The 55,628-nt window shown below is 70.8% G+C and carries 50 protein-coding genes; 27 read left to right on the forward strand and 23 right to left on the reverse strand.

The annotated features are described in order from the left end of the window. Positions 1-34: 34 nt before the first annotated feature. Positions 35-922, reverse strand: a complete 888-nt coding sequence (gene sucD / locus BIV03_RS04050; RefSeq protein ID WP_071294764.1) for a succinate--CoA ligase subunit alpha — start codon at positions 920-922, stop codon at positions 35-37. A gap of 11 nt (positions 923-933) precedes the next feature. After that, positions 934-2,103 carry an ADP-forming succinate--CoA ligase subunit beta gene (gene sucC, locus BIV03_RS04055; RefSeq protein ID WP_070417747.1) on the reverse strand — a complete coding sequence of 390 codons (1,170 nt, stop codon included), beginning with the start codon at positions 2,101-2,103 and terminating at the stop codon, positions 934-936. A 252-nt stretch (positions 2,104-2,355) separates the two neighbouring features. Between sucC and BIV03_RS04060 the strand changes: the two genes are divergently transcribed. From BIV03_RS04060 to BIV03_RS04075, 4 genes are all read left to right on the forward strand, one after another. Then, on the forward strand, positions 2,356-3,987 hold the full coding sequence (locus BIV03_RS04060; RefSeq protein ID WP_071294765.1) for a RecQ family ATP-dependent DNA helicase: 1,632 nt from the start codon (positions 2,356-2,358) through the stop codon (positions 3,985-3,987). A 197-nt stretch (positions 3,988-4,184) separates the two neighbouring features. Beyond that, positions 4,185-4,478 (forward strand): hypothetical protein, encoded by a 294-nt coding sequence (locus BIV03_RS04065; protein ID WP_070417745.1) that lies wholly within the window; start codon positions 4,185-4,187, stop codon positions 4,476-4,478. Positions 4,479-4,518: 40 nt separating this feature from the next. Then, a complete protein-coding gene (locus BIV03_RS04070; RefSeq protein ID WP_071294766.1) occupies positions 4,519-4,926 on the forward strand; it encodes a hypothetical protein in 408 nt (135 codons plus the stop codon). A gap of 56 nt (positions 4,927-4,982) precedes the next feature. Next, the gene (locus BIV03_RS04075) at positions 4,983-5,774 is read left to right on the forward strand and encodes an oxygenase MpaB family protein (RefSeq protein ID WP_083403190.1); all 792 of its coding nucleotides are present in this window, start codon (positions 4,983-4,985) and stop codon (positions 5,772-5,774) included. Here the strand turns inward: BIV03_RS04075 and BIV03_RS04080 are convergent. After that, entirely contained in the window at positions 5,747-6,304 is a 558-nt protein-coding gene (locus BIV03_RS04080) for an FHA domain-containing protein (RefSeq protein WP_175473636.1), read from the reverse strand. The genes BIV03_RS04075 and BIV03_RS04080 overlap by 28 nt on opposite strands. A gap of 70 nt (positions 6,305-6,374) precedes the next feature. Here BIV03_RS04080 and BIV03_RS04085 point away from each other — a divergent pair, with 70 nt between their 5' ends. The 7 genes from BIV03_RS04085 (at position 6,375) to BIV03_RS04115 (ending at position 11,496) form a co-directional block, all read left to right on the forward strand. Continuing rightward, entirely contained in the window at positions 6,375-6,668 is a 294-nt protein-coding gene (locus BIV03_RS04085; protein WP_070417742.1) for a WXG100 family type VII secretion target, read from the forward strand. A 106-nt stretch (positions 6,669-6,774) separates the two neighbouring features. Beyond that, positions 6,775-7,068 (forward strand): hypothetical protein, encoded by a 294-nt coding sequence (locus BIV03_RS04090; RefSeq protein ID WP_071294767.1) that lies wholly within the window; start codon positions 6,775-6,777, stop codon positions 7,066-7,068. Continuing rightward, positions 7,068-8,351, forward strand: coding sequence for a WXG100 family type VII secretion target (locus BIV03_RS04095; protein ID WP_071294768.1), 1,284 nt, complete (start codon positions 7,068-7,070; stop codon positions 8,349-8,351). Before BIV03_RS04090 ends, BIV03_RS04095 begins: the two co-directional genes overlap by 1 nt. Before the next feature lie 17 nt (positions 8,352-8,368). Then, the gene (locus BIV03_RS04100; RefSeq protein ID WP_139199217.1) at positions 8,369-8,980 is read left to right on the forward strand and encodes a hypothetical protein; all 612 of its coding nucleotides are present in this window, start codon (positions 8,369-8,371) and stop codon (positions 8,978-8,980) included. Then, positions 8,977-9,450 (forward strand): hypothetical protein, encoded by a 474-nt coding sequence (locus tag BIV03_RS04105; RefSeq protein ID WP_071294770.1) that lies wholly within the window; start codon positions 8,977-8,979, stop codon positions 9,448-9,450. Before BIV03_RS04100 ends, BIV03_RS04105 begins: the two co-directional genes overlap by 4 nt. Continuing rightward, positions 9,443-10,924 carry a hypothetical protein gene (locus BIV03_RS04110; protein WP_139199218.1) on the forward strand — a complete coding sequence of 494 codons (1,482 nt, stop codon included), beginning with the start codon at positions 9,443-9,445 and terminating at the stop codon, positions 10,922-10,924. The genes BIV03_RS04105 and BIV03_RS04110 overlap by 8 nt, the downstream gene beginning before the upstream one ends. After that, a complete protein-coding gene (locus BIV03_RS04115) occupies positions 10,921-11,496 on the forward strand; it encodes a hypothetical protein (protein WP_071294772.1) in 576 nt (191 codons plus the stop codon). The genes BIV03_RS04110 and BIV03_RS04115 overlap by 4 nt, the downstream gene beginning before the upstream one ends. A 67-nt stretch (positions 11,497-11,563) precedes the next feature. Here the strand turns inward: BIV03_RS04115 and BIV03_RS20025 are convergent, their stop codons facing one another. After that, the gene (locus BIV03_RS20025; protein WP_139199219.1) at positions 11,564-11,803 is read right to left on the reverse strand and encodes a hypothetical protein; all 240 of its coding nucleotides are present in this window, start codon (positions 11,801-11,803) and stop codon (positions 11,564-11,566) included. Between the two features lie 193 nt (positions 11,804-11,996). On the opposite strand from BIV03_RS20025, the gene BIV03_RS04120 reads away from it, so the two are divergent. From BIV03_RS04120 to BIV03_RS04155, 8 genes are all read left to right on the forward strand, one after another. Then, positions 11,997-12,965 (forward strand): hypothetical protein, encoded by a 969-nt coding sequence (locus BIV03_RS04120; RefSeq protein ID WP_139199220.1) that lies wholly within the window; start codon positions 11,997-11,999, stop codon positions 12,963-12,965. Continuing rightward, positions 12,962-13,552 (forward strand): hypothetical protein, encoded by a 591-nt coding sequence (locus tag BIV03_RS04125; RefSeq protein WP_071294774.1) that lies wholly within the window; start codon positions 12,962-12,964, stop codon positions 13,550-13,552. Before BIV03_RS04120 ends, BIV03_RS04125 begins: the two co-directional genes overlap by 4 nt. Continuing rightward, positions 13,549-14,103 carry a hypothetical protein gene (locus tag BIV03_RS04130; protein ID WP_071294775.1) on the forward strand — a complete coding sequence of 185 codons (555 nt, stop codon included), beginning with the start codon at positions 13,549-13,551 and terminating at the stop codon, positions 14,101-14,103. The genes BIV03_RS04125 and BIV03_RS04130 overlap by 4 nt, the downstream gene beginning before the upstream one ends. A 208-nt stretch (positions 14,104-14,311) precedes the next feature. After that, positions 14,312-18,682 (forward strand): FtsK/SpoIIIE domain-containing protein, encoded by a 4,371-nt coding sequence (locus BIV03_RS04135; RefSeq protein ID WP_071294776.1) that lies wholly within the window; start codon positions 14,312-14,314, stop codon positions 18,680-18,682. 50 nt (positions 18,683-18,732) lie between these two features. Continuing rightward, a complete protein-coding gene (locus BIV03_RS04140; RefSeq protein ID WP_071294777.1) occupies positions 18,733-19,563 on the forward strand; it encodes a phosphoribosyltransferase family protein in 831 nt (276 codons plus the stop codon). Further along, positions 19,560-21,143 (forward strand): nicotinate phosphoribosyltransferase, encoded by a 1,584-nt coding sequence (locus tag BIV03_RS04145; RefSeq protein ID WP_083403192.1) that lies wholly within the window; start codon positions 19,560-19,562, stop codon positions 21,141-21,143. Before BIV03_RS04140 ends, BIV03_RS04145 begins: the two co-directional genes overlap by 4 nt. Beyond that, the gene (locus BIV03_RS04150) at positions 21,140-21,841 is read left to right on the forward strand and encodes an NUDIX domain-containing protein (protein ID WP_083403193.1); all 702 of its coding nucleotides are present in this window, start codon (positions 21,140-21,142) and stop codon (positions 21,839-21,841) included. Before BIV03_RS04145 ends, BIV03_RS04150 begins: the two co-directional genes overlap by 4 nt. Before the next feature lie 18 nt (positions 21,842-21,859). Continuing rightward, positions 21,860-22,498 (forward strand): pyridoxal 5'-phosphate synthase, encoded by a 639-nt coding sequence (locus BIV03_RS04155; protein WP_071294778.1) that lies wholly within the window; start codon positions 21,860-21,862, stop codon positions 22,496-22,498. A gap of 136 nt (positions 22,499-22,634) precedes the next feature. Here the strand turns inward: BIV03_RS04155 and BIV03_RS04160 are convergent, their stop codons facing one another. The 5 genes from BIV03_RS04160 to BIV03_RS04180 form a co-directional block, all read right to left on the reverse strand. Then, the gene (locus tag BIV03_RS04160; protein WP_071294779.1) at positions 22,635-24,992 is read right to left on the reverse strand and encodes a GNAT family N-acetyltransferase; all 2,358 of its coding nucleotides are present in this window, start codon (positions 24,990-24,992) and stop codon (positions 22,635-22,637) included. Next, a complete protein-coding gene (locus BIV03_RS04165; protein WP_071294780.1) occupies positions 24,989-26,395 on the reverse strand; it encodes a lysine N(6)-hydroxylase/L-ornithine N(5)-oxygenase family protein in 1,407 nt (468 codons plus the stop codon). The genes BIV03_RS04160 and BIV03_RS04165 overlap by 4 nt, the downstream gene beginning before the upstream one ends. Next, positions 26,392-27,843 carry a pyridoxal-dependent decarboxylase gene (locus BIV03_RS04170; protein ID WP_071294781.1) on the reverse strand — a complete coding sequence of 484 codons (1,452 nt, stop codon included), beginning with the start codon at positions 27,841-27,843 and terminating at the stop codon, positions 26,392-26,394. Before BIV03_RS04170 ends, BIV03_RS04165 begins: the two co-directional genes overlap by 4 nt. 94 nt (positions 27,844-27,937) lie before the next feature. Next, entirely contained in the window at positions 27,938-30,403 is a 2,466-nt protein-coding gene (locus BIV03_RS04175) for an ATP-dependent helicase (RefSeq protein ID WP_071294782.1), read from the reverse strand. 12 nt (positions 30,404-30,415) lie between these two features. Continuing rightward, positions 30,416-31,426 carry a glycerophosphodiester phosphodiesterase family protein gene (locus tag BIV03_RS04180; protein WP_071294783.1) on the reverse strand — a complete coding sequence of 337 codons (1,011 nt, stop codon included), beginning with the start codon at positions 31,424-31,426 and terminating at the stop codon, positions 30,416-30,418. A gap of 59 nt (positions 31,427-31,485) precedes the next feature. On the opposite strand from BIV03_RS04180, the gene BIV03_RS04185 reads away from it, so the two are divergent. Together BIV03_RS04185 and BIV03_RS04190 are read left to right on the forward strand one after the other, a co-directional pair. Further along, complete coding sequence (locus BIV03_RS04185; protein ID WP_071294784.1) at positions 31,486-31,998, forward strand: hypothetical protein; 513 nt, start codon at positions 31,486-31,488, stop codon at positions 31,996-31,998. Positions 31,999-32,207: 209 nt separating this feature from the next. After that, on the forward strand, positions 32,208-33,071 hold the full coding sequence (locus tag BIV03_RS04190) for a Bax inhibitor-1/YccA family protein (RefSeq protein ID WP_070417722.1): 864 nt from the start codon (positions 32,208-32,210) through the stop codon (positions 33,069-33,071). 310 nt (positions 33,072-33,381) lie between these two features. On the opposite strand, the gene guaA is transcribed toward BIV03_RS04190, so the two are convergent. Genes guaA through BIV03_RS04215 form a run of 5 tightly spaced genes read right to left on the reverse strand, consistent with a single transcriptional unit; the run spans position 33,382 to position 38,177 of the window. After that, the gene (gene guaA, locus BIV03_RS04195) at positions 33,382-34,962 is read right to left on the reverse strand and encodes a glutamine-hydrolyzing GMP synthase (protein ID WP_071294785.1); all 1,581 of its coding nucleotides are present in this window, start codon (positions 34,960-34,962) and stop codon (positions 33,382-33,384) included. Continuing rightward, entirely contained in the window at positions 34,959-35,405 is a 447-nt protein-coding gene (locus BIV03_RS04200; protein WP_070417720.1) for a DUF3817 domain-containing protein, read from the reverse strand. Before BIV03_RS04200 ends, guaA begins: the two co-directional genes overlap by 4 nt. Before the next feature lie 10 nt (positions 35,406-35,415). Continuing rightward, complete coding sequence (locus BIV03_RS04205; protein ID WP_071294786.1) at positions 35,416-36,195, reverse strand: SURF1 family cytochrome oxidase biogenesis protein; 780 nt, start codon at positions 36,193-36,195, stop codon at positions 35,416-35,418. Positions 36,196-36,200: 5 nt separating this feature from the next. After that, positions 36,201-37,643 carry a cation:proton antiporter gene (locus tag BIV03_RS04210; RefSeq protein ID WP_071294787.1) on the reverse strand — a complete coding sequence of 481 codons (1,443 nt, stop codon included), beginning with the start codon at positions 37,641-37,643 and terminating at the stop codon, positions 36,201-36,203. A 3-nt stretch (positions 37,644-37,646) separates the two neighbouring features. Further along, positions 37,647-38,177, reverse strand: coding sequence for a cation:proton antiporter regulatory subunit (locus tag BIV03_RS04215; RefSeq protein ID WP_022906983.1), 531 nt, complete (start codon positions 38,175-38,177; stop codon positions 37,647-37,649). Positions 38,178-38,275: 98 nt separating this feature from the next. Between BIV03_RS04215 and BIV03_RS04220 the strand changes: the two genes are divergently transcribed. Next, entirely contained in the window at positions 38,276-38,788 is a 513-nt protein-coding gene (locus BIV03_RS04220; RefSeq protein ID WP_071294788.1) for a hypothetical protein, read from the forward strand. Positions 38,789-38,842: 54 nt separating this feature from the next. Here BIV03_RS04220 and BIV03_RS04225 read toward each other — a convergent pair whose 3' ends face one another. From BIV03_RS04225 to BIV03_RS04250, 7 genes are all read right to left on the reverse strand, one after another. Further along, positions 38,843-40,732: a glycerol-3-phosphate dehydrogenase/oxidase gene (locus BIV03_RS04225; protein ID WP_071294789.1), complete on the reverse strand. Its 1,890-nt coding sequence runs from the start codon at positions 40,730-40,732 to the stop codon at positions 38,843-38,845. 60 nt (positions 40,733-40,792) lie between these two features. Next, complete coding sequence (locus BIV03_RS04230) at positions 40,793-41,914, reverse strand: GuaB3 family IMP dehydrogenase-related protein (protein ID WP_071294790.1); 1,122 nt, start codon at positions 41,912-41,914, stop codon at positions 40,793-40,795. Between the two features lie 66 nt (positions 41,915-41,980). Next, positions 41,981-42,166 carry a hypothetical protein gene (locus tag BIV03_RS19015; protein WP_139199221.1) on the reverse strand — a complete coding sequence of 62 codons (186 nt, stop codon included), beginning with the start codon at positions 42,164-42,166 and terminating at the stop codon, positions 41,981-41,983. 200 nt (positions 42,167-42,366) lie between these two features. Beyond that, complete coding sequence (locus tag BIV03_RS04235; protein WP_071294791.1) at positions 42,367-43,188, reverse strand: ABC transporter ATP-binding protein; 822 nt, start codon at positions 43,186-43,188, stop codon at positions 42,367-42,369. Then, positions 43,185-44,072, reverse strand: coding sequence for an ABC transporter ATP-binding protein (locus BIV03_RS04240; protein WP_070417714.1), 888 nt, complete (start codon positions 44,070-44,072; stop codon positions 43,185-43,187). The genes BIV03_RS04235 and BIV03_RS04240 overlap by 4 nt, the downstream gene beginning before the upstream one ends. After that, positions 44,065-45,051: a branched-chain amino acid ABC transporter permease gene (locus tag BIV03_RS04245; protein ID WP_071294792.1), complete on the reverse strand. Its 987-nt coding sequence runs from the start codon at positions 45,049-45,051 to the stop codon at positions 44,065-44,067. Before BIV03_RS04245 ends, BIV03_RS04240 begins: the two co-directional genes overlap by 8 nt. An 11-nt stretch (positions 45,052-45,062) precedes the next feature. Further along, positions 45,063-46,415 (reverse strand): branched-chain amino acid ABC transporter permease, encoded by a 1,353-nt coding sequence (locus BIV03_RS04250; RefSeq protein WP_071294793.1) that lies wholly within the window; start codon positions 46,413-46,415, stop codon positions 45,063-45,065. A gap of 355 nt (positions 46,416-46,770) precedes the next feature. On the opposite strand from BIV03_RS04250, the gene guaB reads away from it, so the two are divergent. From guaB to BIV03_RS04265, 3 genes are all read left to right on the forward strand, one after another. Continuing rightward, positions 46,771-48,273 carry an IMP dehydrogenase gene (gene guaB, locus BIV03_RS04255; RefSeq protein WP_070417711.1) on the forward strand — a complete coding sequence of 501 codons (1,503 nt, stop codon included), beginning with the start codon at positions 46,771-46,773 and terminating at the stop codon, positions 48,271-48,273. 78 nt (positions 48,274-48,351) lie between these two features. Next, complete coding sequence (locus tag BIV03_RS04260) at positions 48,352-48,735, forward strand: VOC family protein (protein ID WP_070417710.1); 384 nt, start codon at positions 48,352-48,354, stop codon at positions 48,733-48,735. 233 nt (positions 48,736-48,968) lie between these two features. After that, positions 48,969-50,303: an ABC transporter substrate-binding protein gene (locus BIV03_RS04265; protein WP_071294794.1), complete on the forward strand. Its 1,335-nt coding sequence runs from the start codon at positions 48,969-48,971 to the stop codon at positions 50,301-50,303. A gap of 226 nt (positions 50,304-50,529) precedes the next feature. On the opposite strand, the gene rarD is transcribed toward BIV03_RS04265, so the two are convergent. Beyond that, positions 50,530-51,492 (reverse strand): EamA family transporter RarD, encoded by a 963-nt coding sequence (rarD, locus tag BIV03_RS04270; protein ID WP_070417709.1) that lies wholly within the window; start codon positions 51,490-51,492, stop codon positions 50,530-50,532. A gap of 132 nt (positions 51,493-51,624) precedes the next feature. Then, on the reverse strand, positions 51,625-51,921 hold the full coding sequence (groES, locus tag BIV03_RS04275; protein WP_017885484.1) for a co-chaperone GroES: 297 nt from the start codon (positions 51,919-51,921) through the stop codon (positions 51,625-51,627). A 163-nt stretch (positions 51,922-52,084) separates the two neighbouring features. Here groES and BIV03_RS04280 point away from each other — a divergent pair, with 163 nt between their 5' ends. Both BIV03_RS04280 and BIV03_RS04285 read left to right on the forward strand, forming a co-directional pair. Further along, the gene (locus BIV03_RS04280) at positions 52,085-53,287 is read left to right on the forward strand and encodes a class I SAM-dependent methyltransferase (RefSeq protein WP_071294795.1); all 1,203 of its coding nucleotides are present in this window, start codon (positions 52,085-52,087) and stop codon (positions 53,285-53,287) included. Positions 53,288-53,355: 68 nt separating this feature from the next. Next, the coding region (locus tag BIV03_RS04285; RefSeq protein WP_139201852.1) for a hypothetical protein at positions 53,356-55,628 on the forward strand (2,273 nt) is incomplete at its 3' end.

Genomic DNA, 55,628 nt, shown 5'->3' on the forward strand with positions numbered 1-55,628 from the left:
GCGCCTCCCGTCCGTCCGTCCGGACCTGCGAGCGCTACTTGCTCGCGACCACCTCGCGCAGCAGCGCCGCGGTCTCCGACGGCGTCTTGCCGACCTTGACGCCAGCGGCCTCGAGCGCCTGCTTCTTCGCCTCGGCCGTCCCGGCGGAGCCGGACACGATCGCGCCGGCGTGGCCCATCGTCTTGCCCTCGGGCGCGGTGAAGCCCGCGACGTAGCCGACGACCGGCTTGGTGACGTGCGCCTTGATGTAGTCGGCCGCACGCTCCTCGGCGTCGCCGCCGATCTCGCCGATCATGACGATCGCCTCGGTCTCGGGGTCGGCCTCGAACGCGGCGAGCGCGTCGATGTGCGTGGTACCGATGACCGGGTCGCCGCCGATGCCGATGGCGGTCGAGAAGCCCAGGTCACGCAGCTCGTACATCATCTGGTAGGTCAGCGTGCCCGACTTCGAGACGAGCCCGATCGGGCCCTTGCCGGTGATCGTCGCCGGGGTGATGCCGACGAGCGACTCCCCGGGGGTGATGATGCCGGGGCAGTTCGGGCCGATGATGCGGGTCTTGCCACCGAGGGCCTTGGCGTGCGCCCAGAACTCCGCGGAGTCCTGCACGGGGATGCCCTCGGTGATGACGACCACGAGCGGGATCTCGGCGTCGATGGCCTCCGTCACGGCGTCCTTCGCGAACGCCGGCGGCACGAAGACGATGGAGACGTCGGCACCGGTGGTGTCGATGGCCTCGCGCACCGAGCCGAACACCGGCAGCTCGACGTCGCCGTGGGTCACGGTGGTGCCGGCCTTGCGGGCGTTGACGCCACCGACGACCTGCGTGCCGGCCTTGAGCATGAGCGCGGTGTGCTTGGTGCCCTCGCCGCCGGTGATGCCCTGGACGATGACCTTGGAGTCCTTGTTGAGGAAGATCGACATGGTCAGTCCCTTCAGGCCGCTGCGGCGGCGAGTTCGGCGGCCTGCTCGGCCGCGTCGTCCATGGTCGCGGCGACGGTGACGAGCGGGTGCGCTGCCTCCGCCAGGATCCGACGACCCTCTTCCACGTTGTTGCCGTCGAGGCGCACGACGAGCGGCTTGGTGGCCGCGTCGCCGAGGATGCCCAGCGCGGCGACGATGCCGTTCGCGACGGCGTCGCAGGCGGTGATGCCGCCGAAGACGTTCACGAAGACGCTCTTCACCTGGGGGTCGCCGAGGATGACGTCGAGGCCGTTGGCCATGACCTCGGCCGAGGCGCCGCCGCCGATGTCGAGGAAGTTGGCGGGCTTCACGCCGCCGTGGCGCTCACCGGCGTAGGCGACGACGTCGAGCGTCGACATGACGAGCCCCGCACCGTTGCCGATCACGCCGACCTGGCCGTCGAGCTTGACGTAGTTGAGACCGTGCGCCTTCGCCTTGGCCTCGAGCGGGTCCTCGCTCGCGGTGTCCTCGAGCGCCTTGTGGCCCTCGTGCCGGAAGTCGGCGTTCTCGTCGAGCGAGACCTTGCCGTCGAGCGCGAGGATCTGGCCGTCGCCCGTGCGGACGAGCGGGTTCACCTCGACGAGGGTCGCGTCCTCACCCTTGTAGACGTCGTAGAGCTTGACGAAGACGTCGGCGACCTGGTCCACGAGCTCCGCCGGGAACCCGGCCTGCTCGGCGATCGCACGACCGGCTGCGGCGTCGATGCCCGTCAGGGGGTCCACCTCGACGCGGGCGAGGGCCTCGGGCTTCTCGACGGCGAGCTGCTCGATCTCCATGCCGCCCTCGACGCTCGTGAGCGAGAGGTACGAGCGGTTCGCCCGGTCGAGCAGCACCGAGAAGTAGAACTCCTCGGCGATGTCCGCGCCCTGGGCGATCATGACCCGCTTGACCGTGTGGCCCTTGATGTCGAGGCCGAGGATCGCCTGGGCGTGCTCGTAGGCCTCGTCCGGGGTCTTGGCGACCTTGACGCCGCCGGCCTTGCCGCGACCGCCGACCTTCACCTGCGCCTTGACGACGACGACTCCGCCGATCTTCTCGGCCGCCGCCCTCGCCTCGTCCGGGGTGTCGGCGATGATCCCCTGCAACACGGGGACGCCGTAGGACTCGAAGAGGTCCCTGGCCTGGTACTCGAAAAGATCCACGCTGTTCTTCTTCCCGCACGTTCCGTGCGATCGGCATCGGTTACCCGGTCGCCACACTCACCATCGAGGGTCGCTCGATGTCGAGACAACGGCCGGCAGCCAGCCTAGCGCCGGCAGGTGGACGCGCGGTGCGCGCCCGTCACGTCGCGCGCGCACCCGTCGGTCGGGAGGCGCGGATCACCTCCGCCCCGCCCGATCCGCTGGGCGCACCCGTCGAACGGTCCCTCAGCGTCCGCCCGGCACTGTGGAACGGTGAACGACGCCCTCCGTACCCGCGCCGCCGACGTGTTCGGCTGGCACCTCCGCCCCGACCAGGAATCCGTCATCGACGCCGTGCTCGAAGGGCGTGACGCGCTCGCCGTGATGCCGACCGGATCGGGGAAGTCCGCGATCTACCAGGTCGCCGGCATCGAGCTGGACGGCGTCGTCGTCGTGGTCTCACCCCTCGTCGCGCTGCAGGAGGACCAGGTCGTCGGACTCGAGCACCACGAGGGCGCTCCCCGTGCCGTCGCGATGAACGCCTCGAGGAAGGCCCGCGCCGTCGCCGAGGCCTGGGACGCCGTCGCCGCCGGTGCGGTCGGCTACGTGTTCCTGGCGCCCGAACAGCTCGCGAAGGACGACGTGCTCGAGCGACTCCGCGACGCCGGCGTCGTGCTGCTCGCCGTCGACGAGGCCCACTGCATCTCGTCCTGGGGCCACGACTTCCGCCCGGACTACCTGGCGCTCGGCGAGGTCGCGGAGCGTCTCGGCCGTCCGCCCGTGCTCGCACTGACCGCGACCGGCTCCGCTCCGGTGCGGGACGACATCGTCGAACGACTCGGCATGCGCGACCCGTTCGTGCTCGCGTCGGGCTTCGACCGGCCCGGCATCCGGCTCGAGGTCGTCCGGCACGCCGAGGACGCCGAGAAGCGCGCGGCCGTGGTCGAGCAGGTGGCCGAGCTCGACGGCGCCACCGTGGTCTACGTCGCGACCCGTGCGGCGACCACGGAGTACGCGGACGCGCTCGCCGCCCGGGGTCGTCGGGCCCGGCCCTACCACGCCGGCATGCCGATCCGCGAGCGGGAGGCCGTGCACACCGGGTTCCTGGACGGCGACGTCGACGTCGTGGTGGCGACCAGCGCGTTCGGCATGGGCATCGACAAGCCGGACGTCCGGTACGTCGTGCACGCCGACGTGCCCGAGTCGATCGACGCCTACTACCAGGAGATCGGGCGAGCAGGACGGGACGCCGAACCCGCCGGCGCCACCCTGCACTACCGCGCCGAGGACTTCGGCCTGCGCACGTTCTTCGCGTCCGGGGCACCGCGCCCCGCTTCGGTCCGTGCCGTGTTCGACGCCGTCCCGGCCACCGGCTCGTCGCCCCGTTCGGCGGTCGAGGAGGCCTCGGGCCTCTCCGGCCGGACCGCGGGTCGCGCGCTCAACGCCCTGCTCGACGCCCGAGCCCTGCGCGAGGACGTGGACGGGATCGCCCGGGTGCCGGACGGTCCTCGGGACGCCGGCCGTGCGGCCCGTGCCGCCGCGGACCGCGCCGCCGAGCGGGAGCGGGTCGAGGAGTCCCGGATCGCGATGATGCGCCAGCTCGCCGAGACGACCGGCTGCCGGAGGCAGTTCCTGCTCGGCTACTTCGGGGACGAGCTGCCGGAACCGTGCGGGAACTGCGACACCTGTTCGTCGGGGACGGCCTACGAGGCCGCCGCACACGTCGCCGACGGCGCCAACGACACGGCCTGGCCGCCGGACGCCCGGGTCGAGCACGCCGAGTGGGGCACCGGTGTCGTGATGAGCACGGAGGAGGACCGCATCACGGTGTTCTTCGAGTCCGCCGGCTACCGCACGCTCGCGCTGGCCGACATCGAGCGGCACGACCTGCTCGAACGGCTCTGACCCGCCGGGACCGCCCGGGCGGGGAAGGCGCGGTCGCTCGACCACCCGTCGGCGACCGCGCTCCACTCCCCCGAGCACCCGCGATGCTGCCCTGGCGGCGTGACCGGCAGGTGTCCCCCGGGTGAACACGACACGAAACCGGACGCCCGTCGAGGCCTGACGGGTAGGCAGGAAGCCCGCAACGGAAAGGAACCACCATGAGCGATCCCGGCATCAGCCCCGTCGACGACTTCGAGGCCCAGCAGCGTCGCGACGACGACGTCGACCGCGAGCACGTCGGCCCGTACGAGGTGGACGAGTCCGAGGAGTCCCTCGAGACCGTCACGAACGACGCCGTCGCCGGCGAGACCGTCGAGCCGCAGCCCGGTGACGGTACCGACGACGGGCCGACCGGTGGCTCGCCGCGCGAGGGTTCCCCCGACCTGTGGGAGCACGACGACGACGAGGACCGTCCCGACCTCGGGAACGACCTCGGCACGAAGCCCCTCTGACCGACGGCCCCCACGGAGCACGGCCCAGTACGATCGGGCCGTGCTCCGTCGCGTCCAGGACAGTGTCCGCAGCCTGCCCGCCGTGGCTCGGCTGCTGGCCCTCGCATCGCTCCTGCTCGTCGCGGCCGCGGCGCACACGGGTGTCCGGTCCGGTGTGACCGACTGTGGTCCGGGTACGTACGGACCGCCGTGCGGCACGAACGTGCTCTGGGTGCCGCTGGTCGTCGCCGGGGTACTGCTCGCGGTGGTCGCCGGATCGCCGAGCCACCTCTGGCCGCTCCCGGCGATCTGGCTGGTCGCCGTCCTGGTCGCCGCCGCCACGGGGCAGGTCGGGAGCGCGGCGTTCCTCGTCGCCGCCCTGGTGGGCGGGACGCTCGCGCTCGCCGCCGCCATCGTGATCGACGTGCTCCCCCGCCTCCGCGCCGGACGGCGCGGACCACGACCGTGAGCGGTCGCCGGACGGGAGGAACGGGGCCGGGCCCGCACCGTCCCTCCAGTCCGTCCGTGGGCGGGGTCCCGGAACGCGACCTGCGTCGGTTCCTCGCCGACAGCACGCCCCTGGCCGCCGGAGGCCGGGCCATCCTGCTCCAGATCGCCGACCCCGTGGTCGCAGCGGGGGTCCGGCGGCACTCGGACTTCGCTCGACGGCCGCAGCAACGGCTCGCCCACACCCTCACGTTCGTGTACGCGGTGGTGGTCGGCACCGACGCCGACGCTGCCGTCGCGGCCGGTTTCGTGGACCGCGCCCACCGCCCGGTCGCCGGAGCCGACGACGTGGACCGGCAGCTCTGGGTGGCCGCGACCCTGTACGACTCCGCGATGCGCGCCCACGAGCTGTTCGGCACGCCAGCGGGACCCGCGCTCGCCGGACGCGTGCTCGACGCCTACGCCCCGATCGGCACCGCGCTGCGCGTGCCGGCGGACCGTTGGCCGGCGACCGTCGCCGACTTCGACCGCTACTGGACCGGCACACTCGCCGGGCTCCGCGTCACCGACGACGCCCGCGGCGTCGTGCGCGACCTGCTGCACCCCCGGTTCGCGCCGCTGTGGGTGCGGGCCGCGATGCCGCTCGTGCGGGTCGTCACCGTCGGGATGCTCCCGGACGCCCTCCGGTCGCAGTACGGCTTCGCGTGGGGGCCGCGCGAACAGCGGCGCTTCCGGCGGACCGTGCGCCGGGTGCGGGTCGCACGGGCGATCCTGCCCGGGTGGCTGCTGCGGCTACCGGGGCCGCTGCTCCTGCAGGCGATGCGGCGGTACGCGGCCGGTGGTCAGCCGGCGAGGACCCGGACGGCGTAGTCGCCGACCATCACCACGTCACCGGGTCGGGCCACGACCTGCGCGCCGCCCACGCTCGGCTCCTGCGCCCCGGACGCCCGGACCACCACCGTGCCGTTCGCGGAGCCGAGGTCCTCGACCACGAGCCCGCCGTCGCCCGTCGGCCGGATCGCCGCGTGCTCGCGCGACACCGAACGACCCGGGTCGTCGAGCAGCACCGCACGCCGTCCGGGTGCCGTCTGGACCTTGCGCCCCAGGACCACCGGCTGGTCGAGCGGCACCACGTTGCCCGGTGCGACCTCGAGCACGAGCCGCGGCACCACGCCGATCGTGGGGAGCGGCTGGTCGGTGTGCACCACGGCGTCCGGCTCGCGGTCGGACACCGGTGCGCTCGGCAGTACCCACGCCCGCGACAGGTGACCGGCCTGTCGATCGCGCTCGACCTCGGCGTGGGTGACGACCGGACGCTCCGGTGTCCCCTCGTCCTTGCGACGTCGTGCCACGGTGTACCCCTCGTTCTGGTTCTTGTCCCCACCTGGTGCGAGATGCAACGGAATCAAGTATCGTCGAACCGCCGGGGGGCTCCCGGTACATCAAATACCGCATCGGGAGGGTATGCACATGGCAAACGTCAACGTCACCTACGACGATCTCCGCAACCAGGCTTCGCAGCTGCGCAACGGCCAGAAGTCCATCGAGGACCAGCTGAGCCAGCTCAAGAGCCAGATCGACAACCTCGTGTCCTCGGGCTACGTCACCGACAAGTCGTCCAAGGCGTTCGACGCGACGTACTCGGAGTTCAACTCCGGCGCGACGCAGACGATCCAGGCGATCGACGGCATGGCCGGGTTCCTCGAGAGCGCGGCGAACACGCTCGAGTCGACGGACGAGCAGCTCGCTTCGAGCATCGGCTAGTCAGGACCAGCACGACGGTGGCCGGCGCCTGGGGGTGCCGGCCACCGCTCTCGCCGCAGGGGCGGCGTCGAACGACCAGCAACAGTAGGAATCCACCGGGGGAACCGTGGCCGGCACCATCAAGCTCGATCTCGACCTGATCGGGAATCTCGCATCCGACCTCTCGAGGCTGCACGGCGACTTCCAACACATCGCCTCTGCCGCATCCGACTACAAGACCGGCATCGGCTCGATGACGGTCGGCAGTGCGATCGACGACTTCGCCGGCAACTGGGACATCCGGCGCGGGCGCCTCCAGGAGTCGATCAAGGCCGTGGCCGAGATGGCCGAGAGCGCGCACGACGGCTTCACCCAGACCGAGGTCGAGCTCGCGAACAAGATCCTCGGGAAGGACAGCTGATGGCACGGCCCAGCGACTGGAGCGCCGTCGACATGCAGCTCGACCCGGTGCCCGGCGACCCGGCCGAGATCCGGCAGTCCGCCTCCGGTGCCCGTTCGATCGAGCAGGCCATCACCGAGCAGGTCAACCGCCTCAACAGCCTGAAGGACGGCGAGGGCTGGGAGAGCGAGTCGGGGACGAAGTTCCGCGACTCCGCCGGAGACCTCGCCGGCGCCATCGAGAAGGCCAAGGGCCGCTACACCGAGCTCGCCGCCGCGCTCGACCAGTGGGCGGACGGGCTCGAGGGGCTCCAGCGCGAGGCCGACGCAGCCCTGCTGCAGGCGCAGGATGCGCGAGACGCGCACCGCGCTGCGGCGAACCAGACCATCACGGCCGAGGCCGACAGTCCGGAACACCAAGACCAGGTCGACGCGCAGGACCGGGCACTGAGTGCGGCGCAGGGCGACATCGACGCGGCGAAGGCGATCATCCACCGGCTCGCCGGTCCCTTCGGCGAACAGGGCGAGTACGGGGAGCTGGCCGGTCGGGTCGCAGATCGCATCCGACAGGGCGCGGACGACGGGCTGAAGGACGGCTGGTTCGACCACGTGAAGCAGGCCATCCACGGGGCGCGCGGCGTGCTCAACGTCATCAAGGATGCGCTCGACGCCGTCGGCGCCGTCCTCCTGGTCGTCACCGTGGTCGCGGCCATCTTCTTCCCCGTGGCGCTCCCGGTGATCGCCGCCATCGGGCTCGCTGTGGCCGGCGCGAAGCTGCTGATCACGGCAACGCAGGCGGTGGCGGGTGACGCGAGCGCGGGGGACGTCGGCAAGGACGCCCTCGGCTTCGCACTGGCCGGGGTCGGGTTCGGTGCCGCCAAGTACGCCGGCTCCGCGATGGGGCTGCTGCGGGGCGCAGTGGGAGAGACACGTGCAGCATCGGCTGCCGCTGCGGCGCGAAACGCGAACGCCGGAGTGGGCGGCGAGCTGAGTGCGTTCCTCCGGGGTGGCGATGCCGGCATCCGGGAGGCAGAAGCGGTCGGACGGAAGCCCCTCACGGCGTTGCTCGACACGTACGTGACCGGCGGTCTGATGGAGACCGCTCAGGTCCTCAAGCTCGCGCCGGATTCCGCCCTCGCACGCGAGGCAGCGACGCGCGCAGCGCTGGCCAACGGTGTCGTCGCCGGCTCCGGACTTCCCGGTCTCCCGGATCTGCCGGAACCCGTGGTGAACGTCGTCTCCGCCGCCACGGACTGGAACGGGTACTGGAAGTCGAAGAGCGAGATCCACGTCGGTTCCCTGTGACACAGTACCGAGTCCTCTTGCCCGACGGGTGGTACCGGTACCCGGTCGACGGCGATCCGAAGCGCGCTTCGCGAGCGTTCGCCGATCGTCACCTGGTCCTCCGGGGTGGGGACGACCCGACGGCTGTGGAGGCACGGCGCCGCGCGCGCGACGACATCCGCTCCGCCTTCGGCACGATGGCGAACGCGGGGACGACGGACCTGTACTTCTTCGACGGCCAGTTCGGCGGAGTGCCGATGAACATGTTGTTCACGGTCGGTGTGGTCTACCTCGGACCGACGATCGCCGATCTCGAACTCCCTGCGGTCGCTCCGGTGCTCGGTGCATCGACGACGCTCACGGAGTTGCCCGTGGGGGAAGCACTCCGGGCGCGGTCCGAAGGAGAGATCGACGGAGGAGGATCGCTGCCGGCGTCGCTCCCCGGTGACATCGCCGCGGCGTTCCTCGCTGCATCGGGATCAGGCGGGCCAGCGAGGACGACTCGCGTGGACTACCTCCTGCCAGTGCCGCAGGAGCACGGCTCCTTCGCGCTGATCTCGTTCCAGTGCGCGGGCGATCCGTTCGTGGACGAGCGCGTTGCACACTTCGACATCCTGATGACCGGCTTCGCCTGGGACGGCGGGCGATGAAGTTCACATGGCCACCGACCGACACGCTCCGTCCACTCGACCTCGAAGCGCATCGTCGTGATCCCTCGAGTGCGCCGACGATCATCAGACTCCTCAACGAAACGGATGCAGCAGCAGCCTGGACGGTCCTCGAGGACTCGCGCGAGGTCGGCTGGGTCGCCGTCCGCACGGCCCCGCTCGACGGCCGTCCCGCCGGGGTCGCCCGGGCTGGCCTCCGTGCGCCTGATCCGATCGGGTCGATCGAGGAATCGATGCTCCCCACGAGCAGCGGCGACGCGCTGCGACTGGTCCAACGCCTCGCGCTGGAACGGCCGGACGGCGCAGCCTTCGTCGTGGTCCAAGCATCGTGGTCCTGGGTCGTGGGTGACGAGCTCGTCGTCCTCTCATCGAGCAGCGCCGAACCCGCGCTCGCCGAGCTGTTGATCGCACGCATCGACGCCCTCGCTGCGAAGATCGTCATCGATGCTTGAAACCCTTGCCCGCCCTGCCGCGTCGAGCGACCGGGCGGCCGCTGCGACCAGTGCCATGCGGCTCGTCATCGACGAGCGAGATCGGCTCGTCGTCCTCGACCAGGGCGGTGAACGAACGACGACGGACACCGTCGCCCGCGCCTGGTTCCTGAACGGCGACGTCCTCCCGAGGCACCTCGCGCCCACAGCCAGCAACGGCGCCGTGCTGATCGAGGACGTGAGCGGCAGCCTCTACCTCGTTCCGATCGACGATTGGTGGATGGCTCCCGTCTCCATCGTGCCGAAGGAACTCGCACTCCGCTCGAGCGGTCTCTCCGCGTTGCTCGATCGTTTCGGCACCGATGATCCACCGCCCGGCCACTTCGCCTCGGCCCACGTCCTGACACCCACGGATGAGCGGCGACGCCGCAGGATTCAGAAGATCCTGGTCGTCGTCATCCTGCTCGGACTCGGCGCATTCCTGACGGATGCATTCGGCCCGATCGTGCTGGCGATGACCCGCACCCCCGACGCCCCGGCCTTCGGATGGATCTCGGCCGGTGCAGCCGCCGCCAACGCATTGGTGGTGCTGGTCGTCGCCGCAGGGCGCAGGCGTCGGCCCAGGAGCGCCGACGCGCCGGCACTCCGGCCCGTGGCCGGCCCCTCCTGGTTCCGCAACGCGGCGTCGATCAGCGCGGACGACCAGGGTCTCGTCCTCGTCGACGGGCAGGGCATCGCGCAACGGTTGGCAACACCGGATCGGCATCTCGGGCCGGATGCCGTGGTGCGCGCGGCGTTCGTCCACGACGAGGACCCTCGAGTGCTGCTCATCGACGGAACGGACACCGTCCGCGCGCAGTTGCCGCTGCGTCTGTGGGCGCCGTCGCCGGACGAGGCACTCGTCCTCCGAGAGTTCCTGCAGCGTCTCGGTGTCCTTACCGTCGCATCCGACGATCTGCGCAACCAGCCCGCGCTCGCGCTTGACGAGATGCGCAGCAGCCGCGTCGGCCCGTCGTCGCTGATGCTGCCGAACGTCCTGGGCGCCGTACCCGCGTACCCGTTCCTCGCATCGTCGGCCTTCACGACGGTCGTGCTCGCCGGGGCTCGTTCGGCGGGCCCCGGGGACACCGCGACGATCGTCACGGCGCTGTTCGCCGCCATCGCGGTCGCAACGGTCGCCGCGGTCTTCGTCGTCGAATCGAGTTCGCGCCTCCCCGTCGCTCGCATCCGTCCGGAACAGCACGGACGTCCGGACCAGCCAGCGCTCACCCGACGCCACCTCGTCGCTGTGGGCATCCCGTTCATCGGAGCAGCTGTCGCCGTCTGGTACTTCGAGCAGGGCAACATCTTCTCTGCGACCAGCCTCCTGCTCCTGGTGCTCGCCGTCCCACTGGTCTCGTGGCTGACGTTCCGTCGCCGTCGCGCAGAGCGGGGAAAGGCACCGGTCGGGCTCGGACGGTGGATCGTGATCGGAGCCCCGAGAGGAGACGAATGACTCGCCTGCTGTGGAACTACAACCGCGCGTGGACGCTGCTCGACGACGAGGGTCAGATCGACGACGTCACCGACGCAGCGGTGGAGCACGCTCTCGCGCAGGCGAAGCAGCGGCCGAAGCGTCGAGAACGCACGGTGCTCCGAACGGTCGTGCGCGACATCGCCGCCTTCCAGACCGCGGCGAAGGCGGAGACCTGCTTCGTGCTCTCGACCACGGCGCCGACGGTCCGAGCGATCGCGTACACGGTCGTGCACACCGTCGCCGGTGTCGACCGCGCGGACACCTTCATCGACGACGCTCGTGCACCGCGGGCGTCCGGCATCGGCGACGCCAGTGTCGGGACACTGGATCTGCCCCTCGGCAGAGCAACGCTCGTGGAGATGCGGGAACGCAGCACCGGCGGCCGGGGGCGGCCGGTGATGCAGGTCGTTCGTGCGATCATCCCCATCGTCGACGGCCTGAACGAGCTCACGGTGGTCGTGTCCTTCTTCGTCCCGGACGAGAACGACAGCGCCCTCGCTCGGCCCATGCTCGATGAGCTCCTCCGCGACCTGCGCATCGACTGGGGGTGAGCGTCATCGACGGGGCGGAGACGGTCGCCCACGCGGCCGTGCTGAGCGACCGACGCGCCGCGCGGGGTCAGCTGGAGTCACTCGCTGTCGTGGACGACCGCTTGTACGGCGTGCGGTCGACGGGCCACCTCGCGCTCACCGGGCGGATCGTGGCCGCTTGGGCCCTCGACTGGTCGGACGTCCCGCGCTCGATCGTCGCGAGTCCCGGCAACGGAGCCGTCGCGATCCGCGACGAGCACGGACGCGAGTTCATCGTGCCGATCGACGACTGGTGGATCATGGCGTCGAGCCCGACGCTCTTGTCCACCGCACTCGATTCGAGCGGTCTCGCGTTGCTGATCCAGCGGTACGGAGCATCGGCAACGCTCAACGGAACCCCACGTCCCACGGTCATCCTTCCTCGGCCACCGGCGTTCTTCACCCGTGCCGAGCTCCTCGTGCGCGTGGCGGTCCTCGGGGGTGGTGCGCTCATCCCGCTCTCCGTCGCCTCCGCCCTCGTCGTGGCAGCGACGGCGCATCGCCTGCTCTGGGAGTTGTGGAGCCTCCCACAGATCGCGGCATCGATCGCTGTCGTCGTCGCTGCCTTCTCGGTGATCATCGGCAGGCGACGGATCACGAGGGAACCGACTGACGCGGTCCGACCACACGGACCAGCTTGGTTCACGAGTACGGCATCGCTGTCGGTCAACGGTGGTCAGCAGCTGGAGCTCACGGACGGCCAGGGCATGTGGCGCCGTCGGGAGACTCCCGGTTCGACGCTGTCCCCGATGGCGGTCAGCCGTGTGGTGTTCACCGAAGACGCTCGTCGCACTGCTCTGCTGGTCGACGGCTCCGGTACCGTTCGCGCAGAACTGGATGCAGCGACCTGGTACCCGGACGGACCCGACCAGCTGACGGCGTTCTTCAACGCATCCGGCATCCTGACGGCGCATCAACCGGACGTGCGGTCTTCTCCGGCGCAGCGCCTCGACACCCGATCCAGCCTGGACATCGCGAAGGGATCACTGTCGTCCTGCAACGAGCTCGGGGTCGCACGGGTGACGCCGGTCCTCGTCGCAACCATGTTGCCGGTCCTGGGTTCTGCGACGTCGTTCGCCGCGGGACTGCCCTGGGCCGGTGCACTGTGCCTCGCGCTCGCTGCGACGAACGTCGGCCTCACCTGCTGGCTGGGCTGGACGGAGACGTCTGTGCGCGTCGGCGACCCGACGAGAGTCGCGGTCGACAAGCCCAACCGGATGAGCGGACGGTCCGCAGCGCTGACGATCGTCGTGCTGGCTTCGCTGCTGACCCTGCTCTGGACCGTTCCGGCCCAGCGCTGGGACCTCGTCGTCGCAGCCGTCTTGCTCGCGATGGCCCTCCCCGGTCTCACTTGGGTGGCGTACCGGCGTCGAGCACTGATCAACGGGAGCGGCCCACTGGCGCTCCACCGGTGGTGGCTCAGCGGCGCATCACGAGGAGAGAAATCATGAAGAACCTGCACTTCCGGCCGATCGACGCCTGGACGTTCATCGAGCCCGGGGCGCCGGATGAAGTCGGGACGGCCGCTGCCACTCGCGCGGTGAGCTTCGCGGAGACGGCCGTGTCGTCGAGGGACCGTGCCCGCCTCGTGCGCGAGTTCAGCGACCTTGCTCGGTACCGCGACACGTTCGAGGCGCCGGACTTCGCCGTCCTCACCACGAACAGACCGTCAGTGCACGTCATCGCGCACACCGCGGTGCACTACCTCGTCGGAGACGGAGCGGCCGACTTCGTGATCGACGACTCCTGGGCGGAGCGCCGCGATGGATCGCTCACTGCTGACCCCGAGATCACGACGACACGCGCCGCGCTGGGTACCGCCACACGGATCCTGCTCAGACACACTTCGGAACCGAGCAGGTTCCTCCGGAGACGATCCGTCAAGACCTCGGTCCGATGGGTGCAGCCGTTCTCCGACGAATCGCTCTCCCGCACGGCCGTGCTCACATCGGTGATCGCGCACGAGAGCAACGTCGATCTCGCGCTGCCGCACGTGGACCGGCTCGCGCTCAGCCTCGAACTCCGGGAGACGTCATGAGCGGCGCCGCGGACCCGACGCCCGTCGGCCTCCCCGACCTCGAGGGCCTCGCTGGCGCGGACTGGTTGGTCGTCCCGCTGCCGGAGGATGTCCGGGGCAAGCCGAAGCGCTGGGCGAACTCGACCACCTACCGGCTCTTCCCCTGGTACGTGCGACCGTTCAAGACCGTGGAGGTCATCTTGACCGCTAGGTCGCTCGAGCAGCACTGCAGGATGAGCGCGCCCGACCTCCGGTTCGCGTTCTTCCGCCCGCAAATCACATCCCCGACGGACACGACGACCGTCTCCGTCACCGCGACCGGAGACAGACTGGACGGTACCGGCATCCCGCCCTTCGAGGGCCTCCGCGCCGGCGCCCAGACGGTGTGGGAGCAGACAGCGGAGACGTGGCCGTTCGTCGATGCGACGGGAGCCGTGGTCGCGCGCTGCTGGCGTTTCCGATCCGGCACCCTGACCATCACGGTCACCGGTCTCGGCGATCATGCTGCGGCCTTCACTGCCGCTGAGGCGTCCCTGGAGGCGTTCGTCCGACGCATCCACAACGCGAGGTGAGCGCTGGGGCTGGACGCGTCGCAGGTGAGCCGACCCGTTCCCCCGCACCGCGCCTCCAGTCCGACCGCCCATCCACAAGCCGGACGCAACCCGGCCTGCGCGGCGCAGGAACCTGCGAGAATCGACCCATGAGCGGCAGCACGACGCTGCGGGGGGCCTCGACGGGGTGCTCCGCGACGACCAGGACCCACGACGTGGCAGGTGCCACGTGCGCCTGACGTTCACCGCGACCCACCTGCCGACCGACGCCACCGCGGACTTCGTGGTCGAGTGCGACGAGGACACCGTCCTCGGCGAGGTCGTCGAGATCGTCGCCCGTCGCTTCGGCCTGAGCGCCGAGTCCATCGTCGAGGTCGCGGTCGACGCCGTCCCGACGACCCCGCACGCCCGGCTCGGTGACGGCGTCCTGCTCGAGGGGTCCCGCCTGACCTTCGGCGCCCCCGCGCCGGTCCTCCCGCTGCCGGCCGACCTGCCGAGCGTCCGCATCGTGGGCGGGCCCGGTGCCGGCACGGTCGTGGTGCTGGACGCGGGCATCGCGCACGTCGGTTCCGCTCCGGACGCCACGGTGCACCTGCCGGACCGCACCGCCCCGGAGTACGCGGCGATCCTGCGCCTCGACCTCAACCGGCGGTTCTCGATCATCCCGACGCGCGGCTCGCGCGTCCTCCTCGACGGCACGGAGCTCGACGAGGAGACGCCCGTCGAACCCGGCAGCGTCGTCACGATCGGCGACACGCTGCTGTCGGTCGCGGTCCCGGACGCCGACCGGGCGGCGATCACGCTGACACCAGGTGGCGGGACGCTCGACTACACCCGGCCGCCGCGCCTGCTGCCGGAGGAGACCCCGACGGTCTTCAAGCTGCCGGCGGCGCCGGGGCAGCAGTCGCGCCGCTCCATCCCGATCATCGCGGCGCTCGCGCCGCTCGGCATGGCGGCCGTGATGATCTCGATCTTCCACAACGTCGCGTACCTGGCCTTCGGCCTCATGTCGCCGATCATCATGTTCGGCAACGCCTGGTGGGACCGCCGCAACGGCAAGAAGACGCACCGGCAGCGGGTGGCCGAGTACGAGGAGACGAAGAAGGCGGTCGAGGCGGACGCCCTGGAGGCAGTGGTCCGGTACCAGCGCGAGTCACGCACCAGCGCGCCCGACCCGGCGACGGTGCTCGACATCGCCCTGCGCCGTCGCGCCCGGCTGTGGGAGCGTCGGCGGACCGACCCCGACTACCTCACGCTGCGCGTCGGCACGGCGGACGTGCCGTCGGGCGTCGTGCTCGAGGACCCGGCAGCGCTGGAGCACCGGCGGGCGGTCGACAAGCTGGCCGAGGACGTGCCGGTCGTGGTCGACCTCGGCGAGCAGGGGGTGGTCGGTGTCGCCGGACGCGACGAGCACACCAGGCACCTCACGTCGTGGCTCGTGGCGCAGCTCGCGGTGCTGCAGAGCCCGCGGGACACCCAGTTCGTGGTGCTCACCGACGCGCAGTCCGCCGACGAGTGGGCGTGGCTGCGATGGGTGCCGCAGGCGCGACCGGGCTTCGGGCAGGACGCCGTCATCGCGATCGGCAACGACGCCGAGACGCTGGGCGCGCGGGTCGCCGAGATCGGGCAGCTCATCGACGCACGGCAGCGGGCGATGCGCGAGTCGAACGTGCGGGGGATCCCCGGTCCCGACGTGGTCGTGGTGCTCGACGGCGCTCGACGGCTGCGCGCACTGCCGGGCCTGATCCGCATCCTCAAGGAGGGCCCAGCGGTCGGCGTCCGGGCGATCTGCATCGAGGAAGAGGCACGCCTGCTGCCCGAGGAGTGCTCGGTCGTCGTCACGGTGGGTCCGGAGCGCATCCGTGTCGCCGCCCAGCGTCAGGCGACGGTCACCGACGTCCGACCGGACCGCATCCCGGACGGCTGGTTCGAGACCGTCGCCCGGGCGGTGGCGCCGATGGTCGACGCCGACGACGAGAGCGATGCCGGTGGGCTGCCGTCGTCGTCGCGGCTGCTCGACGTGATGCTGCTGGAACCGCCGACGGCGCGGGCGATCACGGGCAAGTGGAACGTGCGTGCGCGCACCACCGAGGTGGTCGTGGGCGAGAGCCTGGACGGCCCGTTCGCGTTCGACCTCCGCAAGGACGGCCCGCACGGCCTGGTCGCCGGCACGACGGGGTCGGGGAAGTCCGAGCTGCTGCAGACGATCGTCGCGTCCCTGGCGGCGACGAACACCCCGGAGGGCATGAACTTCGTCCTCATCGACTACAAGGGCGGTGCGGCGTTCCGCGACTTCGCGCCGCTGCCGCACACGGTCGGCATGGTGACGGACCTCGACACGCACCTGGTGGAACGCGCCCTCGAGTCGCTCGGCGCCGAGCTCCGTCGCCGCGAGCACCTGCTGGCCGACGCCGCCGCGAAGGACATCGAGGACTACGTCGACCGCCTCGTCCGCGGTGAGCCGCTGCCGCCGATGCCGCGCCTGCTCATCGTGATCGACGAGTTCGCGAGTCTCGTGCGCGAACTCCCGGACTTCGTCACCGGCCTGGTCAACATCGCACAGCGGGGACGGTCGCTCGGCATCCACCTCATCCTCGCCACGCAGCGTCCGACGGGTGTCGTGTCGAACGACATCCGCGCCAACACGAACCTCCGGATCGCGCTCCGGGTCACGGACTCGAGCGAGAGCACCGATGTCATCGACGCCGGTGACGCGGCGCAGATCCAGAAGAGCACGCCCGGCCGCGGGTACATCCGGCTCGGGGCCGGCGCGCTGCTGCCGTTCCAGGCCGGTCGGGTGGGCGGCCGGCGTCCGGGGCTGTCGACCGGACGCAAGCAGGTCTGGGCCGGAGCCGTCTCGTGGTCGTCGCTCGGCACCACCCCGCCGGCACCACCGAAGTCGAAGGAGCTGCAGGCAGAGGAACGCACCGACCTGCAGGAGCTGGTCGGTGCGGTGGCCGAGGCGGCGACCGAGCTCGGTGGACCGGCCCCCTACCGTCCGTGGCTCGACGCCCTGCCGGAGACGCTGCTCTTCACCGACCTGAACGACCGGGCCTGGGAGCTCGACGACAGCAGCACGACCGATGCCCGGGTCGGCCCGCTGCCCTTCGCGCTGCAGGACTTCCCGGCCGAGCAGGCGCAGCGGGTCCGGAGCCTCGACCTCGACTCGGACGGGCACCTCTACGTGGTGGGTGCTCCACGGAGCGGTCGGTCGCAGGTGCTCCGCACGATCGCCGCCGCGGTCGCGCGGAACACCTCGGCAGCCGACGTCCACGTGTACGCGCTCGACTGCGGCAACGGAGCGCTGCTGCCGATCCAGGCCCTCCCGCACGCCGGCGCCGTCGTGCAGCGTGTGCAGACCGAACGCGCGCAGCGTCTCCTCACGAAGCTCACCCAGGAGCTCGCCCGCCGGCAGCAGGTCCTCGCCGACGGCGGGTTCGCGAGCATCGTCGAGCAGCGCGCGGCGGCGGTCGTGCCCGCCGACCGGCTCCCCCACATCGTGTTCATGCTCGACCGGTGGGAAGGGTTCGTCGGCTCGCTCGGCGAACTCGACCACGGCGCACCGACGGACCAGGTGATGACCCTCCTGCGCGAAGGGGCGAGCGTCGGCATCCACCTGGTCGTCACCGGGGACCGTCAGCTCCTGTCGAGCCGGATGGCGACCCTGGTCGAGGACAAGCTCGTCCTCCGGCTCTCCGACCGCGGTGACTACGGCCTCGCGTCGCTCAACCCCCGCAAGCTGCCCGAGCAGGTCCCGGACGGACGGGCGTTCGCGTCGGAGTCCGCCACCGAGACGCAGATCGCCCTGCTCGCCGCCGCCGGCACCGGTCAGTCGCAGGCCGCGGCGATCACCGCGCTCGCGACCTTCGCGACCGAGCGCGACCGCGCGGTCGAGCGTGCCCGTCGGCCGTTCCGCGTCGACCAGCTGTCCGGGCCGGTGCCGTTCGACCGGGCGTGGGAGATGCGCGACGACGACGCCGCCCTGTTCGGCCTCGTCGGCATCGGCGGGGACGACCTCACCGCCATCGGGCCGGACCTCGCGGCCGCGGGCTCGTTCGTCGTGGGCGGTCCCGCGAAGTCCGGTCGGAGCTCCGTCCTGCTGTCGATCGCACGGTCGGTGCTGCGCGAGGGGGGCGAGATCGTGCTCGTCACCCCGCGGCAGTCGCCCCTGCGCGCCCTCGCGTCCGAACCCGGCGTCCTCGGCGCGCACGAGGGCGTCGACGTCACCGAGGCCGACCTCGCGCCGCTGTTCGACGGGCAACCCGGCCGCCGGGTCCTCGTCATCGACGATGCCGAGCTCGTCAAGGACGCACCCGCGAAGAGCTGGCTGCAGGGCTTCGTGAAGAGCGCGGCGGACAACGGCCAGGCGATCGTCGCGGCGGGGTTGACGGCCGAGTTCGGCGTCGGGTTCACGGGCTGGCAGGTGGACATGAAACGACGTCGGTCTGGCGCCCTCCTCAGCCCGCAGGCGATCACCGAGGGCGACCTGCTCGGCATGCGCCTGCCGCGCAGCAGCATCGTCGAACGTGTGCAGGTCGGCTCCGCGCTGGTGCACCTCGGCGACGGCGAACTGGTGTCGGTGCAGGTTCCGGTCCCCTGATCGCACCCCGGTTCTTGTCACACTGACAAATACCGTGGTACGGTCGGGTCATGGCAGTCGAACTCAGCACCCGGACCACCCGGGGCACCCAGGCGACACCGACGTTCTCCACCATGCGGTTCCCCGCGGGTGAAGCACACGTCAAGGTCGCACACGACGCCGACGCGGGGGACCTCATCGAGATCGCGACCCTGCGCGGCACGAACGGCGACGACCTCCTCATGCTCGGCATGTGGGCGGACGCCGTCCGGCAGCGCGGATCCCGGTCCGTCGCCCTCGTCCCGTACCTGCCCGGCGCCCGGCAGGACCGCGGCCTCCCCTTCGGCGCGAAGGTCTACGCGGACGTCGTCAACGGCTTCGGGATCGACCAGGTCATCGCGTTCGACCCGCACTCGCCGGTGATCGTCGACCTGGTGGAGCGCCTGACCGTGGTCACGAGCGAGACCGTCGTCCGCGACCAGGTCGTCGCCGGCTCGGACTACAGCGGGATCATCGCCCCCGACAAGGGCGCGGTCGCGCGGGCCTCCGCCGTCGCCGACGCCTGCGGGCTGCCGGTGTTCCGCGCCGAGAAGCACCGCAACCCGGACACCGGCAAGCTCGACGGCTTCACGTGTGAGCCGCTGCCGGACACCGGTCGCCTGCTCGTCGTCGACGACATCTGCGACGGCGGCGGCACGTTCATGGGCCTCGCGACCGCGACGGGGCTGACGAAGGACCGCCTCGGCCTCTGGGTGTCGCACGGCGTCTTCTCCGGCCGGGCCCCGCAGCTCGCCGAGCACTTCGGGGAGATCGTCACGACGGACTCCTACCCCGCGCAGAACGCCATCGAGGGCCTGCGCACGATCGAACTCACCCCCTACCTGACGGAGCAGATCCGATGACGCAGACCGACACCACCACGACCGGCACCACCGGCATCGCGCCCCGCCTCACCGGCCCGAGCCCGATCGCCCCGCTCCTCGCCGTCGACGGCTACAAGCACTCGCACCGGCAGGTCTACCCGGCCGGCACCACCCGGATCCTCATCAACTGGACGAACCGTTCGAACGCGCACATGCCCGAGTCGACGCACGCCGTGGTGTTCGGCCTGCAGGCGTTCATCCAGCGCTCCCTCGTCGAGGCGTGGGCGCCGTTCTTCGCCGCGGACGAGGACGAGGTCGCCGGCCTGTTCGAGCAGGCACTGCAGGGGTACTTCGGCCCGAACCACATCGGCACCGACCACGTCCGGGCACTCCACCGCCTCGGGTACCTCCCGCTCGAGATCCGCGCGCTCCCCGAGGGAACCCTCGCCCCGATCGGCGTCGCGACCCTCACCGTCGAGAACACCGTCGACGAGTTCTTCTGGCTGCCGAACTACATCGAGACGGCCCTGTCGGCCTCGATCTGGCACCCGTCGACCGTCGCGACGAAGGCACTCGAGTACCGCGACCTCATGGAGGACTGGGCCGCCCGCACCGGCGCCGACCCGGCCAGCATCGACTTCGCCGCGCACGACTTCTCCTTCCGGGGGCAGTCGAGCATCGAGTCGGCCGCGGCCGGTGGCGCCGGGCACCTCCTCTCGTTCCTCGGCACCGACTCGATGCCGTCGCTCGACTTCATCGACCGCTACTACCCGGGTGACAACGGCTGGGTGGCCGCGAGCGTCCCGGCCACCGAGCACAGCGTGATGTGCGTGCGCGGCGCCGAGGGCGAGCTGGCGACCTTCGAGCAGATCCTCGACGTGTACCCGACGGGCATCGTGTCGGCCGTGAGCGACGGGTTCGACCTCTTCAAGGTGATCACCGAGACGCTCCCGCAGTTGAAGGACCGGATCACGGGTCGCGACGGCAAGCTCGTCATCCGCCCGGACTCGGGCGACCCGGTGGACATCGTCACCGGCACCGTGCACGGGGTCGACACCGCGGCGCTGACCGACCCGGCCCGCAGCCACGAGGAGAAGGGTGTCGTCGAGCTCCTCGACGAGATCTTCGGGCACACCGTGAACGACCAGGGCTTCAAGGTCCTCGACCAGCACATCGGCGTGATCTACGGCGACAGCATCACCCTCGACCGTGCCCGCCGCATCTACGAGCGACTCGCCGCCAAGGGCTACGCGAGCGACAACATCGTGCTCGGCATCGGCTCGTACACGTACCAGTACATGACCCGCGACAACCTCGGCAGCGCGGTCAAGGCCACCTGGGCGCTGGTGGACGGCGAGCCCGTCGACATCCAGAAGGACCCGAAGACGGGCAGCGGCAAGAAGAGCGCGAAGGGCCGGATCGCCCTGCACCGCGACGAAACCGGCGAGATCCGCCAGACCGACCAGGCCACCGCAGAGGACGAGGCGACGAGCCTGCTCCAGCCCGTGTGGGTCGACGGCCGGTTCCGGGTCCTGCAGTCGTTCGCGGACGTGCGGGAGACCCTCCGCCGCGAACGCACCGAGCGCGCCGACCGCGCGGCCCGTCGGGCGACGGCGTGACCGACGCCACCTCGGCGGCCCGCGACCAGCCGCTCATCGCGATCGACGTCGTCCCGATGTCGTTCACGACGAGCGACGGGTTGCGGGTCGCCACCGCGCGTCGGCAGTACGCGCCGTACGCGGGCCAGGAGGCGCTCCCCGGCGTGCTCCTGGAGGGTGCGGAACTCCTCGCCGACGGTGCACGACGCGCACTGCGGACCAAGACCGGGATCGACGCGGCGACGGTCCGGCACCTCGCGCAGATCGGCGCGTTCGACGGACCCGACCGCGACCCGCGGAGCGCCGCGATCAGCGTCGCCTTCCTGGCCGTCGTGGCACCGGCGGTGACGACCCCGACGCCGGCCGCGGCGGCCGCTGTGGTGGCCCCGCCCTCGGCCGCGGGACCCGCGGTCTGGCGCGTGCCCGGGGGAGACGACCCGCGCCTCCCGTTCGACCACGACGCGATCATCCGAGCCGCCCTCGACCACGTCCGCACCCGGATCTGGCGCGACCTGCCGCTCACGCGCGCGTTGCTCGGCGAGGTGTTCACCACCTCCGACGCCTCCGCGCTGCAGACCGCACTGACGGGCGTGCAGCCGGACCCGGGCAACACGAACCGGGCGCTGCGGACCAACCCGGCGCTCGTCCGGGCCGACGCGTCGGCCACGGCCGCGGTCCGTGGCGGTCGTCCCCCGGCAACCTGGACGTGGGTGGACTGATCGCGGTTGGGTGGGGGCATGCCCTCCGCCCCGCTGTCCGGTGACACCTCGTTCGCGTTCCCGGAGTACACCGACCCGCCAGCATCACCGTTCGACGTCGCCCGCACCTGGATCGACGAGGCGCGGGACGGCGACGTGTCCGAGCCGATGTCGATGACGCTCGCCACCGCGGGGTCCGACGGCCGGGTCTCGGCGCGGACCGTGGACGTGAAGCGGCTCGACGACCGCGGGCTCGTGTTCGGGACCTCGACGCTCAGCCCGACGGGCCGGCAGCTCGACGACAACCCGTTCGCCGCGCTCCAGGTGTACTGGCGGGAGACCATGCAGCAGCTGCGGTTCGAGGGCCGGGCCGTGCAGCTCTCCGACGCGGAGTCCGACGCGCTGTTCGCCGACCGGTCGCCGAAGTCCCGCGCCGCCACCGCGATCGCCGACCAGTCCTCGGTGCTCGAACCCCGGACGCTGCAGGACCTCATCGACGACGCGAACGCGCTGCTCGACGAGTCCGAGGACGACGTGCCCCGCCCGGAGGGCTGGGTGGCGTGGCGACTCGAGCCGGACCGCGTCGAGTTCTGGCACGGCAGCCGCGACCGGATGCACCGGCGGTTGCAGTACGTGCTCGCCGACGGTGCCTGGTCGGCGGCGCGGCTGCAGCCGTAGCGCGGCGCGGGCGGCGGGCTCCGCCCGACGTCGAACCACGGAACCGACATCGAACCAGCCGCGCACGCTGGTTCGATGTCGGATTCCTGGTTCGTCACACGCGCCGCGGCCGCGCGCCCCGCGCCGCGCGCCCGCGCTACCGCGCGATCGGGTTCGGCATCGCCCCCGCCCGGATGAGCGACGACGACTGGTCCGCCAGGTCCACCATCGACAGCGTGTTCCGCAGCTGCAGCCGGTTGAGGCACGAGTGCTCGAACGCCGGCACCCGCAGGTCCAGCGGCCGCCGGCGCTCCGGGTGGGCCGCGGCGTGCGCGTCGACGCACTCCCCCACCACCTGCCAGAACCGCGACTCCGGCAGGACCCCGTCGTCGTCGAGGATCGCCGCGACGAAGCGCAGCACCCCGTCGAACACGTCGGTGAACACGGCCAGCGCCGCTTCGTCGTCGTCCACCGGGTGCACGATGCGCTCGATGTCGGCGGGCACCGGGCGGTCGGCGTGCCGCCCGAGCACCGCGACCTCTTCGCCGATGTCCTTCATCACCGCGCGCACCACGACCCCGTCACGGACGACGAGCACGAGGTTCTCGCCGTGCGGCATGAACACCAGGTCGTGCACGGTCAGACAGTGCACCACGGGCAGCAGGTACGCGTCGAGCCAGCGCCGCACCCACTCGTCGGCAGGCAGCCCCGATGCCTCGATCAGCGCCGACACGACGGCGTCACCCGAGGCGTCCCGGTGCAGCAGCGCCGCCATCGTCAGCAGTCGCTCGCCGTCGGTCACCCGCGGCAGCGGGCTCTCCCGCCACAGCGCCGCGAGCATCTTCCGCTGCGGTGAGGACACGTCGACCCGGTGGTAGGCGTCCCCGGTGTACCCGATGGCCGCGTGCTCCCGGAGCACCGAGAACCCGGCGCCGGCCAGCGTCTCGTCCGCGGACACGAGTGCCGCGACCCAGTCGTTCACCGCCGGGGTGTTCCGCATGTACGCGGGCGACATCCCCCGCAGGAACCCCATGTTCTGCACGGCGAGCGCCGTCTTGACGTAGGAGCGCTCCGGGCGGGAGCGGTCGAACGCCGTCCGGATCGACTGCTGCGGCTGGTACTCGTCCGGTCCCTCGCCGAGGTCGACCAGGTCCTGCCGCCCGAGGTCCGGCGCGAACGTGACGGCGATCCGGTGCTGCCACTGCCACGGGTGCACGGGGATCCAGACGTAGTCGTCGGGGTCGAGTCCTCGGGACACCAGCACGGCCCGGAACCCGGCGGTGGTCTCCGGGTCGAGCTCGGCCGCCCAGTGGTCGCGCTCGGTGCGGTCCGCGGCGAGCGCGAGGTGCGTGCAGGCCCGGCGCGCGGCGAGCCAGCGGTAGCGGAACCGACCGCCGGCCTCGGGAGCGTAGGCGCGGTACTCGTCGAGCCCGAACCCGATCCGCCCGTTCGCCGCCACGAACGCCGGGTGCCCCTCGGTCATCGCCGACTCGACGTCCTGGAACGACGCGACGACGCGGTCGGCCCCCTCCGTGCGCCCCCGTGCGAGCTGCGCGGCTGATGGCCCACCGCGACGGCGCTTCGCGGCGGCGCTCGCGAGGGTGGAGGCGATCTCCTCGAGGTACGTGCCGAGCAGCGCGTCGGGGACCCCGAGCACGTCGCGCAGCTCGAGGACGAGGTCCTGCGCGCTGAGCGGGGCCGCCGCACCGGCACGGGTGCGGGTCAGCGACGTCTCGTCGATCGACCAGTGCTCGAGCACGTGCCGGCGCGCGCGGAACCGGTAGGTCGACTCCCCCGCGTCGAGCCGCCAGGCGTCGCCGTCCGGCTGCGGTTCCACGAGGCGCTCGTGCGTGAACTCGGCGATCGCCTTCGCCACGAGGTGCCGCTGGGCCGGTTCGAGGTGCTCCGGCCGGAGGTGCGCCGCGGGCCCGTCGCCCTCGGGCAGCCCGATCCGGTCGGTGTCGAGCACGGACAACAGGGCACGCTTGCCGTCGACGTCGACCTCGCGCAGCACGCGGAACCCGACCTCGGCGTTCTTCGCGTGCACGGCGGTGTTCCGGACGTCGGGCTCGACGACGACGCGGCGTGCTCCGAGGACGTCGCGGCAGTGCTCGACGACGGTGCGCATGACGGCGCTCGTCAGTCCGTGCACCCGTCCGTCGGCGGGCGGCGGCGCGACGAGCAGGTGCATGCCGACGTCGCCGGGTTCGGCGGCGAACACGTCGGTGAGCAGGACCCGTGCCGGGTCGTACGTCTCCGCGAGGAACACCGGGACGCCGTCACGACGGCCGAGCCACGCGGCCTGCGCGGGATCCGCCTGCACGTCCGCGAGGTACGTCCGCACCGCGTCGACGTCGACGTGCCCCATGCCCCACCACGACGACGCGGGGTGCGCGAGCCACGACTGCACGAGGGCGGCGTCACGATCCGGGTCCACGGGTTCGACGGCCAGGAGGCGCGGCTCGGCGCCGCCGACCTGGGTCACGTCCGGCAGGGTGGTCGCGACGACGGTCATGCGGAGACCTCCGCGCGCTCGGTCGCGTGCCGGGGCGGCGCGCCGTCCGCGGTGCTGCCACGTGCCGTGGAGCGGGCGGAGGCGGGCAGGCCGAACTCCTGGAAGGCGATCCGTGCCTCCAGGCCGTAGACGGGCCGACCCGTGACGGACCGGATGATCGACGCGTTCCGCCACGCCCCCATGCCGAGGTCGGGTGCGGTGAGGCCGTGCGTGTGCTCCTCGGCGTTCTGCACCCAGATGCGGCCGCCGAGTCGGTCGACGTGGTGGTCGCGTGCGACCGCCAGGCGCCCCCGGGAGTCGCGGGCGACGAGGTGCTCGACCGGTGCGAGGAACGCCGCGGACCGCGGTCGGTACCCGGTCGCCAGGACCAGCCGCTCGACCTCGTGCTCGTACGTCTCGCCGAGCTGCTCGTGCCGGAGGGTCAGCCGGTACGTCCCCCGGTCCGCCAGCCAGACGGCGTCGACCACGCTGGTCTCGGTGCGGAGCGTCGTCGGGACCGGTCCCGGCGCGCTGAGCCGGTACAGCTGGTCGTACAGCGCGTCGACGAGGTCCGCGCTGATGCCCTTGTACAGCCCGCGCTGCTCGCGACCGAGGTGGTCGCGGACGTCCTCGGGCAGGGCGTGGAAGTGGTCCGTGTACTCCGGGCTCGTCATCTCGAGCGTGAGCTTGGTGTCCTCCATCGGGAAGAACCGCGGCGAGCGGGTGATCCAGTCGAGGCGGTAGCCGTCCCGCCGGACGTCCTCGAGCAGCTCGCGGTAGACCTCGGCGGCGGACTGGCCGCTGCCGATCACCGCGATCGACCCGGCACGGCGCAGGGCGTCACGGTTCGGCAGGAACTCGGCGGAGTGGATCGCCGGCCCGTCGATGCCCCGCAGGGGTGCGGGGACGGACGGCTCCGTGCCGATGCCGACGACGACGTGGCGTGCGCGGTACGTCTCGGGGCCCTGATCGGTCTCAGCGTGCACCGTGAACAGGTCGGTCGTCACGTCGTGCTCGACGGCCGTGACCCGGCGGCCCCAGCGGAGGGTGTCGAGCCGGTCGGCGGCCCACCGGCAGTACGCGTCGTACTCGCTGCGGAGGGGGTGGAAGTCCTCGCGGATGTAGAACGGGTAGAGCCGACCGGTCTCCTTGAGCCACGCCAGGAACGAGAACGGCGAGGTCGGGTCCGCCATCGTCACGAGGTCCGCCATGAACGGCACCTGGATCGTGGCGTCGTCGAGCATCATGCCGTGGTGCCAGGCGAAGCCGTCGGCGGCGTCGAGGAACACCGCGTCGAGGTCGTCGAGCGGGTCGGTGAGGCAGGCGAGGCCGAGGTTGAACGGCCCGATGCCGATGCCGATCAGGTCGTGGACGGGGCGGTCGGCGGTCTGGCCTGCGGACCGGAGGTCGTCAGCGGTGGTCATCGCGTTGCTCCTTCCGGGGCGGAGGTGGTCGCGCGGACGCGCGCTGCCGTCGCCGCGACGTGGTCGAGCGAGGCGCGCATCTGCGTCGGGGTCGTCTCCGGGTTGAGCAGCGTCAGCTTGTTGCAGGGGCGCCCGTCGATCACGGTCTTCGCGATGAGCACCCGCCCCTCGGCGAGGAGGGCCGCCCGGATCGGAGCCACCAGTGCGTCGGCGTCCGCGTCGGTCACGCCGGCGGGCTGCCACCGGAACAGCACGGTGCTGAGCTGCGTCGGCGCGACGAGCACGAGGTCCGGGTGCTCGTCGACGATCGCGTGCGTCGCCGCCGCGAGGTCGATCACCGCGTCGAACGCCCGCCCGACGGCCTCGGCGCCGGACGCTCGGAGGGTCGCCCAGAGCTTCAACGCGTCGAACCGCCTGGTGGTCTGCAGGGACTTGTCGACCTGGTTCGGCTCGGCGGCGTCCTCGGGGTTGAGGTAGTCCGCGTACCAGGCCGTGCGGCGGAGGTCGGCGGGGTCGCGGACGACCAGGGCGCTCGACGACACCGGCTGGAAGAACGACTTGTGCAGGTCGGCGGTCACGCTCCGCGCACGCTCGATCCCGTCGAGCAGGTGCCGACGGGTCGGGGACACGAGCAGGCCGCAGCCGTACGCGGCGTCGACGTGGAGCCAGACGTCCTCGAGGTCGCACACGTCGGCGATCGGCTCGAGCGGGTCGATCACGCCGCGGTCGGTGGTGCCCGCCGTGGCGACGACGGCCATCGGGGTGCGGCCGGCCGTGCGGGCCGCGGCGATCGCCTCGGCGAGGGCCGCGGGACGCATCCGGCCGGCCTGGTCGGTGGGGACGTCGACGACCGCGTCGTCGGGGAGGCCGAGGAGCCGGGCGGACTTGCGGACGCTGAAGTGGGACTCGGCGGTGGCGAAGACGGTGAGCATCGGGGCCGTCGCGGCCGTCGCAGCCGTCGCTGCCTCTCGCGCCAGCAGCAGCGCCTGCAGGTTCGACTGGGACCCGCCCGAGGTGAACACCCCGTCACCGCCCGCGAACCCGATGCGCCCGGCGAGCCACGCCACCACGTGCCGCTCGATGTCGGTCCCGATCCGCGACTGGTCCCAGGTGTCCACCGAGGTGTTCACGGCGGCGAGCACCGACTCCGCCGCGACCGCGGGCAGCGCGACGGGGCAGTTGAGGTGGGCGAGGTACGCCGGGTCGTGGAACCAGACGGCCTCGCGGACGAACAGGTCGTCGAGCTCGGCGAGCGCCCGGTCCGTCCCGAGGGGTTCCGCGTCGAGGTCGACGGCGGCGACACGGGCCCGGAGTTCGTCCGCGGCGGTGTCGGTCGTCGGTCGGTCGACGTCGGAGATGCGGTCCGCGAGCCGGTCGACCGTCGTGGTGACGGTGGTCCGGTAGCGCTCGGCGTTGGCAGAGGTCAACAATTCGATGAGGGCTGTCACGTTAGGTAAGGCTAACCTCACCTCGCCTCGATTGTCACGCACGGCAGCACGCTCCCGACATGGCCGGGCGCGTCGGCGTCAGGGGCTCAGCGCCTCAGAGCTTCTCGATGGGCGCGATCTTGATGAGGAGCTTCTTGCGGCCCGCGGAGTCGAACGCGATCTCGGCGATGCGCTTGGCGCCGATGCCGGTCACGGCCGAGACCGTCCCCTCGCCGAAGTCGACGTGCTTGATGCGGTCGCCGGCCACGAGCTCCATGTCGCCGTTGTCGCGGACCTGCCCGGACACGCGGTTCGCCCACTCGGTCTTCGGACGGGTCTTCTGCGCTGCGGCCGCCCGGTCGTACGAGCCACCGCCCCAGCCGCCACCGCCGCGGTACCCGCCGCCGGCGCCGCCGCCCGAGCCGCCGACCCCGCCGCCCCGTCGGGCGTTGAGGGCCCGGGGTTCGGTCCCGCCGCGGCTGTTCGCCATGCCGGGAGACTGCTTCCACTCGATGAGCCCCTCGGGGATCTCCTGCAGGAAGCGGGACGGCATCGCCACGTTGACGTCACCGAACTGCGCGCGGGTCATCGCGAGCGACAGGAAGAGGGACTTCTTGGCGCGGGTGATCCCCACGTAGAAGAGCCGGCGTTCCTCGGACGGACCACCCGGCTCGTTCGCCGACATCCGGTGCGGCAGCAGGTCTTCCTCGACGCCGGTGAGGAACACCGCGTCGTACTCGAGCCCCTTCGCCGTGTGCAGGGTCATGAGCGACACGGTTCCCGACGAGTCGTCGAGCTCGTCCGCCGCGGCGACGAGGGAGACCTCGGTCAGGAAGTCGGACAGCGTGCCCTCGGGGTTGTTCTTCTGGAACTCCCGCGTCACCGCGACGAGCTCATCGATGTTGTCCGCACGGGCGGCGTCCTGCGCGTCGGGCGACTTCCGGAGGTTCTCGAGCAGCCCCGAGCCGTCGAGCAGCTGCGTGAGGGTGTCCACGACCGGCTGGGTACCGGCGCGGGACGAGACGTCGTCGAGCAGGGCGGCGAAGGCCGTGATCGCGTTGCGCACCTTCGGCCCGAACCCGAGTTCGTCGGCGTGCCGGAGGGCGTCCCGCATCGTCGTCTCGTGCTCGTCGGCGTAGCGCTGCAGGGTGGTCTCGGTGACCGCGCCGATGCCGCGCTTCGGGACGTTGAGGACCCGTCGGAGCGCCATCGGGTCGGCCGGGTTGGCGACGGTGATCAGGTACGCCATGGCGTCCTTGATCTCGGCGCGCTCGTAGAACTTCGTGCCGCCGAGGACCCGGTACGGGATCGCCGCACGGATGAAGATCTCCTCGAGCGCACGGGTCTGCGAGTTCGTCCGGTAGAAGACGGCCATGTCGCGGTAGGACATGCCGTCCTCGTGCAGGCGCTGGATCTCGTCGGCGACGAACTGGGCCTCGTCGTGCCCGGTGTAGCCCGTGAACCCGACGATCTTGTCGCCCGCACCGACGTCCGTGAACAGGTTCTTCGCCTGCCGGTCGAAGTTGTTCGCGATGACGGCGTTCGCGGCGTCGAGGATGTTCTGCGTCGACCGGTAGTTCTGCTCGAGCAGGACGACCTTCGAGTTCGGGAAGTCCCGCTCGAACTCGACGATGTTGCGGATGTCCGCCCCGCGGAAGGCGTAGATGGACTGGTCGGAGTCGCCGACGACGGTCAGCGACGCCGGGGCGATCGACCCGTCGGCCTCGCGCATGCGGGCCACGTGCTGCCCGGCGTCCTCGAGCTTGTCCACCTGCTCGACCGGGACCGGCCGTGTGAGCTCGCGGATGAGGGCGTACTGCGCGTGGTTGGTGTCCTGGTACTCGTCGACGAGGATGAACCGGAACCGGCGCTGGTAGAGCGCGGCGACCTCGGGGAAGGCACGGAAGAGGAACACCGTCTGGCCGATGAGGTCGTCGAAGTCGAACGCGTTCGCCCGGCGCAGCTCGTTCGTGTACCGCCGGAAGACCTCGGTGAACATGACCTCTTGCGGGTCGTTCGCGTTGATGTTCCGGGCGTAGGAGTCGATGTCCTGCAGCTCGTTCTTGAGCTTCGAGATCTTCGAGGCCGCAGCGCCGACGGTCAGCCCGAGCGAGTCCGCCTCGAGCTCCTTGATGATCCGCTTGAGCAGCGCCTTCGAGTCGGCGGAGTCGTAGATCGTGAACGACTGCGCGAACCCGAAGCGCTCGGCTTCGCGCCGGAGGATCCGCACGCACGCCGAGTGGAAGGTGGAGATCCACATCCCCTCGGACGCCTGCCCGACGAGCGCCCGCACGCGCTCGCGCATCTCGGCCGCGGCCTTGTTCGTGAAGGTGATCGCCAGGATCTGCGACGGCCAGGCTTCTCGGTTGGCGAGCAGCAGCGCGATGCGGCGGGTCAGCACGCTCGTCTTGCCGGAGCCCGCACCCGCCACGATGAGCAGGGACTCGCCGCGGTACTCGACGGCTTCCTTCTGCTGGGGGTTCAGACCCGCGGTGAAGGGGTCGTCGTAGGCGCGGTCACCGGCGCCGGAACCGTCAGCACGGCCGGGCGTCGAGTCGAAGGGGTCGAGCACGATCGTCATGTCCGGGACAGTCTAGGCCGGGCCTCCGACAGCCGAGCGGGCGAGCACGGCCAGGTCGGTGTGGTCGGCGAAGACCCCGTCGACGCCGGTGCGGACGACCGAGGTGAACCACCGCTCCCAGTCGCCGAACGCCGCGACCTCGCCGCCGCGACGCAACGGCGCCGGCAGGAAGCGGTTCTCCGGCCGCAGCGTCCACGTGTACACGGCGAGCCCGGCTTCGTGCGCGCGGTCGACGACGGCGCTCCGCACGGGTGCCGGATCCTCGAGCGCGACGCTGTCCACCCCGGCCATCAGCGTCCCCAGGTCGACGCTGATGCCGTGGAACTCCGTCGCGAAGGCCGTGAGCGCGTCGTCGGACCGCTCGGCCGCGTAGGTGGGAGCCAACGACCCGTGGGACGCGACCTCGTCCGCCGCGCTGCCCCGCGCCTCCTGGAGGTAGACGAGCCGCCCGCCGGTCCCGCGCTCCCGGAGGTCCCGCAGCACGCCCTTCTCGAAGCTCTCGACGGTGAGGCGCTCGTCCCCGCGCCACCCGGTCTCGGCGAGGACCCCGTCGAGGAGCTGCCCCATCGGGAAGCCCGCTCGGTCGAAGAAGTCGGCGTGCTTGACCTCCGCGACGAGTCCGACCGGCCGTGGAGCCGCGTCGAGGATCGCGAGCAGGTCCTCGAGGCGGAGGACCGGCTCCTCGCCGTCGTGCTCCGCCGACCCCGGTCGCAGGGCGGGGAGGCGCTCGCGGGTCCGCAGCGTCCGCAGCTCGGCCCACGTGAAGTCCTCGGTGAACCAGCCCGTCGTCTTCTGCCCGTCGACCGTCTTCGTCGTGCGCAGGTGCCGGAACTCGGGGTGGTCTGCGACGTCGGTCGTGCCGGAGACCTCGTTCTCGTGCCGCAGCACCAGCACGCCGTCCTTCGTGGGCACGAGGTCCGGCTCGATCGCGTCGGCACCGAGTTCGATCGCGAGCTCGTAGGCGCTCCGCGAGTGCTCGGGACGGTAGCCGGACGCGCCGCGGTGGGCGATCACCAGGGTCATGGCCCCGACACTACGGCCACATCCGGCGCGCGGCGTCCCGGGGCCGGTAGGTTCACGGCATGGGGCTCGCGCGGGGGTGGAAGCGGAGCAGCGTCGCCGCGGCGACGGTGCTGGTCGGCGTCGCCGCGTGGGTCGTGCCGGCCTCCGGATCGGCGCCCCTGCACCTCGCCGAGGACGGGGGCGAGGTCTGCATGGAGGGTCGCACGGACGCCACCGTCGGCATCGCGATGCTCGACCACCCGACGGGCGACCCGATCGTCGTCAGCGCGGTGTCCGCACCGGGGGACGGCGTGCGCATCGTCGACGCGTTCGTGGTCCGGTACCCGCACGGTGCGTCGGACCCGGTCCGGTACGGGACGGACGAGTGGCCGGTCCCCGCACACTGGGGCGAGCCGGCACCGGCGCTCGGCGCGTCGGTCGCCGCGGGCGATGCCGCCGACCTCGTCGTGCACGTCCGCCGTGATGCGCGCGACGGCGGCACGGTCGGTCCGGTGCGGGTCGCGTACACGCAGGGCGCGCGGCTGTGGTCGGAGACGACCGGTACCGAGGTCTCGCTGCGCGCGCACTGCTGATCCAGGAGGCACGGCGCAGGTCCGCCTCGACCCGCACCGTGAGCGGTCGGCGGGCTCGGGGCCGGTTCGGGGCGCGCACGCAGCGCACGACCGTAGGCTGCGCTCGTCGGGTCCCCACGGGGCCGCTTCCGCTCGCCGCGAATCCTCAGCCTTCCGCGACCGAGCCCACCTAGGCTGAGAGGACTCGAATCTCCAAGGAAGAGGACACCATGGCCTTCAAGCCCGGTTTCGACCAGTCCCCCGCCTTCAACAACCAGGGGCCCAACACCTGGGGTGGGCGCGGCGCTGGTCAGCAGCAGGCCGGCTGGGGACAGACCCCGCAGCAGGCACAGGGCGGGATGACCCCCGAGCAGCTGCAGTACATGTACGATCGCCCGGCGGCCAGCACGGTCGACACGGACCGCATGTCGTACGAGGACACCATCGTCAAGACGCTGCTCGCGTTCGGCGTGCTCGTCGTGGGTGCCGTGGCCGGCTGGAACGCACCGATGATCGTCTGGATCATCGGCGCCGTCGCCGGGTTCGTGCTGGCGCTCGTCAACATGTTCAAGAAGAAGCCGTCGCCCGGGCTCGTCCTGGCGTACTCCTTCGCCCAGGGACTGTTCGTCGGTGGCATCTCGCACTACTACCAGAACGCGTTCGGCGGCATCGTCGTGCAGGCCGTGTTCGGCACGCTCGGTGTCTTCGCCGTGACGCTCGCGCTGTTCGCCTCCGGCAAGGTCCGCGCGACGCCGAAGGCCACGCGCTTCTTCCTCGTCGCGATGGTCGGGTACCTGGTGTTCTCGCTCATCAACCTGGTCCTCATGTGGACCGGCGTGACGCAGACCGCGTTCGGTGCCCTCGGGTTCGAGATCTTCGGCATCCCGCTCGGCGTGATCATCGGCATCCTCGTCGTGGTCATGGCGGCGTACTCGCTGATCCTCGACTTCGACCAGATCCAGACCGGCGTCCGTCGTGGCGCTCCCCGGATCTACGCGTGGACGGCGGCGTTCGGGCTCATCGTCACGATCGTGTGGCTGTACCTCGAGATCCTGCGCATCCTCGCCATCGTGGCGAGCAGCCAGCGCAACTAGTACTCGGCACGACCCGAAGGGCCCCGGCGAACACGCCGGGGCCCTTCGTCGTTCCCGGGTCAGGGGCGGCCGACGACCCTCCCACGCCGAGATCGCATGACATGCCGCACGTGCATCGCCGAGGTCGCACAACGTGCCGCCCGTGCATCGCCGAGGTCGCACAACGTGCCGCACGACCTCGCCGCGAGCGGCAGATCGTGCGACTTCGCCGCACGCACGACCTCGCCGCACGCACGACCTCGCCGACCGGCCTCCGGACGCGGGACGGCCCGGCACGCAGGACGCGTGCCGGGCCGTCAGCGCGGGAGGACTACTCCCACTCGATCGTCCCCGGCGGCTTCGACGTGACGTCGAGCACGACCCGGTTCACGTCGGGCACCTCGTTCGTGATGCGGTTCGAGATCTTCGCGAGGGTGTCGTACGGCAGGCGCGTCCAGTCGGCGGTCATGGCGTCTTCCGACGAGACCGGACGGAGCACGATGGGGTGGCCGTACGTGCGACCGTCGCCCTGGACGCCCACGGAACGGACATCGGCGAGCAGGACGACCGGGCACTGCCAGATCTCCTCGTCGAGGCCGGCCGCGGTGAGCTCTTCGCGGGCGATCTTGTCGGCCGCGCGGAGCAGCTCGAGACGGTCCTTCGTGACCTCGCCGACGATGCGGATGCCGAGCCCCGGGCCGGGGAACGGCTGGCGACCGACGATGACCTCGGGCAGTCCGAGCTCGCGACCGACGGCGCGGACCTCGTCCTTGAACAGGGTGCGGAGCGGCTCGACGAGCTCGAACGTCATGTCGTCGGGGAGACCGCCGACGTTGTGGTGCGACTTGATGTTCGCCGTTCCCGAGCCACCGCCGGACTCGACGACGTCCGGGTAGAGCGTGCCCTGCACGAGGAACTTGACCTCGGCATCAGAGTCGGAAGCCTGGGCCTCGAGCACCAGCGCCTCGGCCGCGGCCTCGAACGTGCGGATGAACTCGCGCCCGATGATCTTGCGCTTCTGCTCCGGGTCGCTCACGCCGGCGAGGGCGTCGAGGAACTGCTGCTCGGCGTCGATCGTGATGAGCCGCACACCGGTGGAGGCGACGTAGTCCTCTTCCACCTGCTTGCGCTCGTCGGCGCGGAGGAGCCCGTGGTCGACGAAGACGCAGGTGAGCTGGTCGCCGACGGCCTTATGCACGAGCGCCGCGGCGACGGCGGAGTCGACGCCACCGGAGAGTCCGGCGATGACCCGGGCGGCACCGACCTGTGCGCGGATGCGTTCGACCTGCTCCTCGATCACGTTCGCGGAGTTCCAGTCACCGGGGAGCCCGGCGGCACGGTGCAGGAAGTTCTCGAGCACGGCCTGGCCGTACACCGAGTGCTTGACCTCGGGGTGCCACTGCACGCCGTAGAGCTTGCGCTCGTCGGAGGCGAACGCGGCGACGGGGGTCGAGGCGCTGGACGCGAGGACCTCAAAGCCCTCGGGTGCCTTCGCCACGGAGTCGCCGTGGGACATCCAGGTCACCTGCGACTCCGGCTGGTCGCCGAGGAGTGTGCTCGTGCCGGGCGAGAGCGTGACGTCGGTCGCGCCGTACTCGCGCAGCCCGGTGTTCGCCACCTCGCCACCGAGCGCGGTCGCCATGGCCTGGAAGCCGTAGCAGATGCCGAGCACGGGGACGCCGAGGTCGAGGATGTCGCCGTCGAGCGCGGGCGCACCGGTCTCGTACACGGACGACGGGCCGCCGGACAGCACGATGGCCGCGGGGTCCTTCGCACGGACCTCGTCCGCCGTGATCGAGTGCGGGACGATCTCGCTGTAGACGTTCGCTTCACGGACCCGACGCGCGATGAGCTGCGCGTACTGGGCACCGAAGTCGACGACGAGGACGGGACGCTGTTCGGTCTCGCTCACCGAGCGGCCTCCTTCTCACGCTGCTGGGCAGCGGTCAGCTCGTGGTAGGTGTCCATGGCGATCTTCTGCATGCGGTGCTCGACCACGAACGACATGAACGGGATGATGCCCCCGAGGGCGATGAGCAGGAAGCGGATCGGCTTCCAGCGCATGATGCTCCACAGACGGAAGTCGGTGAAGAGGTAGAGCACGTACAGCCAGCCGTGGGCGATGAGGATGCCGATCGACAGGTTGAAGGTGCCGGGCTCCTTGCCCGCCGTGCCCTCCGGCACGAAGAACGCACCGCCGCCGAGCTGCATCTCGAGGTGCAGCGGCGTGTACTTGATGACCATCTCGACCACCAGGGCGAGCAGCAGCACGCCGGTGATGTACGCCGAGACGCGGTACCACTTCACCGCGCCCGGGATCTTCGGGATGTCGCGGGTACGGACGGTCAGAGCCATATCGGCCATCCTACCGTCGGTCGACGAGGGCACCGTCGACGCTGAGTGCGGCCTCACGCCGCTCTTCTTCCTCACGCTCCCAGGCGTCCTTCACGAACCGGTACCAGAGGAAGACGGCGAACCCGGCGAACACGACCCACTCGATCGCGTAGAACAGGTTGAGCCAGTCGAACTGGACCTCGCGCGAGGGCGCCCGGTCGGCGATCGTGCCGAGGTCGGCCGCCTTCGCCGTGGTGCCGTCGGCGACGACGTACCCGAGGTACATCCGGTCGTCGAACGCCTTCCACGTGTTCACGAACCGGGCCGGCGCGACCGCCGAGTACTCGCCCTTGTCGTAGGTGTCCTGGTCGGGCGACTCGGCCGGGTAGTAGCGCCCCTCGACCGTGAGCCGCGTGCCGTCCGCCAGACGGTCACCACCGGCGACGGCGGCGGACCGCTGGTCGGACCACCCGATCACCACCGGGAGGCTCGCCCCGCTCGTGTCGTCCACCAGGTGTCCGACGGTCTGGTACGTCCCGCCACCGGTCCGGCCGGTCAGGACGGTGGTGTCACCGGCGACGAACGTCCCCGTGACCGTCACCTTCTGCCCGGCCATCTTCTCGGTCGCGGGCTGCATCGGCCCGGTCACGGCGTCGAGGCTCTTCCGGTTCTCGGTCGTCGCGGGGAGGGGGGTGCCGTTGGCGATGCTCCGCTCGAGCTGCCACTTGCCCAGCCCGGCGAACACCGCCGCGAGCACGAGCGCCAGCAACAGCAGCGCGATCCACCTCGGTCGTCGGGCTACGGCCCACATCTGTATCAGTACTCCGGATCGCGCTGGCGGACCGGGCGCTCGGGGCGCTCGGCGGGGGTCTCGACCGACGACGTCCGGGGCTCGGACACCGTCTCCGGAGACTCATTCTCCCGCTCTTGGCTGCCAGCGGCCTCCACCAGGGCGAACTCCTCGGCGAACTGGCGGTCCCGCTCCGCCCGACGAGCGGCAGCGGCGGCGTCCGACTCGGCCTCTGCCGCCTCGGCCGCGGCAGCCGCTGCGACCGCTCGACGGCCGCCGAGACGCGTCCGCAGGCGTGCCAGACGGGCCGGGCGGATCACGAGGCGACCGATGCGGTCCGAGTTGACCGCGAGCAACGGCCCGAGGATCGCCATGACGAGGACGTACAGACCCGCGAAGGCGGTGATGCGGGCTTCGAGCCCGGCAGCGGCCGAGAGCGTCGCGAGGATCAGCGCGAACTCGCCGCGGTTCACCAGGATGACGGCGGTGTTGATCCCCTGCTGGATGTTGAAGCCGTTCATGCGCGCGACGAGCTGTCCCGCGATGGCGTTCAGCGCGACGGTCATGCCGATCGCACCGAGCACCGGCCAGAGCACCTCGCCGAAGGTCGACAGGTCGAGCCCGAGCCCGAAGTTCACGAAGAAGAACGCCGCGAACACGTCGCGCATCGGCAGGGCGAGCTGCTCGATGCGGTCGCGGTAGCGCGTGGCGCCGCAGAGCAGGCCGATCACGAACGCCCCGATCGCGTCCGTGACACCGAGCAGGTCGCCGATGCCGCCGAACATGACCGCGAGGCCGAAGAACAGCACGGTGAACAGCTCGTCGTCACGGGTCGCGAAGATCCGGGACACCCACTTGCCGGCGAACCGGGCCAGCGTGAACATCACGACGAGGAACCCGAACGCGAGCGCGAGCTTGCCGACGACACCCCACACGTTCGTGTCGCCGGAGAGGACCACCGAGACGATCGCGAGGTAGATCGCGATGAAGACGTCCTCGATCACGGTGACGCCGAGGATCATCGGGGTCTCGTCGTTCGCCAGGCGACGGAGCTCGATGAGGAGCTTCGTCACGATCGCGCTCGACGAGGTCGCCGTCATGCCGGCGATGATGAGGGCTTCGCGGGTGCCCCACCCGAGCGAGAACCCGAAGGCGAACCCGACGCCCATGTTGATGGCGACGTACGTGCCACCGGACACCAGGAGCTTGCCGGCGTTGCCGTAGAACTCTTCCTGGTCGAACTCCAACCCGAGGTTGAACAGCAGCAGGATGAGCCCGAACGTCGCGATCAGCTCGATCGTGTGCGACTCGACGTTCAGCCCGATCCACGGGGTGTGGGGACTCGCGATGAGCCCCACGACCATGTAGATCGGGATCGCGGGCAGCCCGATCGTCTTGCCGAGTCGTCCGAGGACGTAGGCGATGATGAAGAGGATGCCGATGGTGAGGAGCTCACCACCCAGGTGCACGGGCTAGCTCCTCGGCGGGGCCTCGGCCGCAGCGGCCGCAAGCTCTCCGCTGCGGTAGAACGAGAACGCCTTCGCGACCTTCTCGGGTGCACCGGCGACGACGATGGTGTCGCCCGGGAACACGACGAAGTCGGACGACGGGGCCGGGTTGGCGCTGTCACCACGGACGACCGCCACGACGGTCAGGCCGATGAAGCCCGAGTCGTGCAGGTCGCCGAGGGGCTTGCCGGCGATGGCGTCGTCGTAGTCGACCGAGAACCAGTCGATGCTGAGGCCCGGGATCTCGTCGAGCTTGTCGAGACCCTCGGTGATGCGCGTGCCGCCGAGGAGTTCGGCGAGCGTGTGCGCCTCGTCCTCACTGAGGCGCAGCGACACCTTCTCCGACTTGTCGGCGCCGTCCGAGACGTCGGCGAAGGAGATGAGGTCGGAGTGACCCGACCGGTGCGTGATGACACCGCACTTGCCACCGTCGTCGGTGTAGAAGCTGTGCAGCACGCCGACTCCGGGGAGTTTGACGCGATGGACGTCGACCATGATGGCTCCCTTTCGAGTACCCCGATGATAACCACCGCGATGGTCCGTCCATTCCGTTCCGCTACAGTCCGGTGGACGGGGAAGACAGGGGGAACGCTGTGGACGAGCAGGACAGGACCAACCGGCTGGTGGCCGGCACCGGGATCGCGGTGGTGGCACTCTACGCCGCACTGCTCGCCGTCCAGGCACTCGTGCTCGATCCGCTCGCCGCGGTGCCGGGCGCCTCGCTCGGCGAGGTCCACGCGGAACTCGAGCGCCAGGGCTTCGCGGTCGGCACCGACATCGCCGCCGTCGTCGGGATCGCCGTCGTCGGCGTCGCCCTGGCGATCGGCCTCGGCAGCTCCCTCGTCGTCACCCGTGCACGGCCGTACGTGACCGCCGCGGTCCTGCTCGGGGTGGTCGCGCTCGGCGGTCCGATGACCTGGTGGAGCGGCTTCTGGCTCGGCATGGACGTCGCCGACGCGTACGGCGTCGGCGGTGGAGCGCACACCGCCTGGGCCGGTGTCCTCCTCGTCACCAGCGCGATCGCGCTGGCCGCGGTCCCCTTCGTCCTCGTGATCGGCCAGGCGATCAGTGCACGCCGGACCACGCACCGGTCGCGCGCTGCCTGACGGAGCCGACCCGCGCCTCCAGGCAGTCGAGAGCCAGGAGGCACGGGGCGCGTCCTACTCGGGCTCGCTCGTCTTCTCGCCGACCACCTGCTCGTCGGACGCCTTGGCACCCTCGGCACCGCTCGACCGGCCACCGCCGACCACCACGTCGTCCTCGTCGAAGCCGAAGGCGATGTCCGGCGCCTCGAGCCGCACGCGGTCCGCCGAGGCGTCGTCGGGCTGCAGCTGCGACTCGCGTTCCGCGGCGACGCGCTTGAGGTAGTTCGAGACCTCGTTCTCGGTGGTCTCCTGGTCCCAGCCGAGCACGTCCGCCATGAGCTTCGCGGCGACGGGCGCCGCCGACTCACCGCGGTCCCACGCCTCGATCGAGATGCGGGTGCGGCGGGCGAGGACGTCCTCGAGGTGCAGGGCGCCCTCGTGCGAGGCCGCGTAGACGACCTCGGCGCCGATGTAGTCGTCGGCACCGGGGAGCGGCTCGGCGAGGGACGGGTCCTGCTTCACGAGCCGCAGCACCTCGGTCGCGAGCGTGCCGTAGCGGTTGAGCAGGTGCTCGATGCGGACCTTGTGCACGCCGAAGCTCCGCGCGGTGCGGCCGCGTCGGTTCCAGGCGGCGGGGTAGCCCTCGGCACCGAGCAGTGGGATGTCCTCGGTGGTCGAGCCCGGGATCTTCCCGTCCATCGCCGCGACGGCCTCGTCGATGGCGTCCTTGCCCATCACGCGGTACGTGGTCCACTTGCCGCCGGCGACGACCACGAGCCCGGGGACCGTGTGCGCGACGACGTGCTCGCGGCTGAGCTTCGACGTCTGGTCGGACTCCCCCGCGAGCAGCGGCCGGAGTCCGGCGTACACGCCCTCGACGTCCTCACGCGTGAGCGGGACCGCGAGGACCTTGTTGACGTGCTCGAGGATGTAGTCGATGTCCGCCGCGGTCGCCGCCGGGTGCGCCTTGTCGAGGTACCAGTCGGTGTCCGTCGTGCCGACCAGCCAGTGCCGGCCCCACGGGATCACGAAGAGCACGCTCTTCTCGGTGCGGAGGATCATGCCCGTGTTCGACTGGAAGCGGTCGCGTGGGATGACCAGGTGCACGCCCTTCGACGCCCGCACCTTGAACTGCCCACGGGTACCGACCATCGCCTGGGTGTCGTCCGTCCAGACGCCCGTCGCGTTGACGACCTGCTTCGCGCGGATGTCGAACTTCTCGCCCGTCTGGATGTCGTGCGCGTGCGCGCCCACGACCCGCTCCCCGACCTTGATGAAGCCCTCGATGCGGACGCGGCTCGCGGCGGAGGCGCCGTACGACGCCGCCGTGCGCACGAGCGACGCGACGTACCGGGCGTCGTCGACCTGGGCGTCGTAGTACGTCATGCCGCCGACGAAGGCGTCCTTCTTGAGGCCGGGCATGTTCTTGAGGACCTGGCTCCGGCTGAGGTGCCGGTGGTGCGGGACCCCCGGCGGCCGACCACCGGACCAGCTGAAGACGTCGTACATCGCCATGCCGATGCCGATGTAGAAGCGCTCCCACACGCGGTGGTTGAGCGGGTAGAGGAAGCGGACGGGCTTCACGAGGTGCGGGGCGATGCGCTGCAGCAGGAGGCCGCGTTCGATCAGTGCCTCGCGGACGAGCGCGAAGTTCAGCTGCTCGAGGTAGCGGATGCCGCCGTGGACGAGCTTCGACGACCGGCTCGAGGTCCCCGAGCCCCAGTCGCGGGCCTCGACGATGCCGACGCTCAGGCCACGGGTGACGGCGTCGAGTGCGCTGCCGCCACCGACGATGCCACCGCCGACCACCAGGACGTCGAGCTCCTTGGTCTTCAGGGTCTCGATGGCGGCCGCGCGTTCGTCGGGACCGAGCTTCGCCGACGGGTCGAACCCCACCCCCGGGGCGGCGGTCTCGGGCCGGGCGGGCCGGGTCGCGCTGGACGTGCTCGTGCTGGTCTTCGCCATCGTCGCCTCCGTGTCACGGTGACGCCGGGCGTCACCCGCGCCGGAGTGCGGGTGCCACCGTCAGTTCCGGTGGTACGGCGCCACGACCACTTCTACTCGCTGGAACTCCTTGACGTCGGAGTATCCGGTCGTGGCCATCGATCGACGCAGGGCGCCGACGATGTTCGCGCGGCCGTCCCACGTCGGGGTGGGGCCGTTCAGGACGTTCTCGAGCGGGGCGATCGTGCCGACCTCGACCCGGCGGCCGCGCGGCAGCTCCGGGTGGTGCGCCTCGGCACCCCAGTGGAACCCACCGCCGGGGGCCTCGGTCGCGCGGGCCAGTGCGGTGCCGAGCATCACGGCGTCGGCGCCCATCGCGATGGCCTTGACGACGTCGCCGGCGGTGTCGAGCCCGCCGTCGGCGATGACGTGCACGTAGCGGCCGCCGGACTCGTCCATGTAGTCACGGCGAGCGCCGGCGATGTCCGCGACGGCCGTGGCCATCGGGGCGTGGATGCCGAGGGCGGCCCGCGTGGTCGATGCCGCGCCGCCGCCGAAGCCGACGAGCACACCAGCGGCACCGGTACGCATGAGGTGCAGGGCCGCCGTGTAGGTCGAGGCGCCGCCCACGATCACCGGGACGTCGAGCTCGTAGATGAACTTCTTGAGGTTGAGCGGCTCGGTGTTCTGCGAGACGTGCTCGGCCGAGACCGTCGTGCCGCGGATGACGAACAGGTCGACACCGGCGTCGACGACGGTCTGCGAGAACTCCTGCGTGCGCTGGGGGCTGAGCGACCCGGCGACCGGGACACCGGCGGCGCGGATCTCGGCCAGGCGCGCGGTGATCAGCTCGGCCTTGACCGGCTCGGAGTAGATCTCCTGCATGCGCTTCGTGACGTTGCCGTCGGTGAGCGCCTTGATCTCGTCGAAGTAGGGCGTCGGGTCCTCGTAGCGGGTCCAGAGGCCTTCGAGGTCGAGGACGCCGAGCATGCCGAGCCGGCCCATCTGGATGACCGTCGCGGGCGAGGCGACGGAGTCCATCGGGGCCGAGAGGATCGGCGACTCGAACGTGAACGCGTCGATCGACCACTGCACGCTCACGTCACGCGGGTCACGCGTGCGCCGCGAGGGGACCACCGCGATGTCGTCGAACGCGTACGCCCGACGTCCGCGCTTGCCAGCACCGATCTCGACTTCACTCACCCGGCAAGCCTAGCGGTCGTGTCCCCCGGGTGACACGGGCGCGACGGGCAGGGCGCGCGGCGGACGTCAGCGCGTCCGGCGTGCGCGGCGCCTGCGGAGCGTCCGCAGGACGAGCCCGAGCAGCAGCGCCAGCACCACCAGCACGCCGACCAGCGCCGCGGCGACCTTCACGAGCAGCGCCGCCCCGACGAAGAGCACGGCGAACACCAGCCACACGAGGGCGTCGAGCACGAGGGGGCCGGGAGTCCGCACGCGACCGACGATAGCGACCCGGCGGGGGCGGGTCGCGCCTCCTGGACGACGCGCCGTCCCGACGACGCGCCGTCCCCGCGACGTGGGCCGCGCACCGGTCCGCATGAGGAGCGGGGCCGTGCGGCGCTGAGCGTCCACGCACGACCCCACTCGGTGCGGGTACCGCCCCCACAGCGGCACCCACGGTCGACACCGCTCGCTCAGCGCGCGGAGTCGACGTCCTTGGCGAGCGTCCCCAGGTACAGCTCGATGACCTTCGGGTCGTCGGCGAGCTCCTTCCCGGTGCCCGAGTACGCGTTCTTCCCCTGGTCGAGCACGTACCCACGATCGCAGATCTGCAGACAGCGTCGCGCGTTCTGCTCCACCATGACGATCGACACACCGGCCTTGTTGATCCGGCGTGTGCGGATGAACGTCTCGTCCTGGCGCACGGGCGACAGCCCCGCGGAGGGTTCGTCGAGCAGCAGCACCTTCGGGTCCATCATGAGCGCCCGGGCCATCGCGACCGACTGCCGCTCACCGCCGGACAGCGATCCGGCACGCTGGCCCTTCCGCTGTCCGAGGACGGGGAACAGGTCGTAGATGACCTCGAGCCGCTCGGCGAACTTCCGGGGTCGCAGGTACAGGCCCATCTGCAGGTTCTCCTCGATCGAGAGCGAGGGGAAGACGTTGTTCGTCTGCGGGACGAAGCCCACACCGGCCTGCACGAGCTTGTTCGCCTTGAGGTTGGTGATGTCGTCGCCCTGCAGGGTGACGGAGCCCTCGCGGATGGACACGAGGCCGAACAGGGCCTTGAGGAGCGTCGACTTGCCGGCGCCGTTCGGCCCGATGATGCCGATGAGCTCGCCCGGGTAGCAGTCGAGGTCGCAGCCGTTCAGGATGTTCACCCCCGGCAGGTAGCCGGCGACGAGGTTCTTCGCGCTGAGCACGGGCTCGCGTTCCAGCGTGGCCGCCGGGGCGGCGGTCGCCGGCGACGGACTGGAGGCGCTGCTCGCGTTCGTGGGCTCGCTTGCGTCGGTCATCGGGTCGCCTCCTGCTCGTCTTCTTCCGCTACTTCCTCGGCGAGTTCCTCGTAGGTCTCCTCGTTGAGGAGCGAGTCGTCACCGAGGTCGGTGTCGTGGTGCGCACCGAGGTACGCATCGATGACCGCACGGTCGTCCATCACCGTGTCGGCCGGCCCCTCGGCGACGACCTTGCCCTCGGCCATCACGACGACCCAGTCCGAGATGTGCCGGACCATGTGCATGTCGTGCTCGACGAAGAGCACGGTCATGCCGTCGTCGCGCAGGGACTGGATGTGCCCGAGCAGCGACTGGGTCAGCGCCGGGTTCACGCCGGCCATCGGCTCGTCGAGCATGATCATCGTCGGGTCGGACATGAGCGCCCGGGCCATCTCGAGGAGCTTGCGCTGCCCGCCGGACAGCGAGCCCGCGTAGTCGTCGGCCTTCGTGTCGAGCTTGAAGCGGGCGAGGAGGTCCTCGGCCTTCGCCGTGATCTCGCGCTCCCGCTTCCGCCAGAGCGCGGGGACGAGGCCGACGAAGAAGTTCTCGCCGGGCTGGTCGCGGGCGCCGAGGAGCATGTTCTGCATCACGGTGAGGCGGCTGAGCGCCTTCGTGAGCTGGAACGTGCGGACCATGCCCTTGTTCGCGATGTGGGTGGCGCTGGTCTTCTGCAGGGTGTTGCCGTCGAACCGGGTCGTCGCGCCGGGGCTCGGCTTGTCGAACCCGGTGAGCAGGTTGAAGAACGTCGTCTTGCCGGCGCCGTTCGGGCCGATGAGGGCGGTGATCGAGCCGCGCTGGACCTCGAGGTGGTCGACGTCGACCGCGGTCATGCCGCCGAAGCGACGGGTGACGTCGTCGACGACCAGGATCGGGTCGTTCTTGGGGTGGGCGTACGACTCAGACACTGAACGTCAACTCCTTCTTGTTGCCCAGGAGGCCCTGTGGACGGAACACGATGAGGAGCATGAGCGCGACGCCGACGAGCACGTAGGAGAACTGCTCGGCCTGCTGCGCGTTCATGATCGAGTTCGGGATGAAGTCACCGGCGAGGGTGCGGATCGCGAGTCGGACGACGAAGAAGAGCACGGCGCCGAGCACCGGTCCGAACACCGTCGCCGCACCGCCGAGGATGAGCGCCGTCCAGATGAAGAACGTCATCGAGCGGCCCATCGCGTCCGGTTGCACCGAACTCGGCAGGACGTAGATGATCCCGGCCAGGGCCCCGAGCGCACCGCCGAACACGAGCGCCTGCATCTTGTACGAGTAGACGTTCTTGCCGAGGGAGCGGACGGCGTCCTCGTCCTCGCGGATGGCCTTCACGACACGGCCCCAGGGGCTGCGCATGAGCAGGAACAGCACGAGCGTGAACAGGGCGACGAGCCCCCACGCCGCGATCCGGATCCACCAGCCGTTGACGCCGTTGTTCGAGTACGTGAACCACAGGAGCGTGGTGGTGCCGTCGGGGAGCGGGCTGAGGGCGTTGAACGGGTCGCGGTAGCTCGACCCGGTGATGCCGTTCGAGCCGCCGGTCGTCGTGGTGAGCAGGCTCGACCGTCCCACCATGCGGATGATCTCGGCGCCGGAGATCGTCACGATCGCCAGGTAGTCGCCGCGCAGCCGCAGGGTCGGGATGCCGAGGATGATCGCGAACACGATCGACACGAGCAACGCGACCAGGACGGCCATCACGAACGGCAACCCGTTGGTGATGGAGATCGCGAAGCCGTACGCGCCGAGCAGCAGGAACGCCGCCTGGCCCATGTTGACCAGGCCGGTGAGTCCGAAGTGGACGTTGAGGCCGATCGCGGCGAGCGCGAACGCCGCCGTGGTCGGGGCGAGTGCTTCCTGCGTGAGGGAGGACAGCAGGTTGAGGATGTAGTCCATGGCGGCGCTCCTTAGCCGATCCGCTCGGCGCGGCCGAAGATGCCCTGCGGCCGGAACAGCAGGATGAGGATGAGGATCACGAGGGCGGTGGCGTACTTGAAGTCACCGGGCAGCACGAGGTTCGTGAGCTCCACGACGACGCCGATGATCATCGAGCCGACGAGTGCGCCGTAGGCGGTCCCGAGGCCACCGAGCGTGACCGAGGCGAACATGAGCAGCAGCAGCTGCAGGCCGGTCTGCCAGTTCACGCCGTTGAGCACGAGGCCGAGCATCACGCCCGACAGTCCCGCGAGGCCGGCGGCGAGCGTCCACACGAACCGGATCACCCGGTCGACGTCGATGCCGGACGCGCTGGCCAGTGCCGGGTTGTCCGACACCGCACGGGTCGCACGGCCGAAGCGCGTCTTCGCGAGGAACAGACCGGTCGCGACGAGGACGACGAGCGCGATGCCCATCGCCACGTACGACTGCACCGTGAGCGTGACCCCGGCGAAGCGGACCGTCTCGGGGTTGCCCTGCTGGATGCGGACGGTCGAGGCGCCGAAGAAGTACTGGAACGCGTACTGCGCGGCGATCGACAACCCGATCGTCACGATCATGAGCTGCGTCAGGCTGATGCGCTTGCGCCGCAACGGCCGCCAGATGCCGGCGTCCTGCAGGTAGCCGGTCGCCGCGCACAGCAGCGTGACCACCACCCCCGTCAGCCAGATGTTCCACCCGAGCTGGTTCGCGAAGAGGTAGGCGAGCAACCCGCCGAGGGTTACCTGCTCACCGTGCGAGAAGCTCGACAGGCCGGTCGTGCCGTAGATGAGCGAGAGGCCCACCGACGCCAGCGCGATGAGGAGCCCGAGCCGGATGCCGGACGCGAACTGCTGCCAGGCGCGCTGGGGCGTGACGCTCGTGGCGTCGTCGTTCGTGACGACGCCCTGCTGGTCGGACAGCTGGAAGATCTGCCCGACGTTCGCGTTGAGGCTCGCCGACACGGTGCGCTTCGCGTCCGCCGCGTTCGTCAGGTACTGGCCCTTGGGCAGCGTGTCCTGGTCGACGCTCACGGTGTAGCTGCCCGCCTCGGTCACGCTCACCGACCAGCGCCCGGCGTCGGACGTCGTCGCGGTCTGCGCGAAGCCACCCGGCCCGGCGACGTCGACGTCGACGCCCGGGACCGGTTCGCGGTCCGAGTCGGTGATCGTGCCCTGGATGCAGCCGTTCGTCGGGCTGACCGTGCACGGCTGGGTGCTGGCGGGTGCGGTGCTCGCGGACGCCGATGCGCTCGCGGTCGGGGCCGAGGTGGCGCCGATCGCCGGCAGCGTCACCGCCCAGTCGATCAGGAAGGTCGCCAGGAACGCGAGCACGAGGACGGCCATGATGACCGGTCGCTTTCGTCCAGGGCGGAGGCGGAACCTGCGCAGCAGTGCAGGTCCCGGCGGAGTGATGGATCCCACGGAAGAGCCTCTCGTTCGGATGACGAGGACGCTAGGGGGATTGTGTGACACCCGTGTTTCCATCACGTTCCCTGTGTGATTCGTGCCGCAACTGTGACGTTGTGGAGGAAGGCCGGACGGAGGTCCCGGGACGGGGCCGCACCGCGCCTCCTGGCTGCTCACGGGTGTCCACGGGGCGGAATGCGGAAGAGCGCCTGCGCGTTACCATGGTCTATCCGGAACCCGCCGCAGCGTTCCCGGTGTCTCGACCACTTCACCTCGCCCACGAAGGGGACCCATGGACCAGCCGGATCCGTTCGGATTCATCGGACTCACGTACGACGACGTCATGCTCCTGCCGGGGTACACCGACGTCATCCCGAGCGAGGCGTCGACCGCGTCCCGGCTCACCAAGCGCATCACGGTCAACGTCCCGCTGCTCTCCGCGGCGATGGACACCGTGACCGAGGCCCGCATGGCGATCGCCATGGCCCGACAGGGCGGCATCGGGATCCTGCACCGCAACATGTCGATCGCCGACCAGGCGGCCGCGGTCGACAAGGTCAAGCGCAGCGAGTCGGGCATGATCACCAACCCGGTGACCACCAGCCCGGACGCCACCGTGGCCGAGGTCGACGCGCTCTGCGGACAGTTCCGCGTCTCCGGCCTGCCGGTGGTCGAGGGTGACGGCACCCTCGTCGGCATCATCACCAACCGCGACATGCGGTTCGTGGCGCCGTTCGAGCAGCAGACCACGCTCGTGCGCGACGTCATGACGAAGGCCCCGCTCATCACGGCTCCGGTCGGCATCGACCCGGACGACGCCGTCGCGATCTTCGCCGAGCACAAGATCGAGAAGCTCCCCCTCGTCGACGAGGACGGCAAGCTCCGCGGTCTCATCACCGTCAAGGACTTCGACAAGAGCGAGAAGTACCCGGACGCCACGAAGGACGACGCCGGACGCCTGCGGGTCGGTGCCGCGATCGGCTTCTTCGGCGACGCCTGGGAGCGCGCGACCGCGCTGCGCGAGGCCGGCGTGGACGTCCTCGTCGTCGACACCGCCAACGGCCACAGCGCCGGCGTGCTCGACATGGTCCGCCGTCTCAAGGCCGACCCGGCGTTCGCCGCGGTGGACGTCATCGGCGGGCAGGCCGCCACGCGCGAGGGCGCCCAGGCGCTCATCGACGCGGGCGTCGACGCCGTCAAGGTCGGCGTCGGCCCGGGATCGATCTGCACGACGCGCGTCGTCGCTGGTGTCGGCGTCCCGCAGGTCACCGCCGTGTACGAGGCCTCCCTCGCCGCGCGTGAGGCCGGTGTGCCGGTCATCGCCGACGGCGGGCTGCAGTACTCGGGCGACATCGCGAAGGCCCTCGTGGCCGGTGCCGACACCGTGATGCTCGGCTCGCTCCTCGCCGGCACCGACGAGTCGCCCGGTGACCTGGTGTTCGTCAACGGCAAGCAGTTCAAGGCCTACCGCGGGATGGGCTCCCTCGGCGCCCTGCAGACCCGCGGCAAGAAGACCTCGTACTCGAAGGACCGCTACTTCCAGGCCGACGTCCCCTCGGACGACAAGCTCGTGCCGGAGGGCATCGAGGGCCAGGTCCCGTACCGCGGCTCGGTGGCGAACGTCGTCTACCAGCTCGTCGGCGGCCTGCGGCAGTCGATGTTCTACGTCGGCGGCCGGACCGTCCCGGAGCTCAAGGCCCGCGGCAAGTTCGTCCGGATCACCCCGGCCGGGCTCAAGGAGTCGCACCCGCACGACGTGCAGATGGTCGTCGAGGCGCCGAACTACAGCCGCTGACCCGACCCGCACCCGCGAACGCCCCTGCTCCCGGACGGAGCGGGGGCGTTCGTCGTCGGTCGGCAGTAGGGTCGCGGCATGGTCAGCGCCGTGTCCCACACCTCGATCGACTGCCGTGACGCCTACACGCTCTCGGAGTGGTGGAAGCAGGTCCTCGGCTACGTCGACGTCGCCGACGACCCGAACGCGCCCGGGCACGAGGAGTGCATGATCGTCGCTCCCGACGGCTCGCACCACGTGCTCTTCATCGAGGTGCCGGAAGCGAAGGCCGTGAAGAACCGCATCCACTTCGACCTGCGGCCGACCGACCGGACCCGCGACGAAGAGGTCGTGCGGCTGCGGGGCATCGGTGCGCTCGAGCTGGCCGACCGACGCACGGCGAGCGGCGGCTGGGTGGTGTTCGCCGACCCTGAGGGGAACGAGTTCTGCGTCCTCCGGTCCCAGGCCGAGCTCGACGCCTGACCCCGGCCAGCCTCCACCCGGGCGGCCGGCGTCCCTGTCCGGACTGCGCGGGTCCGGTCGACCGCGCCCGGGCGCTCGGCTCGAGACCCGCGGGTTTCCGCAGACCTCGCGTCACGGCTGGGTAACGAAACACTTTGCGTACCGCCCCGTCACGCGGCTGAAACACCGTGACCCTACGTTCTCTCACATCCCCAGCGGGACCTGAGGTTCCGCGCAGAGAAAGGGCTCCACGGATGATCAGAACCACCCGTGCCACCACGGCACTGGCAGTGGCAGGAGCGGCGGCGCTCCTCCTCGCCGCCTGTTCCACCACCAGCGGCGGCACCTCACCGTCCTCCTCCGCGTCGGGAGGCGCGAAGAAGGACCCCGCCGCGAGCTGCAAGGCCCCCGACACCCCGGGCACCGACGCGCTGAAGATCGGCACGATCCTCCCGCTCACCGGTTCGCTCGCCTACCTGAACCCGCCCGCGGAGTCCGGTGTGGGACTCGCGGTGCAGGACATCAACGCCGCCGGCGGTGTGCTCGACAAGGACGTCACCATCGACCCCGCCACCGACTCCGGTGACAGCAACGACATGACGGTGTCGAGCTCCGCGGCGACGAAGCTCGTGAACGCGAAGGTCCCGGTCGCGATCGGCGCCGAGTCCTCCAGCGTCACGCTCAACGTCATCGACCAGCTCACGAGCAACTGCATCGTGGAGATCTCCCCCGCGAACACCGCGTCGGACCTGTCCGGCTACTCGTCGTACTACTACCGGACCGCTCCGCCGGACTCAGTGCAGGGATCGGCGCTCGGCCAGCTCGTCACGGGTGACGGCAACGCCAAGGTCGCGTTCCTCGTCTTCAACGACACCTACGGCACCGGTCTCCGCAACACCGTGCAGAAGGCGATCGAGGACTCGGGCGGATCCGTCGTCTACGGCGGCAAGGGCAAGGGCCAGGAGTTCCCGCCCGGCCAGACGACCTTCTCGTCCGAGGTGACCGCGGCGCTCGCCACGAAGCCGGACGCCATCGTCGTCCTGGCCTTCGACGAGACGAAGTCGATCATCCCGGAGCTGAAGTCGCAGGACGCCGACATGTCGAAGATCTACATGTCCGACGGCAACACAGCGGACTACTCGAAGGACTTCGACAAGGGCACGCTCACCGGCGCGCAGGGCACCATCCCCGGTGCCTCGCCGAAGGACGAGTTCAAGGCCCAGCTCTCCGCCTACTACAAGAAGTCGTCGGGCAAGGACCTCGCCGACTACTCGTACGCGGCTGAGTCGTACGACGCCACCGTCCTCGCCGCCCTGGCCGCGGTGAAGGGCAAGGGCACGGACTCCGGCACCATCCAGGCCAACATGGCCGCGGTGTCCGGTGCCGACGGCGGCACGGAGTGCTCGACGTTCAAGGACTGCGTCGCCCTGCTCGACAAGGGTGAGGACATCCACTACACGGGTCCGTCGGGCATCGGTCCGTTCGACGACAACAACGACCCGTCGAGCGCCTACATCGGCATCTACAAGTTCGACGGCGACAACAAGCCCGTCTACCAGAGCGCGATCCAGGGCTCGGTCAAGAAGTAGTCGGCAGCACCGGATCGACAGCGCCTCGCGGCCCGGCCGCGGGGCGCTGTCGCGTGCGGCGGCGGCGCCGGCGGCGGGCCGAGACTCGGCTGCGCGGACAGTTCCGTGGCGGACACGGCGCGAAACTGTCCGCCGGGCCGAGACTCGGGGCCCGGCGGGCGGGCCGGCAGGCAGGCAGGCCGGCAGGCGGACAGGACACGGGCCCTGGAGGCGCGGCTCGGCCCCGTCAGACCGGCTCGGCCGCGGTGGGCGCCACCGCCCGGCGCCGCGATGCCCGAGCGGCCAGGAACGAGTCGGCCGTCAGGATGACCAGGGCGAGCCAGACGATCCCGAAGCCGAACCACCGGGCACCCGACATCGGCTCGTGCTGCACGACCACCCCGACGAGCAGCTGCATCACCGGCGCGAGGTACTGCGTCAGCCCGAGCGTCGACAGGCTCACCCGACGGGCGGACGACGCGAACAGCAGCAGCGGCACGGCCGTCGCGGGCCCGGTCAGCACCGTCACGAGGACGTGCACCCAGCCCTCGCTCGTGAACGTCACCCCGCCGCCGAGGCCGGTCGCGCCGAGCACCACGAGGGCGACCACGGCGATCGGCAGCAGCCACACGGTCTCGATCGTCAGGCCGCTCAGGGCGTCCACCGTGCCACCGACCCGCTTCTTCACGAGCCCGTACAGGCCGAACGAGAACGCCAGCACGAGGGAGATCCACGGCATCTGTCCGTAGCCCACCGCGATGACGACGACGGCCACGATGCTGATGCCGACGGCGGTCCACTGCAGCGGACGCAGGCGTTCGCGGAGCACCACGACACCGAGCGCGATCGTCACGAGCGGGTTGATGAAGTACCCGAGCGCCGCCTCGACCGTGTGGCCCGTGGTCGTCGCCGCGACGTACACGGTCCAGTTCACCAGGATGAGCACGGCCGCGAGGCCCATCACGAGCATCACCCGACGCTGGGCCATCAGGGTGCGGGTCCGGAGCCAGGAGCGGGTGACGGCGATCGCGATCGCGCAGAACACCAGCCCGAAGACGATCCGCCAGGCGACGATCTCGAACGCGCCGGCGGGGGCCATCGCCGCGAAGAGCAGCGGCATGAGTCCCCACAGCCCGTACGCGATGATCGCCTGCACGACGCCGACGGATGCCTCGCTGCGGGCCGGGCGCGCCGGGGACGGTTCACTCACGGAACCATCCTAGGAACGGGCACCGACGGTGCGGGGTCGAGCCGCGCCTCCTGGACCCGCCGACCCGGCGCGGAACGCGAGAACGCCCCGCCCGGCCGGAGCCGAACGGGGCATTCGCGATGTGTACTGGACTCAGTGCACGATGACCGCGAGGACATCGCGCGCCGAGAGGACGAGGAGGTCCTCGCCCGAGTACTTGACCTCGGTGCCGCCGTACTTCGAGTAGATGACCTTGTCACCCACGGCGACGTCCAGCGGGACGCGGTTGCCGTTGTCGTCGATACGACCCGGGCCCACGGCGACGACCTCGCCCTCCTGGGGCTTCTCCTTCGCGGTGTCCGGGATGACCAGACCGGAAGCGGTGGTCTGCTCCGCCTCGACCTGGCGGATGACGATGCGATCCTCGAGCGGCTTGATGCTGACGGCCACGGTGACCTCTTCTTTCTCGGTACTGACTCGGTACAGATGAAAACCGTGTTGGCACTACGCACAGGAGAGTGCCAACCGCCCCAACTCTAGGGCGTCGTTGGCACTCGGTCAATCCGAGTGCCAACGTCCGACCGGGCTCTCGGCGACCTGGGAGGATCGTCGGGTGGAAGCCGCCGATCTCGCCCAGTTGCTGACCCCCGAGGGGATGGCCCTGCTCGACCGTACCCCGGCCGTGTCCGACGGTGGTGAGATCGTCCGGGTCGTCTCACGACTGCGCTCCGAAGGACACGATCCGGGCCTCGTCGCGGCGGTCCTGACGCAGGCGAGGCTCCGGCAGAAGGCCCGTGGGAAGTTCGGGGACTTCGCCTCCCGCATGCTCTTCACCGAGGCCGGCCTCGAGCAGGCGACCCGGCTGCAGGTCGCCGCCCAGCACGCCGGACGCTTCGCCGCCGCTGGGCTCACCCGGGTCGCCGACCTCGGGTGCGGCATCGGCGGGGACGCGATGGCGATGGCGGCGCTCGACCTCGAGGTCACCGCCGTCGACCGTGACGAGGCCACCGCGGCCGTCGCGACGCACAACCTGTCGCTCTGGGACTCCGCACGGGTGGAGCTCGGCGACGCCGCTTCGTTCGACCTGTCCCGCGTCGACGGGGTCTGGATGGACCCGGCGCGCCGGACCTCCGGCCACGCGAACACGAAGCGCCTCGCCGACCCGGACGACTGGTCCCCGTCGCTCGACACCGTGTTCGCCGCCGCCACGACGACCCCGACGGGTGTGAAGCTCGGGCCGGGCGTCGACCGCGACCTCATCCCGGACCCCGCCGAGGCGCAGTGGACCTCCGTGGACCGCGAGGTCGTCGAGCTCGCCCTCTGGTTCGGCCCCCTCGCCCGTCCCGGTGTCCGCCGTGCCGCGACCGTCATCGGGGCGCACGGGATCGCCGAGCTCACGGGCGACGCCGACGCCGCGGACGTCGAGGTCGGCGCGCTCGGCGCGTACCTGTACGAGCCCGACGGAGCGGTCATCCGTGCGCGGCTCATCGGCGACCTCGCCCGGTCGTTCGACGGCCGGATGCTGTCCGACGGCATCGCGTACGTCACCTCGGACCGGGCCGTCACGACACCGTTCGCGCAGGGCTTCCGGGTGCTCGACACGATGCCGCTCGACGTGAAGCAGCTCGCCGCGCGACTCGCGGCGGACGACATCGGGACCGTCGAGATCAAGAAGCGCGGGGTCGACGTGGACCCGGCGCAGTTCCGGAAGCGGTTGCGGTTGCGCGGACGGGGGCGCGTCACGCTCGTGCTCACCCGTCTGGAGGGACGGCACGCCGCGATCCTGTGCGAGCGGCTGGGAGACGTGGCCGGGTAGGCATCGCACTCAGTAGCGACTTTTCGATATGTGACATCCTGAATGCTGTCCGCTCCGAAAGGTTCAGCATGAAGCACTCCCCCTCACCCATGTCCCGGTGCCTCCTCGTCGTCGGCACGTCCGGTCTGGCGCTCCTCGCGCCACTCGCGCTGTCGGTCCCTGCAGTCGCCGTCGCACCCGCCACCGTACTGGCGGTCTCGGATGCGCCCCGCGCCGCACTCACCGTCGACACCACCACCTACCGTGCCGGCGACACCGTCACCGTGACGGGTACCGCAGCGCCGGGTGCGCGCGTCGGTGTCCTGTTCGGCGATCGAGACCTCGTCCGGAAGAGTGCCGCCGCCGACGGCCGCTGGACCATCACCAGCGAGCGCGCCGTGCTGAGCACGGCCGGTCTCTCGATCACTGTGACCGCCGGGACCGGGAACGACGCCGAGACCGTGACCCGTACCCTTGCCCACGACACCAGCGAACGGCCGCTCACGGTCGACACCACCAGTTACCGCGTGGGCGACCTCGTCACCGTGAAGGGCACCGCATCGCCGCGCGCGCTCATCGCGGTCGTCTTTGGCGGCAAGGACTCCGAGACCGGCCGTGCCGACGACCGTGGCAACTGGAGCATCACCAGTCTGCGGCCGGCCACCGCCACCAGTGGACTCTCCCTCGAGGTCAGCACCGGTATCGGCGAGACCGCGCGCACCATCGAGCGCACGCTCACCGTCGACACCAGTGAGCGCCACCTGACGGTCGACACGGACAAGTACCGCGTCGATGACCTTGTCACCGTCAGCGGCACCGCCGAACCCGGAGCGTTCGTCCACGTCCGGTTCCGCTCCAACGACACGGTCGACAGCCGCGCCGACGACGACGGCAACTGGCGCATCACCAGCATGTACGCGGCCACGGCGACCGACGGGCTCACCCTCCAGGTCAGCACCGGCGCCGGCGCCAGCCTGCGTACGATCGAGCACACCCTCGCCCGAGACACCAGCGAACGGCCGCTCACGGTCGACACCACGAAGTACCGCGTCGGGGACCTCGTCACCGCCACCGGCACGGCCGAACCCCGAGCGTTCATCGCCGTCAGCTTCGGACGCGTCAACAACTCCGACACCGCACGCGCCGACGACGACGGCAAGTGGAGCATCACGAGCCCGAAGTCCGTCACCGAGACCGACGGCATCACCCTCACCGTCAGCACCGGTACCGGCGACTCCACACGCACCATCGAACGCGCCCTCACCGTCGACACCAGCGAACGCCACCTGACGGTCGACACCACGAAGTACCGCGTCGGGGACCTCGTCACCGCCACCGGCACCGCCGAACCGCGCGCGTTCATCGCCGTCAGCTTCGGACGCGTCAACAACTCGGAGACCGGCCGCGCAGACGACGACGGCAAGTGGAGCATCACGAGCCTGAAGAACGTCACCGAAACCGAGGGCATCACCCTCACCGTCAGCAGCGGCACCGGCAGCAGCACACGCACCATCGAACGCGCCCTCACCGTCGACACCAGTGAACGTCACCTCACCGTCGACACCACCGACTACGCGCCGGGTCACCTTGTGACCGTTTCCGGCACCGCCGAACCCCACGCGTTCGTCGGCGTGGAGTTCGGTCCCCGCAACTTCTTGGACGGACGCGCGGACGCCGACGGTGACTGGAGGATCACCAGCCCGAAGGGCGTCACCGTCACGGGTGGGCTCCAGATCCGGGTCCACACGGGTTCCGGGTCGACCGCCCGCACCGTCGAGCGCACGCTCACCGACGCCACCGAGACCGACGTGCGCGTGACGTCGCCGAAGCAGTACCTGAGCGGCACACCGCTCCGTGTCGAGGGGACCGCACGCCCCGGCGCGACGGTGAGGATCTCGGCTCAGGACGCGGTGATCAACATCCCGCTGGGCGGAGCGGTCGTCGCGTCCCCGACCGGACAGTTCTCGTTCACCTCGAAGCGATCGGTGGCGTTGTCGGACGGAGACCCGAAGCTGTCCGTGACCGTGCAGCAGGACGCCGACGCAGCGACCGTGCACGAGTTCCGATCACTGCAGGAAGGCGTGGAGTACGTTCCGACGCGCCTGACCTCCGACAAGACGTTCTTCAAGGGCGAGGGCGCTCGCCTCGTCGGCACGGCGTCCCCGTACACGTCGTTGAGCGTTCGAGTGGACGACGGGGCCCAGGAGTTCGTCCGCGCCGACGCCAACGGAGCGTTCGATCACACCACGCGCAAGCTCCCCGGGGAGTCCTACCGGATCACGATCCACCAGCTGTTCGGTGACGAGGACAAGACGACCCACGAGTTCACGGCGCGGGACGGTGCGACCGAGCCCGCGCTCCG

Source organism: Curtobacterium sp. MCBA15_016 (genome assembly GCF_001865105.1).
GTDB lineage: Bacteria > Actinomycetota > Actinomycetes > Actinomycetales > Microbacteriaceae > Curtobacterium.

Bases quoted from the DNA above. Each gene is read 5' to 3' on its own strand.
- sucD (WP_071294764.1), bottom strand. From the start codon at position 922: ATGTCGATCTTCCTCAACAAGGACTCCAAGGTCATCGTCCAGGGCATC.
- BIV03_RS04065 (WP_070417745.1), top strand. From the start codon at position 4,185: ATGAGCGATCCCGGCATCAGCCCCGTCGACGACTTCGAGGCCCAGCAG.
- BIV03_RS04085 (WP_070417742.1), top strand. From the start codon at position 6,375: ATGGCAAACGTCAACGTCACCTACGACGATCTCCGCAACCAGGCTTCG.
- BIV03_RS04095 (WP_071294768.1), top strand. From the start codon at position 7,068: ATGGCACGGCCCAGCGACTGGAGCGCCGTCGACATGCAGCTCGACCCG.
- BIV03_RS04105 (WP_071294770.1), top strand. From the start codon at position 8,977: ATGAAGTTCACATGGCCACCGACCGACACGCTCCGTCCACTCGACCTC.
- BIV03_RS04110 (WP_139199218.1), top strand. From the start codon at position 9,443: ATGCTTGAAACCCTTGCCCGCCCTGCCGCGTCGAGCGACCGGGCGGCC.
- BIV03_RS04115 (WP_071294772.1), top strand. From the start codon at position 10,921: ATGACTCGCCTGCTGTGGAACTACAACCGCGCGTGGACGCTGCTCGAC.
- BIV03_RS04125 (WP_071294774.1), top strand. From the start codon at position 12,962: ATGAAGAACCTGCACTTCCGGCCGATCGACGCCTGGACGTTCATCGAG.
- BIV03_RS04130 (WP_071294775.1), top strand. From the start codon at position 13,549: ATGAGCGGCGCCGCGGACCCGACGCCCGTCGGCCTCCCCGACCTCGAG.
- BIV03_RS04140 (WP_071294777.1), top strand. From the start codon at position 18,733: ATGGCAGTCGAACTCAGCACCCGGACCACCCGGGGCACCCAGGCGACA.
- BIV03_RS04145 (WP_083403192.1), top strand. From the start codon at position 19,560: ATGACGCAGACCGACACCACCACGACCGGCACCACCGGCATCGCGCCC.
- BIV03_RS04155 (WP_071294778.1), top strand. From the start codon at position 21,860: ATGCCCTCCGCCCCGCTGTCCGGTGACACCTCGTTCGCGTTCCCGGAG.
- BIV03_RS04160 (WP_071294779.1), bottom strand. From the start codon at position 24,992: ATGACCGTCGTCGCGACCACCCTGCCGGACGTGACCCAGGTCGGCGGC.
- BIV03_RS04165 (WP_071294780.1), bottom strand. From the start codon at position 26,395: ATGACCACCGCTGACGACCTCCGGTCCGCAGGCCAGACCGCCGACCGC.
- BIV03_RS04175 (WP_071294782.1), bottom strand. From the start codon at position 30,403: ATGACGATCGTGCTCGACCCCTTCGACTCGACGCCCGGCCGTGCTGAC.
- BIV03_RS04180 (WP_071294783.1), bottom strand. From the start codon at position 31,426: ATGACCCTGGTGATCGCCCACCGCGGCGCGTCCGGCTACCGTCCCGAG.
- BIV03_RS04185 (WP_071294784.1), top strand. From the start codon at position 31,486: ATGGGGCTCGCGCGGGGGTGGAAGCGGAGCAGCGTCGCCGCGGCGACG.
- BIV03_RS04190 (WP_070417722.1), top strand. From the start codon at position 32,208: ATGGCCTTCAAGCCCGGTTTCGACCAGTCCCCCGCCTTCAACAACCAG.
- BIV03_RS04200 (WP_070417720.1), bottom strand. From the start codon at position 35,405: ATGGCTCTGACCGTCCGTACCCGCGACATCCCGAAGATCCCGGGCGCG.
- BIV03_RS04205 (WP_071294786.1), bottom strand. From the start codon at position 36,195: ATGTGGGCCGTAGCCCGACGACCGAGGTGGATCGCGCTGCTGTTGCTG.
- BIV03_RS04215 (WP_022906983.1), bottom strand. From the start codon at position 38,177: ATGGTCGACGTCCATCGCGTCAAACTCCCCGGAGTCGGCGTGCTGCAC.
- BIV03_RS04225 (WP_071294789.1), bottom strand. From the start codon at position 40,732: ATGGCGAAGACCAGCACGAGCACGTCCAGCGCGACCCGGCCCGCCCGG.
- BIV03_RS04235 (WP_071294791.1), bottom strand. From the start codon at position 43,188: ATGACCGACGCAAGCGAGCCCACGAACGCGAGCAGCGCCTCCAGTCCG.
- BIV03_RS04245 (WP_071294792.1), bottom strand. From the start codon at position 45,051: ATGGACTACATCCTCAACCTGCTGTCCTCCCTCACGCAGGAAGCACTC.
- BIV03_RS04250 (WP_071294793.1), bottom strand. From the start codon at position 46,415: ATGGCCGTCCTCGTGCTCGCGTTCCTGGCGACCTTCCTGATCGACTGG.
- guaB (WP_070417711.1), top strand. From the start codon at position 46,771: ATGGACCAGCCGGATCCGTTCGGATTCATCGGACTCACGTACGACGAC.
- BIV03_RS04260 (WP_070417710.1), top strand. From the start codon at position 48,352: ATGGTCAGCGCCGTGTCCCACACCTCGATCGACTGCCGTGACGCCTAC.
- BIV03_RS04265 (WP_071294794.1), top strand. From the start codon at position 48,969: ATGATCAGAACCACCCGTGCCACCACGGCACTGGCAGTGGCAGGAGCG.